The 56,900-nt window shown below is 68.9% G+C and carries 49 protein-coding genes and 2 tRNA genes (2 of these 51 only partly in view); 28 read left to right on the forward strand and 23 right to left on the reverse strand.

Annotation, left to right across the window (positions count from 1 at the left end):
* The 3 genes from IAE60_RS10745 to xseA form a co-directional block, all read right to left on the reverse strand.
* A protein-coding gene (locus IAE60_RS10745) for a vWA domain-containing protein (protein WP_187572234.1) crosses the window boundary here: on the reverse strand, positions 1-279 show its beginning. It extends 1,479 nt beyond the left edge of the window; 279 of the gene's 1,758 nt are visible here — the first part of the coding sequence; it begins with the start codon at positions 277-279; the stop codon falls past the left edge of the window.
* Positions 280-384: 105 nt separating this feature from the next.
* Positions 385-729, reverse strand: coding sequence for a ribonuclease E inhibitor RraB (locus IAE60_RS10750; protein WP_187572235.1), 345 nt, complete (start codon positions 727-729; stop codon positions 385-387).
* A 70-nt stretch (positions 730-799) separates the two neighbouring features.
* Positions 800-2,131, reverse strand: coding sequence for an exodeoxyribonuclease VII large subunit (gene xseA, locus IAE60_RS10755; RefSeq protein ID WP_187572236.1), 1,332 nt, complete (start codon positions 2,129-2,131; stop codon positions 800-802).
* Positions 2,132-2,249: 118 nt separating this feature from the next.
* Here xseA and IAE60_RS10760 point away from each other — a divergent pair, with 118 nt between their 5' ends.
* The 6 genes from IAE60_RS10760 (at position 2,250) to IAE60_RS10785 (ending at position 9,033) form a co-directional block, all read left to right on the forward strand.
* Positions 2,250-3,533, forward strand: coding sequence for a sialidase family protein (locus tag IAE60_RS10760; RefSeq protein ID WP_187572237.1), 1,284 nt, complete (start codon positions 2,250-2,252; stop codon positions 3,531-3,533).
* A 60-nt stretch (positions 3,534-3,593) separates the two neighbouring features.
* The gene (locus IAE60_RS10765; protein WP_187572238.1) at positions 3,594-3,992 is read left to right on the forward strand and encodes a DUF2946 family protein; all 399 of its coding nucleotides are present in this window, start codon (positions 3,594-3,596) and stop codon (positions 3,990-3,992) included.
* A gap of 62 nt (positions 3,993-4,054) precedes the next feature.
* Entirely contained in the window at positions 4,055-6,256 is a 2,202-nt protein-coding gene (locus IAE60_RS10770) for a TonB-dependent receptor (RefSeq protein WP_244966552.1), read from the forward strand.
* A 20-nt stretch (positions 6,257-6,276) separates the two neighbouring features.
* Complete coding sequence (locus IAE60_RS10775) at positions 6,277-6,432, forward strand: hypothetical protein (protein ID WP_162108891.1); 156 nt, start codon at positions 6,277-6,279, stop codon at positions 6,430-6,432.
* The gene (locus IAE60_RS10780; protein ID WP_187572239.1) at positions 6,429-6,902 is read left to right on the forward strand and encodes a copper chaperone PCu(A)C; all 474 of its coding nucleotides are present in this window, start codon (positions 6,429-6,431) and stop codon (positions 6,900-6,902) included. Before IAE60_RS10775 ends, IAE60_RS10780 begins: the two co-directional genes overlap by 4 nt.
* Before the next feature lie 70 nt (positions 6,903-6,972).
* Positions 6,973-9,033 carry a TonB-dependent copper receptor gene (locus IAE60_RS10785; protein WP_187572240.1) on the forward strand — a complete coding sequence of 687 codons (2,061 nt, stop codon included), beginning with the start codon at positions 6,973-6,975 and terminating at the stop codon, positions 9,031-9,033.
* 76 nt (positions 9,034-9,109) lie between these two features.
* Here the strand turns inward: IAE60_RS10785 and IAE60_RS10790 are convergent, their stop codons facing one another.
* Together IAE60_RS10790 and IAE60_RS10795 are read right to left on the reverse strand one after the other, a co-directional pair.
* Positions 9,110-9,664, reverse strand: a complete 555-nt coding sequence (locus IAE60_RS10790) for a response regulator transcription factor (protein ID WP_187572241.1) — start codon at positions 9,662-9,664, stop codon at positions 9,110-9,112.
* Positions 9,665-9,677: 13 nt separating this feature from the next.
* Positions 9,678-10,913 (reverse strand): ATP-binding protein, encoded by a 1,236-nt coding sequence (locus IAE60_RS10795; RefSeq protein ID WP_407073720.1) that lies wholly within the window; start codon positions 10,911-10,913, stop codon positions 9,678-9,680.
* 83 nt (positions 10,914-10,996) lie between these two features.
* On the opposite strand from IAE60_RS10795, the gene ispG reads away from it, so the two are divergent.
* Positions 10,997-12,262 (forward strand): flavodoxin-dependent (E)-4-hydroxy-3-methylbut-2-enyl-diphosphate synthase, encoded by a 1,266-nt coding sequence (gene ispG / locus IAE60_RS10800; protein ID WP_187572242.1) that lies wholly within the window; start codon positions 10,997-10,999, stop codon positions 12,260-12,262.
* A complete protein-coding gene (locus tag IAE60_RS10805) occupies positions 12,249-12,938 on the forward strand; it encodes a phosphatase PAP2 family protein (protein ID WP_374501204.1) in 690 nt (229 codons plus the stop codon). The genes ispG and IAE60_RS10805 overlap by 14 nt, the downstream gene beginning before the upstream one ends.
* A gap of 169 nt (positions 12,939-13,107) precedes the next feature.
* Here the strand turns inward: IAE60_RS10805 and IAE60_RS10810 are convergent, their stop codons facing one another.
* A complete protein-coding gene (locus IAE60_RS10810) occupies positions 13,108-13,713 on the reverse strand; it encodes a hypothetical protein (protein WP_187572243.1) in 606 nt (201 codons plus the stop codon).
* A gap of 55 nt (positions 13,714-13,768) precedes the next feature.
* Positions 13,769-15,184 carry a pectin acetylesterase-family hydrolase gene (locus IAE60_RS10815; protein WP_187572244.1) on the reverse strand — a complete coding sequence of 472 codons (1,416 nt, stop codon included), beginning with the start codon at positions 15,182-15,184 and terminating at the stop codon, positions 13,769-13,771.
* 372 nt (positions 15,185-15,556) lie between these two features.
* On the opposite strand from IAE60_RS10815, the gene IAE60_RS10820 reads away from it, so the two are divergent.
* Complete coding sequence (locus tag IAE60_RS10820) at positions 15,557-16,498, forward strand: DedA family protein/thiosulfate sulfurtransferase GlpE (RefSeq protein ID WP_185896964.1); 942 nt, start codon at positions 15,557-15,559, stop codon at positions 16,496-16,498.
* Positions 16,499-16,513: 15 nt separating this feature from the next.
* Here IAE60_RS10820 and IAE60_RS10825 read toward each other — a convergent pair whose 3' ends face one another.
* Positions 16,514-17,410 (reverse strand): GGDEF domain-containing protein, encoded by an 897-nt coding sequence (locus IAE60_RS10825; RefSeq protein ID WP_187572245.1) that lies wholly within the window; start codon positions 17,408-17,410, stop codon positions 16,514-16,516.
* Between the two features lie 95 nt (positions 17,411-17,505).
* On the opposite strand from IAE60_RS10825, the gene IAE60_RS10830 reads away from it, so the two are divergent.
* Complete coding sequence (locus IAE60_RS10830; RefSeq protein WP_187572246.1) at positions 17,506-20,226, forward strand: serine/threonine-protein kinase; 2,721 nt, start codon at positions 17,506-17,508, stop codon at positions 20,224-20,226.
* A 12-nt stretch (positions 20,227-20,238) separates the two neighbouring features.
* Here the strand turns inward: IAE60_RS10830 and IAE60_RS10835 are convergent, their stop codons facing one another.
* The 6 genes from IAE60_RS10835 to IAE60_RS10860 form a co-directional block, all read right to left on the reverse strand.
* On the reverse strand, positions 20,239-21,147 hold the full coding sequence (locus IAE60_RS10835) for a DMT family transporter (RefSeq protein ID WP_162108900.1): 909 nt from the start codon (positions 21,145-21,147) through the stop codon (positions 20,239-20,241).
* Positions 21,148-21,161: 14 nt separating this feature from the next.
* A complete protein-coding gene (murB, locus tag IAE60_RS10840) occupies positions 21,162-22,202 on the reverse strand; it encodes a UDP-N-acetylmuramate dehydrogenase (protein ID WP_187572247.1) in 1,041 nt (346 codons plus the stop codon).
* Positions 22,199-23,254 (reverse strand): quinone-dependent dihydroorotate dehydrogenase, encoded by a 1,056-nt coding sequence (locus IAE60_RS10845; RefSeq protein ID WP_187572248.1) that lies wholly within the window; start codon positions 23,252-23,254, stop codon positions 22,199-22,201. Before IAE60_RS10845 ends, murB begins: the two co-directional genes overlap by 4 nt.
* Before the next feature lie 14 nt (positions 23,255-23,268).
* The gene (locus IAE60_RS10850) at positions 23,269-23,547 is read right to left on the reverse strand and encodes a DUF4190 domain-containing protein (protein ID WP_187572249.1); all 279 of its coding nucleotides are present in this window, start codon (positions 23,545-23,547) and stop codon (positions 23,269-23,271) included.
* 145 nt (positions 23,548-23,692) lie between these two features.
* Positions 23,693-25,225 (reverse strand): L-piperidine-6-carboxylate dehydrogenase, encoded by a 1,533-nt coding sequence (gene amaB / locus IAE60_RS10855; RefSeq protein WP_187572250.1) that lies wholly within the window; start codon positions 25,223-25,225, stop codon positions 23,693-23,695.
* A gap of 216 nt (positions 25,226-25,441) precedes the next feature.
* Positions 25,442-25,518 (reverse strand) — tRNA-Arg (locus IAE60_RS10860).
* A 233-nt stretch (positions 25,519-25,751) separates the two neighbouring features.
* Between IAE60_RS10860 and IAE60_RS10865 the strand changes: the two genes are divergently transcribed.
* The 6 genes from IAE60_RS10865 (at position 25,752) to IAE60_RS10890 (ending at position 33,346) form a co-directional block, all read left to right on the forward strand.
* Entirely contained in the window at positions 25,752-26,345 is a 594-nt protein-coding gene (locus tag IAE60_RS10865) for a hypothetical protein (protein WP_187572251.1), read from the forward strand.
* Positions 26,346-26,676: 331 nt separating this feature from the next.
* The gene (thrA, locus tag IAE60_RS10870) at positions 26,677-29,169 is read left to right on the forward strand and encodes a bifunctional aspartate kinase/homoserine dehydrogenase I (RefSeq protein ID WP_187572252.1); all 2,493 of its coding nucleotides are present in this window, start codon (positions 26,677-26,679) and stop codon (positions 29,167-29,169) included.
* Between the two features lie 31 nt (positions 29,170-29,200).
* Positions 29,201-30,130: a homoserine kinase gene (locus IAE60_RS10875; protein ID WP_187572253.1), complete on the forward strand. Its 930-nt coding sequence runs from the start codon at positions 29,201-29,203 to the stop codon at positions 30,128-30,130.
* Between the two features lie 48 nt (positions 30,131-30,178).
* Complete coding sequence (gene thrC, locus IAE60_RS10880) at positions 30,179-31,468, forward strand: threonine synthase (protein ID WP_187572254.1); 1,290 nt, start codon at positions 30,179-30,181, stop codon at positions 31,466-31,468.
* Between the two features lie 50 nt (positions 31,469-31,518).
* Positions 31,519-32,559, forward strand: coding sequence for a L,D-transpeptidase (locus tag IAE60_RS10885; protein WP_187572255.1), 1,041 nt, complete (start codon positions 31,519-31,521; stop codon positions 32,557-32,559).
* 55 nt (positions 32,560-32,614) lie between these two features.
* Positions 32,615-33,346, forward strand: a complete 732-nt coding sequence (locus IAE60_RS10890; protein ID WP_374501282.1) for a murein L,D-transpeptidase catalytic domain family protein — start codon at positions 32,615-32,617, stop codon at positions 33,344-33,346.
* Between the two features lie 6 nt (positions 33,347-33,352).
* On the opposite strand, the gene IAE60_RS10895 is transcribed toward IAE60_RS10890, so the two are convergent.
* From IAE60_RS10895 to IAE60_RS10915, 5 genes are all read right to left on the reverse strand, one after another.
* Positions 33,353-34,213 carry an MBL fold metallo-hydrolase gene (locus tag IAE60_RS10895; protein WP_187572257.1) on the reverse strand — a complete coding sequence of 287 codons (861 nt, stop codon included), beginning with the start codon at positions 34,211-34,213 and terminating at the stop codon, positions 33,353-33,355.
* A 65-nt stretch (positions 34,214-34,278) separates the two neighbouring features.
* Complete coding sequence (locus IAE60_RS10900; RefSeq protein ID WP_187572258.1) at positions 34,279-34,635, reverse strand: carboxymuconolactone decarboxylase family protein; 357 nt, start codon at positions 34,633-34,635, stop codon at positions 34,279-34,281.
* A gap of 22 nt (positions 34,636-34,657) precedes the next feature.
* Positions 34,658-35,014: a rhodanese-like domain-containing protein gene (locus IAE60_RS10905; protein WP_187572259.1), complete on the reverse strand. Its 357-nt coding sequence runs from the start codon at positions 35,012-35,014 to the stop codon at positions 34,658-34,660.
* Between the two features lie 8 nt (positions 35,015-35,022).
* Complete coding sequence (locus tag IAE60_RS10910; RefSeq protein ID WP_162108913.1) at positions 35,023-35,385, reverse strand: ArsR/SmtB family transcription factor; 363 nt, start codon at positions 35,383-35,385, stop codon at positions 35,023-35,025.
* Entirely contained in the window at positions 35,382-35,771 is a 390-nt protein-coding gene (locus IAE60_RS10915; protein WP_187572260.1) for a rhodanese-like domain-containing protein, read from the reverse strand. The genes IAE60_RS10910 and IAE60_RS10915 overlap by 4 nt, the downstream gene beginning before the upstream one ends.
* 108 nt (positions 35,772-35,879) lie before the next feature.
* Between IAE60_RS10915 and IAE60_RS10920 the strand changes: the two genes are divergently transcribed.
* The 7 genes from IAE60_RS10920 (at position 35,880) to IAE60_RS10950 (ending at position 44,121) form a co-directional block, all read left to right on the forward strand.
* A complete protein-coding gene (locus IAE60_RS10920) occupies positions 35,880-37,151 on the forward strand; it encodes an NAD(P)/FAD-dependent oxidoreductase (protein ID WP_187572261.1) in 1,272 nt (423 codons plus the stop codon).
* Positions 37,152-37,182: 31 nt separating this feature from the next.
* Complete coding sequence (locus tag IAE60_RS10925; protein WP_187572262.1) at positions 37,183-37,386, forward strand: YgaP family membrane protein; 204 nt, start codon at positions 37,183-37,185, stop codon at positions 37,384-37,386.
* A gap of 14 nt (positions 37,387-37,400) precedes the next feature.
* Positions 37,401-38,474 (forward strand): efflux RND transporter periplasmic adaptor subunit, encoded by a 1,074-nt coding sequence (locus IAE60_RS10930; RefSeq protein ID WP_244966553.1) that lies wholly within the window; start codon positions 37,401-37,403, stop codon positions 38,472-38,474.
* A gap of 1 nt (position 38,475) precedes the next feature.
* Positions 38,476-41,727, forward strand: a complete 3,252-nt coding sequence (locus IAE60_RS10935; protein ID WP_187572263.1) for an efflux RND transporter permease subunit — start codon at positions 38,476-38,478, stop codon at positions 41,725-41,727.
* Positions 41,724-42,413 (forward strand): c-type heme family protein, encoded by a 690-nt coding sequence (locus IAE60_RS10940; protein WP_187572264.1) that lies wholly within the window; start codon positions 41,724-41,726, stop codon positions 42,411-42,413. Before IAE60_RS10935 ends, IAE60_RS10940 begins: the two co-directional genes overlap by 4 nt.
* Positions 42,410-42,892 carry an OsmC family protein gene (locus tag IAE60_RS10945; RefSeq protein WP_187572265.1) on the forward strand — a complete coding sequence of 161 codons (483 nt, stop codon included), beginning with the start codon at positions 42,410-42,412 and terminating at the stop codon, positions 42,890-42,892. The genes IAE60_RS10940 and IAE60_RS10945 overlap by 4 nt, the downstream gene beginning before the upstream one ends.
* A gap of 194 nt (positions 42,893-43,086) precedes the next feature.
* The gene (locus IAE60_RS10950; RefSeq protein WP_244966724.1) at positions 43,087-44,121 is read left to right on the forward strand and encodes a LacI family DNA-binding transcriptional regulator; all 1,035 of its coding nucleotides are present in this window, start codon (positions 43,087-43,089) and stop codon (positions 44,119-44,121) included.
* 164 nt (positions 44,122-44,285) lie between these two features.
* Here IAE60_RS10950 and IAE60_RS10955 read toward each other — a convergent pair whose 3' ends face one another.
* Together IAE60_RS10955 and IAE60_RS10960 are read right to left on the reverse strand one after the other, a co-directional pair.
* Positions 44,286-45,962, reverse strand: a complete 1,677-nt coding sequence (locus tag IAE60_RS10955; RefSeq protein WP_187572266.1) for an alpha-amylase family glycosyl hydrolase — start codon at positions 45,960-45,962, stop codon at positions 44,286-44,288.
* Positions 45,962-47,347: an MFS transporter gene (locus IAE60_RS10960; RefSeq protein ID WP_187572267.1), complete on the reverse strand. Its 1,386-nt coding sequence runs from the start codon at positions 47,345-47,347 to the stop codon at positions 45,962-45,964. The genes IAE60_RS10955 and IAE60_RS10960 overlap by 1 nt, the downstream gene beginning before the upstream one ends.
* Positions 47,348-47,717: 370 nt before the next feature.
* Here IAE60_RS10960 and IAE60_RS10965 point away from each other — a divergent pair, with 370 nt between their 5' ends.
* The 3 genes from IAE60_RS10965 to IAE60_RS10975 all read left to right on the forward strand — a co-directional run bounded on the left by IAE60_RS10965 (position 47,718) and on the right by IAE60_RS10975 (position 53,295).
* Entirely contained in the window at positions 47,718-49,334 is a 1,617-nt protein-coding gene (locus IAE60_RS10965; RefSeq protein ID WP_187572268.1) for an alpha-glucosidase family protein, read from the forward strand.
* A 44-nt stretch (positions 49,335-49,378) separates the two neighbouring features.
* Positions 49,379-50,278 carry an alpha/beta hydrolase gene (locus IAE60_RS10970; protein ID WP_187572269.1) on the forward strand — a complete coding sequence of 300 codons (900 nt, stop codon included), beginning with the start codon at positions 49,379-49,381 and terminating at the stop codon, positions 50,276-50,278.
* A 272-nt stretch (positions 50,279-50,550) separates the two neighbouring features.
* Positions 50,551-53,295, forward strand: coding sequence for a TonB-dependent receptor (locus IAE60_RS10975; RefSeq protein ID WP_187572270.1), 2,745 nt, complete (start codon positions 50,551-50,553; stop codon positions 53,293-53,295).
* A gap of 123 nt (positions 53,296-53,418) precedes the next feature.
* Here the strand turns inward: IAE60_RS10975 and IAE60_RS10980 are convergent.
* Positions 53,419-53,494, reverse strand: a tRNA-Ala gene (locus IAE60_RS10980).
* Between the two features lie 17 nt (positions 53,495-53,511).
* On the reverse strand, positions 53,512-54,564 hold the full coding sequence (gene rnd, locus IAE60_RS10985) for a ribonuclease D (RefSeq protein WP_425504473.1): 1,053 nt from the start codon (positions 54,562-54,564) through the stop codon (positions 53,512-53,514).
* 214 nt (positions 54,565-54,778) lie between these two features.
* Here rnd and IAE60_RS10990 point away from each other — a divergent pair, with 214 nt between their 5' ends.
* Together IAE60_RS10990 and IAE60_RS10995 are read left to right on the forward strand one after the other, a co-directional pair.
* A complete protein-coding gene (locus tag IAE60_RS10990) occupies positions 54,779-56,596 on the forward strand; it encodes a formylglycine-generating enzyme family protein (protein WP_187572272.1) in 1,818 nt (605 codons plus the stop codon).
* Positions 56,597-56,613: 17 nt separating this feature from the next.
* On the forward strand, positions 56,614-56,900 hold the 5' portion of the coding sequence (locus IAE60_RS10995; protein WP_187572273.1) for a M48 family metallopeptidase. 625 nt of this gene lie beyond the right edge of the window; only the first 287 of its 912 coding nucleotides appear in the window; it begins with the start codon at positions 56,614-56,616; the stop codon falls past the right edge of the window.

Below are 56,900 nucleotides of genomic sequence, written 5' to 3' on the forward strand. Positions count from 1 at the left end.
CATCGCCATCACCGGTGCCGGCGGTGCAGGCGGTGCGTAGACGTGCCCCGTGGGCATGACAGCCTTGGCCTGTCCGCGGTGCAGGCGGGTTCCGGTCACCACGATGCTGTCCAGCGTGGCCTGCTCGCTGCGTGCGGCAGCCGCGGCCTGGTGGGTGCGCTGGGCATCGGCCGCGGCGGTGGCCGCTTCCGCCTCGGGTGCGTGCTGTGCGGTGGGACTGGACTGGCAGGCGGCCAGCAGGGCGGCGGCCAGCAGGGTGACGGTCAGACGGTGCGACATGGCGTGACTCCGTGTGTGGGACAGGGAGTCGAACGCGCGGGGTCGGCGAATGGGGTTGCGCGAGGCGGTGGCTCCGGAGCCGGAGGCTGTACGGGGCCGGCCGCGTCAGTCGATGGCGCCCACATCCATGCCGTCGTAGGCATCCAGGCCGTGTTCTTCGGCGAAACGGTACAGCGCCTGGTTGCGCTCATGGAGGCTGTCGGGCGTGTGCACTTCGGTCTTCTCGACATGCAGCCACCACAGGTCCGGGTCTTTCCGGTTGTCCTTGTCCTCCAGGTAAAGCGCGATGACGCGGTAGCCCTGCGCCTGCAGCAGCGGCACGACCGCTTCCAGTGCGGGACGCGAGCCATGCGTGAAGAAATAGCCCCATACCAGCGGCTTGCGCAGGTCCCAGGAGGTTTCCCTGGCCATGTTGTCGAACATCTCGACCAGTTGTTCGTGGGTGATCATGTCGTGCTCCTGATGTGGCGCGCGCGTCCGGCTGGCCGCGCCTTGAAGAGAGGGGGGCTGTGGACCGGTCCTAGGATTCGACGCTCAGCGTCAGGCGGCCATCGCCGACCTGTGCGTCGACGCGCTCCCCCGGCTGCACCTGCGCCACCGAGCGCACCAGGGTGCCGTCTTCCTTAGTGATCAAGGCGTAGCCGCGGGCGACGGTCGCCAGCGGGCTGACGGCTTCCAGTGAACGCGCCAGCGCGCGCAGGCGCAGGGCGTCGCGTTGCAGCGTGCGTGCGACCGCGGCCTGGGGGCGGGGGGCGAGGGCCAGCAGCCGCGCGCGCAGTTGTTCCAGCCGACGCCGGGGTGCGTGGGCGCGCAGCACCGCGTCGGCATGGCGGAGTGCGGCCTGGCGACGCGCCTGCTGGTCGCGCCACAGCGCATGCAGGCGGCGTGCGGCGTCTTCCTGGCGACGCCGCAGCATCTCCAGGCACGCCTGTGGTCGCAGCGCATGGAGGCGCAACGCGGCGCGGTCGGCGCGTTGCATGGCGTTGCGCAGCCGATGCGCCTGGGTCGTCGCGAGCCGGCGCTGCAGTGTCTGCACGCGCGCCAGCAGGTCGCGCCGGTCCGGTACCAGCAGTTCGGCCGCGACCGAGGGCGTCGGTGCGCGCAGGTCGGCGGCGAAGTCGGCGAGGGTGAAGTCGGTCTCGTGGCCGATGGCGGACACGACGGGAACCGGCGAGGCCGCGATGGCGCGCGCCAGGCGCTCATCGTTGAAGGCCCACAGGTCCTCCAGCGAGCCACCACCGCGGGCGACCAGCAGCACGTCGTAACGCCCGCTGCGCGCCGCACGCTGCAGCATGTCGACGATCTGGCCAGCCGCGGTTTCGCCCTGCACCTGTACGGGCAGCACGTCGACCTCCACCAGGGGATAGCGGCGTTGCAGCACGCTCAGCACGTCGCGCACCGCCGCGCCGGTGGGCGAGGTCAGCACGCCGAGACGCCGCACGTGGGCGGGCAGGGCGCGCTTGCGCGCGTCGTCGAACAGGCCCTCCGCGGTGAGTCTGGCCCTCAGTTCCTCGAACGCCCTTCGCAGCGCGCCTTCGCCGGCTTCTTCCAGACTGTCGATGACCAGCTGGTAGTCGCCGCGTGCCTCGTACAGCGTCAACCGACCGCGCGCGAGCACGCGCAGGCCCTCGCGCGGGGCGAACTTCAGCCACTGGCTCTTGGGCTTGAACATGGCGCAGCGCACCTGCGCGCGCGCGTCCTTCAGGGTGAAGTACAGGTGGCCCGAGGCGGGGCGGGTGACGTTGCCCAGTTCGCCCTCCACCCACACCAGCGGGAACGCGCCTTCCAGCAGATCGCGGGCGAGCGCGTTCAGCTGGGTAGGCGTCAGGATGTCGCGGGCGGTGTCGGTCATGCGGCAAGGATAAACGGTGGCGCCCGAGGGCGACGCGAATGCCTGCGACATGCGGTCGCAGTCGGGCGGCCGCATTCCGTGATGGAATGACGGGGTCCCGATGGCCGGAAACGTCCGCATGTCCCTGTCACGCTGGTCCCGTGCTGTGTTGCCGATGCTCATCGTCGCGGCGTCGGCCTGTTCGCCCGCCGACGCGCCGGCCCCCGCCGTCGGCGCCGCCCAACCCAAGGTGGAAGACCTGCGCCTGCCGTCGCCCACCCCTGCCGCGCAACCGGACCTGGTCACTGCGCCGGACGGTGCGCTGCTGCTGAGCTGGGTGGAGCCGATGGACAAAGGCGGGCATCGGCTGCAATGGAGCCGTCGCCCTGAGCAGTCCGGGGACTGGCAGGTGCCGCGCACGATCGCCGAAGGCGCCAAATGGTTCGTCAACTGGGCCGACACACCGCACGTCCATGCCTTGCCGGACGGTTCGCTGTGGGCGCACTGGCTGCGCAGCACGGGGCCCTCGCGCATGGACTACGGCATCGACCTGGTGCGTTCCGGCGATGGAGGAGCGACGTGGAGCGCGCCGCAGTTGGTGCATCCCACCGGGACGCCGGGCGATCACGGCTTCGTGACGTTCTGGCCGCAGGCGCGCGACCGGTTGGGCATCGCCTGGCTGGACAGTCGGCAGAAGGCCGTCGAGGGTGCGCATGCGCATCACGATGACGGCCATCACGGCGGTGGCGCACCGATGATGCTGCGTGCCGCGATCTACGGCGAGGAGGCGAAGCAGGACGCCGAGTGGCCTCTGGACACGTCCACCTGCGACTGCTGCACCACCTCGTCCGCCGTGACGGATCGCGGCGTCGTGGTCGTCTACCGGGGACGCAGCACCGACGAGATCCGCGACACGCGCATCGTCCGCTTCGATGGCCAACGCTGGACGGTTCCGCGCGACGTGCATGCGGACGGCTGGCGGATCGCGGGATGCCCGGTGAACGGGCCGATGGTGGTCGCCGATGGCGCGACGGTCTGGGTCGCGTGGTACACGGAAGCGGAGGGCATGCCGGAGCTGCGGGCAGCGCGCTCCACGGATGCGGGCGACACGTTCGGCGCGCCGGTGACGCTGGCGAAGGGCCCGCACGTGCTGGGTCGCCTGGGGCTGGCACGCGGCGACAGTCATCTGCTGGTGAGCTGGCTGGAGCAGGCACCCGATGAGCGCCAGACGCTGGTGCTGGGCCGTTACGACGACGCGTGGCGGCAGGCGCATCACGTGCGCGTGGCCACCCTGTCCGCGCGTGGGCGGGCGAGTGGAATCCCCCGCCTGCAGTGGCACGACGATGCCGCATGGCTGGTGTGGACCGATGTGGCCGTCGACGTGCCGGGCCTGCACGGCGCACGCGTAAGGTGGCCCCGATGAGACGGGCGCGACATTCCGTCGCATCTGACCTCCAGAGTCCTTAACGCTTAGAATTCGGCGGTGATCCGCTCACGCGCCTTCCTCCGACCGATGCTGCAGCTGGCCCTGCTGGCCGCGCTGCTGATGGCGTTCGCGCCATCCATCACGCGGTGGATGGCGAGCGACGGGCCGCAGGTGCTGGCCGGCTGGACCGAGCTGTGCACCACCGAGGGCATCCAATGGGTCGACACGCGCGCCGAGTCGCCGGCCGGCAAGTCGCCGCTGCCCGATGGCATGCCGATGGGCCCGGATTGCGCGTACTGCACGCTGGCGGCGGCGCTGCCCTTGCTGCTGCTGGCCATCGCGTTGCTGTTCCCCCGTCTGGCCGGCGACGCGATCGCAGGCGTGGTAACGCTGCCACGCGCCAGGCGGCTGCGCCTGCGTGGCCTGGGCGGGCAAGGACCGCCCGTCCTGCTCTGAACCACAAGACCCCTGATTGACCGTGCGGCCCACGCGCCGCGTCCTTGTGCTTTGGAGTTTCCATGTCCCTGATGTCCCGGGCGACGCCGCGCGCGTCGTGCCTGTCCGTGGCCGTAGCCGCGGCCCTCTCGCTTGCCCTGTCCGCGCATGCCGCCGAACCCGTCGTGTTGCCTGATGGCGCGCGCGCCACCGAGCTAGATACCGTTGAAGTCAAAGGCCACAAGGCCGGCCTTGAACAGACGGCCGGCACCGGCACCCGCCTGTCGCTGAGCCTCCTGCAGACGCCGGCGTCGGTCACCGTGATCGATCGCGACACGCTGGATGCGCGCGGCGTGCGCACCACGCAGGAGGCGCTGGCCGGCATCCCCGGCCTGACCGTGGCATCGCCGCCCGGCAACGGCAATGCGGTGACCTACCGTGGCTTCTACGGCAGCCAGATCACCCAGCTGTTCAATGGCATCGACGTGCAGTACGCCAGCATCGCCGCGCGTCCGGTGGATGCATGGCAGTACGAGCGGGTGGAGGCGATCGGCGGGCCATCGAGCTTCCTGTACGGCGCCGGCGCGGTCGGCGGCACGATCAACTACGTCACCCGCCTGGCCCGACTGTATCGCGACGAAGCGGGCATGCGGGCCTCGTGGGGCTCGTTCCGCGACGGCACGCTGGCGATGGGGGCCAACGTGCGCCTGGGGGGCGACGACGCGCGCCAGGCGATCCGCGTGGATGCGAGCTCGCGCGACGCCGAAAGCGGGATCGACGGACAGGCACGCGAAGCCTCGACGCTCGCGGCGTCGTGGCTGGTACAGGTCGCCCCCACGCTGCGCCACACGCTGGCGGTCGAGTTCCAGCAGGAGGACAGTCATCGTCCCTACTGGGGCACGCCGGTGCGCCAGCCCGCGACCGGTCGCCTGTCGGTGCTGCCGCAGACGGTGGGTCGCAACTACAACGTCGCCGACGGCTACTACGGACAGGACGTGCGTTGGGTACGCTCGCTGCTGGAGTGGACGCCGGGCGAGCACGACACCGTGCGCAACACGGTCTACCACTACGACGCGCTGCGCGATTACCGCAACGTCGAGAGCTATCGCCTGACGGCCGACAACGACGGCGTCATCCGCTCCGGCACGCTGCTGCAGCGGCACGACCAGCAGGTCTACGGCAACCGGCTGGAGTGGAGCCACGACGGCGCGCTGTTCGGGTTGCCGACGCAATGGGCCACCGGTCTGGATGTCAGCTACAACCGGCAGACGCGCTTTCCGTTGTCGCTGTCGGCCACGGTGGACACCGTGCCGCTCGACGCCGTGACGCCGGGCCGCTTCCTCGACGTGCCCGGCACGTCGATCGTCTACACGCCCGACCGCACCAACCGGCTGCACACGCAGGCGCTGTACCTGGAGAACCTGACCGAGCTGACGCCTTCGCTGTCGCTGCTGGCCGGACTGCGCCGCGACCGTATCGTGCTGGACGTGGTGAACCACCGCGCGGTCACGGTCACCAATCCCGCACGCTTCGAGCGCGAGTACACGCCCACCACGGGACGTGTCGCGCTGAACTGGGCCATCACGCCGCAGGCGAGCGTGTATGCGCAGTACAGCACCGCGGCCGATCCGCCGGCGGGCATCCTCAGCACCGCCAACTTCGCCACGCTGCGCGACTTCGATCTGACCACGGGACGGCAGGGCGAGATCGGCGCGAAGTTCCAGTCGCGCGACGCGCGCCACTTCGTCACGCTGGCCGCGTACCGCATCGTGCGGCGGAACCTCGCCATCACCGATCCCGCCAATTCGGGACAGACGCTGCCGATCGGCCAGCAGTCCTCGCGGGGCATCGAAGCGACGTTCGGCTGGCGACCGCTGGAGGCGCTGAAGGTCGAGGGCAACCTGGCCTGGGTGGATGCCACGCTCGACGATTTCTACGAGAACGTCGGCGGCGTGCCAGTGTCGCGTGCCGGCAATCGCCCCACCAACACGCCCTCGCGCGTGGGCAACCTATGGGTGGACTACGCGTTCGGGCCGCGCTGGTCGGCGGGCCTGGATGTCCGCGGCGTCTCATCGCGCTACGCCAACGCCGCCAACACGCTGTCGACCGCCGGTTACGCCACCTGGGGCGCGCACCTGGGCTTCAAGTGGAACGGCAGCACCGAGCTGAGCGTGCGTGGCCGCAACCTCGGCGACCGCACCCACGTGGTGTACGCGCTGGGCAGCACGATGGCCTATCTCGGCGATCCGCGCAGCTGGGAAATCGTGCTGCGCAAGACCTTCTGACCGCATCGCCCGGGATTGCCATGGACACGATCTTCTTCCTCTGCGTCGGCAGCTGGCTGATCGCGTGGGCCTGCGCACTGGGCCTGTGCGGCCTGGGGCGCGTGGCCGCGCATGCACGGCCGCTGACCCTGCTCGACACCTTCTCGTCCACATCCGATACGGAAACCACGACATGAAACGTTCCCTTGCCAGCCTGATATTGCTGCTGTCGGCCTGCCAGCCGTCTCCCCATGAAACCCAGCCGCCGGCCCCGCCATCCGCCGCCGTGACCGTCGCCGACCCGTGGCTGCGCGCCACGCCGCCGGGCGCGCCGGTGGCCGGCGGCTTCCTCACCCTCCACAACGGCACGTCGGCCGATGACCGCCTGCTGGCGGTCGAAAGCGCCGCGGCGCAGCGCGTGGAGATCCACGAGATGCGCGACGAGGGAGGCGTGGCCCGGATGCGCGAGCTGGTCGATGGCCTGCCGTTGCCCGCAGGCACCACCGCCGAGCTGAAGCCGGGTGGCCACCACCTGATGTTCATCCAGCCCACGCGCGCACTGCCGGCGGGCGAACAGGTGGACGCGACGCTCGTGTTCGAGCGCGCGGGCCGCATGCCGGTCGTGTTCGAGGTCAGGCCGCTCGGTGCGGCGGCGCCGCACCACTGAGATCGCCGCCGTCGTCTCTTCCCCTTTCGAATCCCTGCGGGTGCCCGTCACCCGCCTACTGGAGTCTTTCATGCATCCGTGCTTCCTTCGCCGTCCCCTCGTCATCGCGGTCGCCTTCGCATGCGCGACGCCTGCCATCGCGCACGCCGACGCCGCCCCCGATGCCGCCCCCGATGCCGCCACGCTCGATCGCGTGGTCGTCACCGCTGCACCCGTCTCGCCGCTGACCTACGAGACCGACCCGACCCTGCCGCGCCAGCCCGTCCCTGCCAGCGACGGCGCCGACTACCTGAAGACCATTCCGGGATTCACCGCCCTGCGCAACGGCGGCACCAACGGCGATCCGGTGCTGCGCGGCATGTTCGGCTCGCGCCTGAACCTGTTGACCAACGATGGCAGCATGCCCGGCGCGTGTCCGGCGCGGATGGACAACCCGCTGTCCTACGTGGCGCCGGAAACCTACGACCGGCTGGTGGTGGTGAAGGGACCGCAGACCGTACTGTGGGGGCCGGGTGCATCCGCCGGTACGGTGCGCTTCGAACGCAGTACGCCCCGCTTCGATGCGCCCGGCCTGCGTGTCGATGGCAGCCTGCTGGGCGGCTCGCACGGGCGCAACGACCAGGTGCTCGATGCGACCGCCGGTGCATCGCGTGGCTATGCACGGCTCAGCGCCAACCGATCCGAGGCCGACGACTATGAGGATGGCGACGGCCGGCGCGTGCCCTCGGCCTGGAAGAAGTGGAACGCCGACCTGGCCCTGGGCTGGACGCCGGACGCGGACACGCTGCTGGAGTTCAACGCGGGCATCGGCGATGGCGAGGCGCGCTATGCGGGCCGCGGCATGGACGGCTCGATGTTCCGCCGCGACAGCGCCAGCCTGCGGTTCGAGAAGCGCGACCTGCCGGGGGTGCTGGAATCCGTCGAAGCCAGCGTGTTCCGCAACCAGGCCGACCACCTGATGGACAACTACACGCTGCGCGAGCCCAACCCGATGAGCGCCATGCCCATGCCGATGGCCGCGAATGTGGAACGCCGCACCGACGGCGGGCGCACGGCGCTGAGCGCGAAGGGCGACGGCTGGGAACTGACGGGCGGCGTGGACATGCAGCGCAGCCGGCATCGCCAGCGCAGTGCGATGGGCCGCGGCACCTATCGCGCCGAGCCCTGGGAAACCGATGCGCGGTTCGAGACGCGCGGCGCGTTCGTCGAAGGGACGTGGCATATCGCGGAGCAGCAGCGGCTGGTGGCGGGCGCACGCGTGGATCGCGCCGAGGTACAGGACCGTCGCGCGACGGCCGGGATGATGGGCATGCCGAATCCGACCGCCGGTTTGAGCCGGAAAGAGACGCTGCCGGGGGGCTTCGTGCGGTTCGAGCACGACCTCGCTGTCGTGCCAGTCACCTGGTACGCCGGGGTGGGGCACACCGAGCGCATGCCCGACTACTGGGAGCTGTTCTCCGCCGACAGGGGGCCGATGGGTGCGCCGAATGCGTTCGCGGGCATCGCGCCGGAGCAGACCACGCAGCTGGACATCGGCCTGCAGTACCGCAGCGCGCGGCTCGACGCCTGGGTGTCGGCCTACGCGGGCCGCATCGACGACTACATCCTGTTTTCCTACATGAGCGGCGGCATGATGGGGATGATGTCGTCGGTGGCGAATGTGGATGCCCGCGTGCGTGGCGCGGAAGCCGGGGTGGAAGTCCGTCCCCGCGAGGGCTGGAAGCTGGGCGCCACCCTGGCCCACGCATGGGGCGAGGTCCGTCATGGCGGCGCGCTGCCGCAGATGCCGCCGCTCGAAGCCAGGCTCACCGCCGCGTACGAAGGTCCGCGGTGGAGCGCGGGGGTGTTGCTGCGCGCCGTGGCGGAACAGGATCGCGTGGCCCTCGACCAGGGCAACGTGGTCGGGCGCGATCTGGGCCCCAGCGCCGGCTTCGCAACGCTCGCGCTGAACGGCGGCTACCGGTTCAATGACCAGGTCAGGCTGATCGCCGGCATCGACAACGTCTTCGACCGCACCTACAGCGAGCACCTCAACCTGTCCGGCAGCGCCGACTTCGGTTATCCCGCCGATCCGGTGCGGATCAACGAACCGGGACGGACCGCCTGGGTGAAGCTGCAGCTGGCGTACTGAGGCTGCCGGCGCATCGGCTGCCGGCATGGGACGGGGATCGCGGTCGACGCCGACCGCGATCCATCGCGCTGACGGGCTATTCGTCGACCCAGCGTCGCTCCGGTCCGGGACGCTTGGCCAGCTTGCGCTGCAGCGAGCGCCGGTGCATGCCCAGCAGGCGGGCGGCGGCGGAGATGTTGCCTTCGGTTTCGGCCAGCGCCTGCTGGATGTGCTCCCATTCCAGCCGGCTGAGCGGCGTCATGGTGTCTTCGGCAGCCTCGAGGTCGTCGATCGGCGTGGCAGGTGTTTCCAGGCCCAGCGCGCGCAGGATGGTCGGCACGGTGGCCGGCTTGGGCAGGTAGTCATCGGCGCCGCGCTTGATCGATTCCACGGCGGTGGCGACGCTGGCGTAGCCGGTGACCAGCAGGATCTGCATGTCGGCGCGGAGTGCGCGCAGCGGCTCGATCAGGGTCAGGCCCGAATCGCTGCCCAGCTTCAGGTCGACCAGGGCGAAGTCGGGCAGGTATTCGCGCGCCCGCGCCAGTGCGCTGGCCGCGTCCAGTGCGATTTCCGTCTCGATGCCCTTGCGCGCCAGGCTGCGCTGCAGCGTGCGCGCGTAGAGTTCGTCGTCGTCGACCAGCAGGCCTTTCATCGGATGCCTCGCATCAGGGAGATTCGTCGTTGCCCGCCACCGGCAGGCGGAACTGCACCTGCACGCCCTTGGGCGGCACGGCGCGCATGGTCATGCGCCCACCCAACCGCTCGATGGTGGCGTGCGACAGGGCCAGGCCCACCCCCATGCCCTCGGGCTTGCTGGTGCGGAAGAGTTGTTCGGACTGGAACGGCACAGATTCGTGGAAACCGTTGCCGTAGTCGCGCACGGTGCCCACCAGTTCGTCGCCCTCGCAGCGCAGGTCCAGGTCCACCCGTTGCGATCCGGCCTGACGGCTGGCATCGGCTGCGTTGTTCAGCAGGGCCTGCAGCAGGTGACCGGTGGAGGCGTCGGTGGCCAGCCAGGGGGGCAGGGCGCCGGTGCGCTGCAGTTCCACCGTCGGGCGGATCAGCTGCCAGCGCTGCACCACGTCGTCCAGGTCCACGCGCTGGCGCACGCCCATGTCGGCCGAGGCGGCGAGCGCGCGCACGCGGTCGCGGCACACGTCGATCAGCTGGCGCATCGTGCCGGCGTCGTCGCGGACATCGGCATCGCTGGCGTGCTCGCGAATGTCCTCGGCCAGCAGCGTCAGGGTGGCCAGCGGGGTATTCAGTTCGTGCGCCACGGCAGCCGCGTGGGTGGCCAGCGCGACGATGCCCTCGTTGCGCGCGAAGCGCTCGCGCAGGCGCGCGAGTTCCTGTTCGCGCATCCGCAAGGCGGCCACCAGGCGGGTCGAGAAGTACAGCACCACGCCGGCCGAGAGCACGAAGTTCACCGCCATGCCCCACAGGTGCACGTTGAACTGGCCGCCATGCAGGTGCGGCAGCGGGCGGCCGAACACGGCGGTCATGACGTAGCCCAGCAGGCAGGCGACGCCGGTGGCCAGCACCCAGCGCAGCGGCAGCGCCAGCGCCGAGACGGCGATCAGCAGCAGGAACATGGAACTGAACGGGTTGCCGATGCCGCCGCTCCAGGCCACCAGCCAGGACAGCACCGCCACGTCCACCAGCATGTGGGCGAACGCTTCCCCCGGGCGCTCCTCGCCGGGCCGGCGGCTGCGCCAGGTGGCGTACACGTTGAACAGGGCCAGCGCACCGATCCCGCCCCACAGCGGCCAGCGGGGCAGGGCGATGCCCAGGGGACCCAGCGCGACCAGCACGGTCACCGCCTGGCCCACGATCGCCACCCAGCGCAGGTTGCACAGCGTGCGCAGGAACGACGGCGTGGTGGTCAGCAGGGTATTCGGCATCGGTACATGCTAGTGCAAGCGCGCCTACGCGGCCTGCGGCACGGCGTCGCAGGCGGGCGGGGCGCCCACGTTACAATGCCGGCATGCACGACGCCGTCACCCGCCCCACGCCCCCTACCGACGCCGCGCCCTGGCCGCGCCGCATCACCCAGGCCGTCCAGATCGGCAACACCGTCGTCGGCGGCGGCCGCCCGGTGGTGGTGCAGTCGATGACCAACACCGATACCGCCGACATTCCCGGCAGCGTGAAGCAGGTGGCCGAACTCTGGCGCGCCGGCTCGGAGATGGTCCGCCTCACCGTCAACAATCCCGAGTCCGCCGCCGCCATTCCGCGCATCCGCGAGAAGCTGGAGATGATGGGCATCTCGGTGCCGCTGATCGGCGACTTCCACTACAACGGCCACCAGTTGCTGGCGGGCGAGCCGGCCTGTGCCGAAGCGCTGGCCAAGTACCGCATCAACCCGGGCAACGTGGGCTTCGGCAAGAAGAAGGACACCCAGTTCGCCCAGCTCATCGAGTTCGCCATCCGCTACGGCAAGCCGGTGCGGATCGGCGCCAACTGGGGTTCGCTGGACCAGGCGCTGGCCGCGCAGCTGATGGACGAGAACCACGCGCGCGAGGTGCCGTGGGACGCCGGCCGCGTGCTGCGCGAGGCGCTGATCCGTTCGGCGGTGGATTCGGCCGAACGCGCCGTCGAGATCGGCCTGCCGCGCGACCGCATCGTGCTGTCGGCCAAGGTCAGCGGCGTGCAGGAACTGATCGCCGTCTACCGCGACATGGCCAGCCGCACCGATTTCGCCCTGCACCTAGGCCTGACCGAGGCCGGCATCGGCAGCAAGGGCATCGTGGCGTCCAGCGCCGCGCTGGCGGTGCTGCTGCAGGAAGGCATCGGCGACACCATCCGCATCTCGCTGACGCCGGAACCGGGCCAGTCGCGCACGCAGGAAGTCATCGTCGCGCAGGAACTGCTGCAGACCACCGGCCTGCGCGCGTTCACGCCGATGGTCACGGCCTGTCCTGGCTGCGGCCGCACCACGTCCGAGTTCTTCCAGGAACTGGCCAAGGTCGTGCAGGAACACGTGCGCGGCCGGATGCCGGAGTGGAAGGTGACCCATCCCGGTGCCGAGAACATGACCCTGGCGGTGATGGGCTGCGTGGTGAACGGGCCGGGCGAATCGCGCCACGCCAACATCGGCATCTCGCTGCCGGGCACGGGCGAGGCGCCCGCGGCGCCGGTGTTCGTCGATGGCGAAAAGAAGGTCACCCTGCGCGGCGAGAACATCGCGCAGGAGTTCATCGCCCTGATCGACGATTACGTCGAGGCCAAGTACGCGCGTGCGGCCGGCTGACCCGCTGGCGAACGGCCGGCGCTTCATCGCCGGCCTGTTCCGTGAACACGGCCGGCGCCTGCTCCTGCTGTTCCTCTGCCTGCTGGCGCCGCTGTGGCTGTTCGTCGAACTGGCCGACGAAATCCACGAGCTGGAAGACTTCTACTTCGACGATGCGCTGCTCTGGCACGCGCATGCGCTGTCCAGCCCGACCCTGGACCGGTTCTTCGTGGTGGTGTCGGCGCTCGGCTACCAGTGGGGCGTGGTCCCGGCCGACATCGTGCTGACGCTGGGCCTGCTGGTCGCGCGTCGCTGGCGCGAAGCGACCTTCGCCGGCGTCTCGCTGGGTGGGTCCGCGCTGCTGAACATGGCGACCAAGCAGTTCTTCCAGCGCGACAGGCCGGCGCTGTGGGAGTCCATCGCGCCCGAGCACACCTTCAGTTTCCCCAGCGGTCACGCGATGGGCTCGGCGACGCTGGCGATGGTGGTGGTGCTGCTGTGCTGGCACACGCGCTTCCGCTGGCCGGCCGTCGTGCTCGCCGCGCTGTTCGCGCTGACCGTCGGAGCTTCGCGCATCTACCTGGGCGTGCACTATCCGTCCGACATCCTCGGCGGCTGGGCGGCGGGCATCGCGTGGGTGTCTGGCGTCTACCTGGTGCTGTACCGCATCCGCGAACGGCCATGGCAGGTGCGGTGAGGCGTTCTGCTCTTCTGTAGGAGCGACGTGAGTCGCGACCGCATGAATTGAATATCGCGGATGTGTAGCTGATAGCGTCCATTCCGCGTCGCCATGTTGCGTGAGTGAGGGGAGGTGGCGGCGGAGAGCGTGCGGTCGCGACTCACGTCGCTCCTACAACGAGCCGGTGCTACGGCGCATACGCCCGCTCGCGTTCTTGCTGCAGGCGCTGGCGCAGGTACTGGTCGCGGGTGAGGCCGGCGGGAATCGTGGTGGCGGCCATCACCTCGGCGACCACCTGCGCTTCGCTTGCCTTGTAGGCCTGGAAGCGCGGGTCGTTGCGCTGCTGTTCGAGGAAGGCGGCCATGCGCCGGTCGGCGTGGGCGCGATAGCGGTCGGCGATGGCCGCGACTTCCTCCGCCTGCCGCGCGGGATCGTCCACGGTCGCCTTGACCAGAGCGGTGCGCAACAGCACGGCTTCGCCCGCGGACAGGCCGCCGGCGGCTTCGTACTTGTCGATCTGGCGCGTCAGCGCATCGGCGCGTTCGCTGCGTTCCACCGGGCGCAGCGACGCGGAACGCGCGAAGAAATCTTTCGCATCGGCCTCGAAGCGCTGGCGCTCGAGGTGCTCCTGCGCCTGTGGCGTGGCTTGCAGGGAAGCCAGGGGCGACACGCCGTCGGCCGCTTCAACCGATGATCGCGGCGCGACCGGCCTGCCCGGGTCGTCGCGCTTCCACCAGACGATGGCAGCGACGAGAACCACGCAGGGCACCAGCAGCGTCAGCCATTTCCTCATGCATGACCCCCTCTATGTCGGGACCGTCGAAGCACGACGGTCCCGGACCCGGACATCACCCCAGCAACTGGTCCACCAGCCAGTACAGCAGGTTGAACGGCTTGGCCTTGTCGGCCTTGTCGTCCTGCTCGCTGGCATCCAGCACCTTGCCCCGGCCATCCAGCACGCTGTCGATGAAGTGCTTCAGTTCCAGGTTCTGCGCCTGCACGTCGGCGTTCTTGAAGTCGACGATGGTGGTGCAGTGGCTTTCGTTGAGCGCGCGGTACTGCGGGAAATAGCCGCCGACGTTGTCCAGGCCATTCAGGCGGTCGCGCAGGCGTGCGGTGTCCATGTCCCAGCGCGCATGGATGCGGGCTTCCTTGGTCGCCTGGTCGGGTGCATTGGCGATGTCGGGATAGAAGCGCTCGTACGAATACGATGAATAGTTGAGGTCTTTCCAGAAGTGCGTATGGCCCAGGCGGTCGTTCGCATACTTGCTGGACAGCGCGGGATACAGGCTGCCGAGTTCGTCGAGATCGAACTGCGGCAGGCCGCTGGCGAGATAGGGGAGCGGGCCGTTCGGCTGGTCCAGCCCCCAGGCACTGCGGATGAGGGCCATCAGCGGTTGCGAGGGATAGTCGACCGGGTTGCCGTTCTTCGGCGTGGGGAAGATCGGACCGGAATCGTCGATCAGGAAGCTGCGCGTGGGCGCCAGGTCGCGGCGCAGCGGGTGGTAGCTGGTCAGGCTGCCGGCACCGCCGGCGCTGCAGCCGGTGGACAGCATCTGGGTGGGCCGTGGCAGGTTGTCCTTCAGCCAGCTCACCACCGCGCGCACGTTGCGCACGCCGTTGTGGTGCCACACCAGCGGCGCGTTCTGGCCGCTCGGGTCGTCGTAGACCGCCACGCGGTCGCCGCTGTAGATGTCGCCGGTGCAGTAGGGGATGTAGACCATGTTCCAGCCCTGCGTCTTCACCGCATCGAACGGGCTGACGCGGGTGACGAAGGGGCTGACCAGGCTCGCGCCCGGGTTCAGCAGGCTCATGTAGTCGTCGGGAATGCCGTTGGGATTGCGTGCGCCGCGAACGCCGGTCTGGCCGGTGCAGCTGGCGTAGTCCCAGCAGGCGCCGCCGCCCTCCATGTAGACGATGGTGTTGCGCGTATCGGCCACGCGGTTGACGAAGAACTTGAAGGGCGAGCCGTCGCCGCAGACCGCGCCGGTCGAGGGCGCCAGCTGGATGGTCTGCCAGGCGTCGTAACGGCCGGGCTGGAAGCCGTCGCTGAAGCCGGACGGGTTGGACAGCAGCGGATAGCTGCCGGTGCGCTGCGCGGCGGTCACCTTGTTGTCGGCCTTGGGCGGCGAGACCAGGTTCACCAGGGTCTGCCAGAAGCTGTAATCGCCTTCTTCGGCCTTGAGTGGCGCGGCGATGGCGATCGCGAGCGCTGCGGTGGAGAGGGCAAGCGGCAGGCGTGCGGGTCGTACGGGTGCAACCATGATCGGATCCTCCGGCGAGAGTCTGTGGACGTTCAACGGGATGGACTGCCTTGGCGTGCGGCACGCGTGGGGGCGGCGACCGTACAGCGGCGCATGGTGGTGCGTTCGTCGCGCCACGGGATTAAGACGATGTGATGGCGTCGGCTTTGGCTGCCCTGGCCCCCGGAATTGGCCGCGATGCCCCCCTTCGGTGCCCGCGCGGGCGGTCAGGTAAACGCGGCGATCCCGCGTCGCAGCACGCAGGTGGTACAGGCGTGCGGTATCGCGCCGGGCAACGGATCGTTGCGGGCGGACGCCTTGCCGCAGGCCGGCCGTGGATCGAACATGCGCACGCACGCCGCCGAATGCGCCGTGGACTTCCCGGGGATGGCAATGCAGGAACTGGTCGACCGATACGGCGCACTGTTGGTGTTCGCCAATGTGCTGGCGTTGTCGCTGGGTCTGCCCGTGCCGGCGATGCCCACCCTGGTCCTGGTCGGTGCGGGGCTGGCGCTGCAGCCGGAGGCGATGTGGCTGCCGCTGCTGGGCGTGCTGGCGGTGTCGGTGGCCGCCAGCCTGATCGGCGACAGCGTGTGGTTCTATGCCGGCCGCCGCTATGGCAACCGCACGCTGCAGTCGCTGTGCCGGCTTTCGCTGTCGCGCGACACCTGCATGAAGCGCACGGAACGCTTCTACGGGCGTTTCGGCGTGCGCGTCCTGTCGGTGGCGAAGTTCATCCCCGGCCTGTCGATGGTGTCCGTGCCGCTGGCCGGCGCCATGCAGGCGAGGCTGCCGCTGTTCCTGCGTTACGACGGCCTGGGCGCTGCCCTGTGGGCCGCGCTGGGGCTGGGACTGGGCGTGGTGTTCGCACGCCAGGTGGAAACGGTCATCGACGCGCTGTCGCAGCTGGGCACCGGCGCCGGTGTGCTCATCGGCGTGCTGCTGGCGGCCTACGTGGGCTGGCGCTGGTGGCGTCGGCGCACGCTGCTGAGGTCGCTGGAGGGGGCGCGGATCGATCCGCCGGAACTCGAAGCCCTGGTCCGGGCGGGCCAGCCGCCGGTGGTGTTCGATATCCGCGCCCCGGGTTTCCGCGACGTGGACCCGTACGTCATCCCCGGCGCGGTGTTCGCCGACGAGCGCCAGCTGGACGGGATCCTGGCCACGTATCCGCGCGACGGGAAGGTCGTCATCTACTGCGCCTGCCCGGATGAAGTATCCGCGGCGTGGATGGCCGCGAGGCTGCGCGAGGCCGGCTTCCGCGACGTGCTGCCGCTGCGGGGCGGCATCGATGCGTGGCGGGACGCCGGTTACGCGGTGGAACGGATCGGCGGCTGAGCGCGTCCGCCGCGGTCAGTGCTCGATGCACACCCGGTTGCGGCCTTCGCTCTTGGCCCGGTACAGGGCCGCGTCCGCCGCGGCCATCATCCGGCTGACGGTGTCGCGCTCGGGCGTCAGCGCGGCAATCCCGATGCTGACGGTGATGCGCTGCGGCTGGCCGCCCGGCCGGAACACCACCGCTTCCACCGCCTCGCGCAGGCGCTCGGCGAAACCGTAGGCGGCTTCCGGCCCGCACTCGGGCAGCAGCACGGCGAATTCCTCGCCGCCGATGCGGGCGGCCGCGTCGTCGTTGCGCACATGCCGGCGCACCAGCCCGGCGATCTGCTTCAGCACCTGGTCGCCGGAGATGTGGCCGTAGCGGTCGTTGATCGGCTTGAACAGGTCCACGTCGATGATGCACATGGTCAGTGCGCGCTGGTGGCGCATGGCGCGCGCGATCTCCTTCTCCACCGTTTCGATGAAATGGCGGCGGTTGTACATCTCGGTCAGCGCATCGTGGGTGGCGAGCTGGTAGATCTCCTCGTGGTAACGCGCCTCCACGCTGCTGTGGCTGATGAACTTCAGGATGCTCTCGCCCAGGGTGATGTGGTCGCCGTCGACCAGCGCCGATTGCGCCACCGGCGTATCGTTCAGCCGGGTGGTGTTGGTCGCGCCGAGGTCGCGCACCCAGTAGGTGTCGCCGTCGCGCCAGAGCTCGCAGTGCAGGCGCGAGACGCTGTTGTGCGGGATGTGCAGGTCGGCTTCCTGCGAGCGGCCCACGCGCACCCGGGCGGTGTCGATATCCGCACGCCGGCCCAGACCTTCGCCATGGATCACCACGACGCACGCGGACCGCGGCGAGGCCGGCCGCGGGCCGTCGCTCAGGATGGTCCGTTGCGTGGTGGGTGGATCGTGGGGGTCCCGGGACATGCGCGTGCGGCTGGCAGGTGCGGGCCCGAGTGTACCGGATCGGTCGGTCAACTCACGCTTCCGATACCATGCCGGGGCGCACAGGGGACCGTGGAATGACATCGCAGCCTTACGACGAACTCGCACCCACCGAGAGCCTGGCCACGCGCCTGCAGGATGCGCCGACCGCGGCCGACGGCACGCTGGCGCCCGGGGCGCGCCTGGGGCACTACCGCATCGAGGGCCTGCTGGGTCGCGGCGGCATGGGCGAGGTCTACCGCGCCACCCAGCTGGAACCGGTGCGCCGGGAGGTGGCCCTGAAACTGATGCGCGCGCAGCGCCTGCAGGCCCGCCACCTGGCCTGGTTCGAAGTGGAGCGGCAGGTGCTGGCGCAGATGCGCCATCCGGCCATCGCCCAGATCTACGATGCCGGCACCACGGAGGAGGGCTATCCCTTCTTCGCGATGGAGCTGATCGAGGGCAGCCCGATCACGCGCTACTGCCGGGAGCAACGGCTGTCGCTGGACGAACGCGTGGCGTTGTTCATCCGCGTCTGCGAGGGCGTGCAGCACGCGCACCACAAGGGCGTGGTCCACCGCGACCTGAAGCCGGGCAACCTGCTGGTGGACACACTGGATGGCCGGCCCTCACCGAAGATCATCGATTTCGGCATCGCGATGGCCGCGTCGCTGGCCGGCGACGCCGCACTGGAGCGTGCCGGCACGCCGGAGTACATGAGTCCCGAGCAGGCGCTCGGCGATGCGCGGCAGGTGGACACGCGCAGCGACGTGTACTCGCTGGGCGTGGTGCTGTGCGAACTGGTGAGCGGCGTTCGCCCCGAGGCCGTGGGCGAGACCTGGTCGGCGGAAACGCCGACCGCCGTCGCGCCGTCGTCGCGGCTGGCGGCGCTGCCGGCCGAGCAGGCACGGCAGGTGGCGCAGGAGCGCGGCCTGTCGCTGCCGCGCATGCGCGACCGCCTGCGCGGCGATCTGGACTGGATCGTGCTGAAGGCCATGCAGCACGATCGGGACGCCCGCTACGGGTCCGTCGCGGCGCTGGCCGACGACCTGCAGCGCTATCTCGAGGGGCGCACCGTGGCGGCGGTACCGCCGAGCCGCGCCTACGTGTGGCGCAAGTTCCTGCGCCGCCACCGCGCCGCGGCCGTCGCCGCGGGCTTCGCGCTGGCGGCGTTGCTGGGCGGTCTGGGCCTGTCCCTGTACGGCCTGCAGCAGGCGCGCACGCAACGCGCACTGGCCGAAGCGCGCAGCGCGGAGCTGGAGAAGGTGGCCGCGTTCCAGCAGTCGATGCTGGAGGGGATCGACATCGAGACCATGGGCGTGGGCCTTGCCGAGGGTCTGGCGGCTCAGGTGGCCGAACGCGACCCGGCGGCCGCCGACGCGTTCGGCGCAACCCTGGCCAAGGCCAGTACCGGCGATCTGGCGCGCGACCTGGTGGACCGTCAGCTGCTCGCCAACGCGGAAGCCGCGATCGCCCGCGATTTCGCCGACCAGCCCGACGTGGCCGTCGGCCTGCGCGAGTCCGTGGCGCGCGTCTACGCTGCGATCGGTCTGTACGACAAGGCCGCCGAGCTGTTCGGCCGGGTGGCCGAGCATCGCGCCGCGAACCTCGGCGACGGCGCATCGGAGACGCTGCGCGCGCGCAACGAGCAGGTGCAGGCGCTGCTGGAGGGGGCGCACATCGACCAGGCCGAGGCCGTGCTGGAGAAGGCGCTGCCGCGCGCCTTCACGCTGCCCGCCAACGACCGCGTGCGGGTCAAGCTGGAACTGGCGCAGGCGCAGGTGATCTCGGCCCGCGGCGACCGACCACGGGCGAAAGGCGTCGTCGAAGCCGTCCGTGCCCGACTGCTCGAGGTCGCCGGCGAGCGGGACCCGGCCACCCTGGAGGCCACCAACAACCTGGCCGCCGTACAGCGCAACCTGGGCGAACTGCCCGAGGCACGCGCGAACATGGAGCAGGTGGTTGCCGGCCGCACCGCGGTGCTCGGTCCCGACCACGAGGAGACGCTGTCGGCGATGGGCAACCTGGCCGTGCTGCGCATCATGAACCGCGAGAAGGACGCCGCCATCGCCATGCAGCGCGACCTCACTTCGCGCTACGTGCGCAAGCTGGGCAGCGAGCATCCGGTCACGCTGCAGGCACGCAGCACGCTGGCGACGATGATGGTGGACGCCGGCGACGCGGCCGCCGCGCTGCCGCTGCTCAAGGATGCACTGGCCGCGCGCGAGCGCGTCCTCGGGCGCGATCACCCGCAGACGGTAAGGACACGCCTGAACCTGGCCACGGCGTACGCACGCCTGGAGGATTACGCGGCCGCGCTGCCGCTGGAGGAGCAGGTCATCACGGTGCGTAGCCGGCTGCAGGGCCCATCGCATCCGGACACGCTGTCCATCCTGGTCAACCATGCCGGCACGCTGCTCAACGCGAAGCAGCCTGACGCCGCGCTGCGCCTGCTTTCGGACGTGCAGCCACTGGCGTTGAAGGTGCTGGGTGAAAGGCACCCGCAGGCGCAGATCACCATGGTGATCCGCGCCGAGGCCCTGCGCGTGTCCGGGCGCACGCGCGAGGCGCTGGACGAGTACCGCCGCCTGTTCGAACTGCGACGCAAGGTGCTGGGCGAGACGCACGTGGAAACGCGCACCGCGGCGTGGAACCTGATCGACACCAGTCGCGAACTGGGCCTGACCACGCAGGCCGACGCGCTGGAGCGGCAGTACATCGCCCCCCTGCTGACGGCCGATCCGGCCACACTGGCCGATGCGGAAGCCGAGTTCGTCAAACGTTACCGAGAGGGCAGGCGGCCTGGCAAACAGCGCTGAGCGCCGGCTACGTCACTCGCCGGGTTTGGCCGCCGCGCTGGGCGCCTCGGACGCGGCGCGGCGCGACAGCACCGCCTCGCGGTGCGCGATGTAGGCGTTGGCGCCGAAGATGATGCCGGCGCCGGCCAGCGTCCATGCGTCCAGCGTTTCGTCGAACAGCAGCCAGCCGAACAGGGCCACCACCGGCAACTGCATGAAGCTGATCGGCGTCAGCGCCGAGACCTCGCCCAGCTTCAGCGCGCGCGTCCACAGCATGTGGCCGCCGGTGCCCAGCACGCCGGCGGCGACCACCCACACCCACGTGATGCCCTGCGGCCATTCCCACACGGCCAGCGCCGGCAGCAGCGACATCGGCACCCACAGCAGGGTGGTGTAGATGACGATGCGGTCGGCCGGCTCGGTCTGCGAGAGCTGCTTGATCTGGATCGCCACCAGCGCGCTCATCACTGCCGCCAGCACGGCGATCATCGCGTCCGCGGTGAATTCCGCGGTGCCGGGCCGCACGATCACCAGCACGCCCACGAAACCCAGCACCACCGCGGTCCAGCGGCGTGCGCGTACGCGCTCGTTGAGCATCGCGGCTGCGGCCAGGGTGACGAACAGCGGCGTGGAGTACGACAGCGACACCGCCTGCGCCAGCGGCAGGTGGCCGATGGCCCAGAAGCCGGCCAGCATCGAGCAGATGCCGATCACGCAGCGGAACAGGTAGCGCGGGAACTGGGTGGTCTTCAGGAACCCCGGGCCGTGCCGCAGGATGAGCGGCGCCGCGGCCAGCAAGCCGAAGAAATTTCGGAAGAACGCGATCTCGAACGTGTGCAGGGTCGCCGAGGCCAGCCGGATCGCCACCACCATCAGGGCGAACAGCACCGTGCTGCCCAGCATCAGCACGGCGGCGCGGAAGTGGGCGGGAATGGCTGGCATGCGCGGTGGTCGGGCTACCAGCGGGCGCCGATGATCTTCGGTTCCGGCTCGATGCCCACGCCGAAGCGCGCGTGCACGGATTCGGCGATGCGCCGCGCCAGCCCCAGCAGCGCGGCGCCGGTGGCCTGCCCGTGGTTGACCAGCACCAGGGCATGCGCGGCGGAGACGCCCGCATCGCCATCGCGATGGCCCTTCCAGCCGCAGGCTTCGATCATCCACGCAGCGGACAGCTTGCGGTTGTGCGGGGCGTCGCCACGGAATGTCGGCAGCGTGGGATAGTCGACCAGCAGCGCGTCGGCCTGCGCCTGCGAGACGATGGGATTCTTGAAAAAGCTGCCGGCATTGCCCACCACGGCCGGATCCGGCAGCTTGCGTCGGCGGATACGGATCACCGCCTCGGCCACCTCGCGCGCGGTCGGCGCGGAGATTCCCATCGCGCCGAGCTCCTCGCGGATACCGGCGTAATCCAGGCGCAGGTGCGGCGTGCGCGGCAGCACGAACTCCACCGCCGTCACCAGGTAGCGGTCGGCCTGGTGCTTGAACACGCTGTCGCGGTAGGCGAACGCGCAGGCGTCGCGGTCCAGCCGCACCATCGCGCCCGCATGGCGGTCCAGCGCTTCGACCACGGCGATGAACTCGCCCACTTCGGTGCCGTAGGCGCCGATGTTCTGGATGGGCGACGCGCCGGCGGTACCGGGGATGAGGGCCAGGTTCTCCAGCCCGCACAGGCCCTGCTCCAGCGTCCACATCACCAGCGGGTGCCAGGCGACGCCGGCATCGGCGCGCACGCGCGCCTGTTCGCCATCGTCGGATAGCACGCGCAGGCCATGCGTGGCCATGGCGATCACCGCGCCCGGTGCATCGCCGGCGAACAGCAGGTTGCTGCCGCCGCCGATCACCAGGCTTTCGGACTCGGCGACCTGCGGCAGCGCCATCACCTCGCCCAGCGCCGAAGCGTCGTCCACTTCGACCAGCCAGGGCGCCAGCGCCTGCACGCCGAAGGTATTGCGGTCCCGCAGCGGGGCATTGGCGGTGAGGCGGTAGCTTGGCGTCATTCCGGCGCCACCGGCCCGCGGCTCGGCGCTTCGCGACGGCGGCGGATGGCTTCCACGCATTCGCGGATCAGCTCCGGCCCGCGGTACACCAGGCCGGTGTAGCACTGCACCAGCGATGCGCCGGCGGACATCTTCGCCACCGCATCGGCGCCGGACAGGATGCCGCCCACGCCGATCAACGGAATGCTGTCGGGCAGGCGCGTGCGCAGGCGGCGCAGGACCAGCGTGGCCTGGCCCATCAACGGCGCGCCGGACAGGCCGCCGGTTTCCCGCGCCAGCGGATGGTCCTGCACGCTCAGGCGCGACACGGTGGTGTTGGTGGCGATGACGCCATCCACCTGCATGTCGCCCAGCACGCGCGCGACCGCGTCGATGTCGCTGTCGGACAGGTCCGGCGCGATCTTCACCAGCATCGGCACACGCTTGCCGTGCTGCGCCGCCAGGTCTTCCTGCGCATCGCGCAGCGTGCCGATCAGCTGGCGCAATGCCTGTTCTTCCTGCAGTTCGCGCAGGCCGGCGGTGTTGGGCGAGGAGATGTTGACGGTGACGTAGTCGGCCAGCGGATAGACGCGTTCCAGGCAGTACAGGTAGTCGGACGCGGCGCGCTCGTTGGCGGTGTCCTTGTTCTTGCCGATATTGATGCCCAGCAGGCCCCGGTCGCGGCGCGAGGCTCCGACGTTGCGCACCAGCGCATCGACGCCTTCGTTGTTGAAGCCGAGGCGGTTGATGACCGCCTGGTACTGCGGCAGGCGGAACATGCGCGGCTTCGGATTGCCCGGCTGCGGCCTGGGCGTGACCGTGCCGATCTCGACGAAGCCGAAACCCAGCGCGAACAGCGCGTCGATGTGCGCACCGTTCTTGTCCATGCCGGCGGCCAGACCGACCGGATTGGGGAAGGTCAGCCCCATCACCTTGGTGGGCATCGGGGTGATGGGACGCGCCACCAGCGGCGTGGTGCCGGTGCGGTAGGCCAGGTCGAGGGCTTTCAGGCCCAGGCCGTGGGCGGTTTCGGCGTCCAGGCCGAAGAGGAAGGGTCGGGCGAGGGGATACATGGCGGCAGGCGGGATCAGTTCAGCGTCGCCAGCCAGGCCAGGCCGCCCAGGAACATGAAGAGCACCACGATGCCGACGACCCACAGCAGCGCCGACAGCCAGCCCAGGATCAGGCCGCCGATGGCCAGTCCGTCGCCTTCCAGCGCACCGCCGCTGCGGCGGATCTCCGCGCGCGCCATGTGGCCGGTGACGATCGCCACCAGCGTGCCCAGGACCGGCAACAGGGTCCAACCGAGGATGCCGGACACGAGGCTGGCGATGGCGAGACTGCTGGTGGTGCGTGCTGGGTTCATCAGGAGCTCCGTGCAGGGGTCAGGGAGGCGATGGCACTGGATCGGGGGCAAAAAAAACGCGCCGCCCGATGAGGGAGGCGCGATTATCCCAGATGCTGGCCCGTTCAGGGCAGCCGGCATGCGGGCATGCCGGCCGTGTTGCGGGTCAGAGGTCGAACTTGATGCCCTGCGCCAGCGGCAGCGAGTCGGAGTAGTTGATGGTGTTGGTCTGCCGGCGCATGTAGACCTTCCACGCGTCCGAGCCGGATTCGCGGCCGCCGCCGGTTTCCTTCTCGCCGCCGAAGGCGCCGCCGATCTCGGCGCCGCTGGTGCCGATGTTGACGTTGGCGATGCCGCAGTCGCTGCCGGCCGCCGACAGGAACTGCTCGGCCGCTTTCAGGTTCTGGGTGAAGATCGACGAGGACAGGCCCTGCGGCACGGCGTTCTGCATGTCGATGGCTTCGTCGAGCGTCTTGTACTTCATCACGTACAGGATGGGGGCGAAGGTCTCGTGCTGCACCACTTCGTCGGAGTTCTTCAGGCCGGTGACGATGGCCGGCAGGACGAAGTTGCCGGGGCGGTCGATCGCGGTGCCGCCGGTTTCGACGGTGCCGCCGCTGGCCTTGGCCTTGGCGATCGAGTCCAGGAACTGCTGCACGGCGCCCTGGCTGTTGAGCGGGCCCATCAGGTTGGCCGGGTCCAGCGGGTCGCCGATCTTGCCCTCCACCTGCTTGTACGCCTTGACCAGCGTGGACAGCACGGTGTCGTAGATCGATTCGTGCACGATCAGGCGGCGCGTGGTGGTGCAGCGCTGGCCGGCCGTGCCGACGGCGCCGAACACGATGCCGGGGATGGCCAGCTTCAGGTCGGCGGTTTCGTCCAGGATGATCGCGTTGTTGCCGCCCAGCTCCAGCAGGCTGCGGCCCATGCGGCGCGCGACGCGCTCGCCCACGGTGCGGCCGACCTGGGTGGAGCCGGTGAAGCTGATCAGCGGGATGCGCTTGTCGTCGACGAACTGCTGCGCCAGTTCCACGCCGGCGTCGTTGATCAGGAAGAAGATGTCCGGGAAGCCGCCTTCCTTCAGCGCCTCGTTGCAGATCTTCATGCTGGCGATCGCGGTGAGCGGCGTCTTGTTGGACGGCTTCCAGATGCAGACGTCGCCGCAGATCGCGGCCAGGAACGAGTTCCACGCCCACACGGCGACCGGGAAGTTGAACGCGCTGATGATGCCGACCAGGCCCAGCGGGTGGTACTGCTCGTACATGCGGTGGCCGGGACGCTCGGAGTGCATGGTGTAGCCGTACAGCATGCGGCTCTGGCCCACGGCGAAGTCGGCGATGTCGATCATCTCCTGCACTTCGCCATCGCCCTCGGGCTTGCTCTTGCCCATTTCCAGCGCGACCAGCGAACCCAGCGCGTCCTTGTGCCTGCGCAGTGCTTCGCCGCACAGGCGCACGGCCTCGCCGCGGCGCGGGGCCGGGGTGGTGCGCCACACCTTGAAGGCGGCCTGGGCGCGGGCGACGACCTTCTCGTAGTCGGCCTGGCTGCTGGCATGGACCTCGGCGATCACCTCGTTGGTGGTGGGGTTGATCGACTGCAACAGGCCGGCGTCGGTGGTCGTGGACCATTCGCCGCTGCCGAGGTAGGTGCCGGAATTGGTGCTGGCAAGGCCGAGGGCCTTGAGAAGGTCTGCGGGCATGAAGTGCTCCAGGGATCGAATGCGGGGATGCGGCCGGGGCCGCATCGCGGGGGCATGATTCTACCAGAGCGGGCGGGCGCGAACGCCGGGAAATCCCGTGCATTTCAATCGCTTACGTCGCCGTTGATTCGCTGTCGGCGTCTGTTCGGATTGCCGAGCCGGAGGCGGCGCTATCGGCGATCTGCCGATGCGCGGCGGTGCCTGCAGGGCAGGGAATGGCGGCCCCGACACGATTCGAACGTGCGACCTGTCCCTTAGGAGGGGACCGCTCTATCCAGCTGAGCTACGGGGCCATCGGTGATGCCAAGAATAGCGCAGTCCGGCAAATCGCCCCAAGCGTGCGCGATCCCGGAGCGCTGGGTGATCCTAAGTACGCCCGCGGTTCGTTCGACGGAAGTCTGCGTGGTGGTGTACGACAACGTCGTTGTCGGAATAGTCCGATACCCGGCCGCTTCGTCCCACGCCAAACTGCCCTCACTGCCCACTCCAGGAGGCTCCCGTGGCGTACCGGACTCCTCGCTCAGTCATGTATCCACACCGTCTGGCTCTGCGCATGCCAAGAGGGTGCCTTGGCCTGCTTGCCTGCGTTCTCGCACGGGTCAGTCTCGCAACGCCCGCGGACGCGCCGGTCGTGGAGGGAGAGGCTGACGGTTCAGACATCACTTTTCATTGCGCACCCGAGCGGTCCAGCGTGATCCTTGCGGATCAACCGCAGCGTCTCCGGCGTGGTTACGAGGCACGTGTCGTCGATCTGGGCTCGCTTGTCGTCTATGGCAAGGCAGACTCCCGCGGTGAGGTCCTCCGCATAGGCACGAAAGCGTTGACGTCGGAGTGCGGAGCGCTGACGGTCGTGATACGGGGTGCCTACTACAATGCAAATCCGCAAGGCGAACTGGGAGCGGCAGAGGACTATGCCGTCGTCACCATCCGTCAGCAGGAACGCGTCCTCCTGGGGCCCATCGCCTTGGGTACTTGCTCGAAAGGTAGTCCTCGCTATGACACACACGCGAAATGCCCAGAGGAGTGGGCAACGCACGTGGAGATGCATGCGGTGCAGAACGGAGCCTATTCGGTTCAGCTGCAGCACGATTACTACGAATGGATGACAGTGACGCCGTAGGGGGAACTGATTGGTTTCAGTTGCATCCATCTGAAATCATTGGCTTTGTTGCGTCGCAGCGCTTGACAGACCCCGGGGGTGCCGTGGTCTTCTTCGTGCATGCGCTCCCACGCCCACGCCACTGCGGATACGACGACGGCCCCGATGCCGGCGACCCCGCGTGCGGACGGCGGACGCACGACCCCGATTACGACCATTACCACCCTGACTCGTCAGGTGCGGCTGGTCGTGTTCGCGTAATCCGCAACCCACGGCCCCGCACCCGGATCAGGATGCAGGGCCACCCCGATTCCTGATGCGTGCCGGGCCTCCTTACCGAGGTTCCTGACCCATGTCGTCCCGCAGCGCCGAAGTCGAACAGCCCAAACCCCGCACCGTCGTCCACAAGTTCGGCGGCACCTCCGTCGCCGATGCCGAACGCTATCGCCACGTGGCCAAGCTGCTGCTGGCGCGCGACGAGGAGGTGCAGGTCACCGTGGTGTCGGCCATGAAGGGCGTCACCGATGCGCTGATCGAACTGTGCGAGCTGGCCGCCGCCAACCGGCCGGAATGGCACGAAAGCTGGCATGCGCTGCGCGCCCGTCATCGCGGCGCGGCGGTGGCGTTGCTGGGCGAAGCGGCCGGGCCGGTGATCGAGTGGGTGGACGAGCGCTTCCAGAAGCTCGAGGAGATCCTCAACGCGCTGATCGTCATCGGCGGCCTGCCGGAGCTGGTGCTGCAACGCGTCCAGGGCTTGGGCGAAGTGTGTTCGGCGCGCCTGCTCGGCGAGTACCTGACACTGCAGGGCGAGGACTGCGCCGTGCTGGATGCGCGCGAGGTGCTGCGCGTCGATCATGGCGAACTGGGCGTGGTGGTGGACTGGGAGGACAGCGCGCGGCGGCTCGCGGCGTGGCGGGACGCGCACCCGCAGCGGCGCGTGGTGGCCACCGGCTTCGTCGCGCGCGACCGCGAGGGGCGCTTCACCACCCTGGGCCGCAACGGCAGCGATTATTCCGGCGCGATCTTCGCAGCGTTGTACGACGCGGCCGAATTGCACATCTGGACCGACGTCGATGGCGTGTTGTCCGCCGACCCGCGCGTGGTCCCAGAGGCGGTACAGCTGGGCGCGCTGAGCTACGACGAGGCCTGCGAACTGGCGTACTTCGGCGCCAAGGTCGTGCATCCGCAGACCATGTCGCCGGCCATGGAACGCGGACTGCCCATCATCATCCGCAACACCTTCCATCCGGAACATCCGGGTACCCGCATCACCGCCGAGCGCGATGCGGTGGGTCCTGTGAAGGGCCTGACGCTCAGTGCCGACCTGGCCCTGCTCAACCTGGAAGGCACCGGCCTGATCGGTGTGCCAGGCACGGCGGAACGCGTGTTCGCCGCGCTGCGCAATGCGCATGTCTCGGTGGTGATGATTTCGCAGGGTTCGTCGGAGCATTCGATCTGCTGCGTGGTCAGGGCCAGCGAGGCCGCCAAGGGACAGGCGGCGCTGCTGGATGCCTTCGCGCACGAGCTGGACACCCGCCAGATCCAGCGCGTGCAGCGCCGCGACGGCGTCAGCGTGCTGGCCGCCGTCGGCGACGGCATGGCCGGCACGCCGGGCGTGTCGGCGCGCCTGTTCGGCGCGCTGGGGCGGGCGCAGGTGAACATCCTGGCGATCGCGCAGGGCTCGTCCGAGCGCAACATCTCCGTGGCCATCGACAGCGCCGACGCCACCAAGGCGCTGCGCGCGGCGCATGCCGGCTTCTGGCTGTCGCCGCAGACCTTCGCCATCGGCGTGATCGGGCCGGGCAACGTCGGCGCGGCGCTGATCGAGCAACTGCGGGCCGCGCAGCCGCAACTGCTGGCCAAGGCCAACCTGGACCTGCGCCTGCGCGCCATCGCCTCCAGCACGCGCATTGTGCTGGAAGAGCGCAGCCTGGGCGACGACTGGCGTGCGCGTTTCGAGGCCAGCACGCAGGCCGCAGACCTGGACCGCTTCACCGAGCACCTGCTGTCGGCGCACATGCCGCACGCGGTGATCGTGGACTGCAGCGCCAGTCCGCTGGTGGCCGACCGTTACGCGGGATGGCTGGCCGCCGGCATCCACGTGGTCACCCCCAACAAGCAGGCCGGGGCCGGTCCGCTGGCGCGCTACCACGCCATCCGCGATGCCGCGTCCGGCAGCGGCGCGCGCTTCCGCTATGAAGCCACCGTCGGCGCCGGCCTGCCGGTGATCTCCACCCTGCGCGATCTGCTGGATACGGGCGATGCGGTGGTGTCGGTGGAGGGCATCTTCTCCGGCACGCTGGCATGGCTGTTCAACAAGTTCGACGGCAGCGCGCCGTTCTCGCGGCTGGTCACCGAGGCGCGTGGCCTGGGCTATACCGAACCGGACCCACGCGACGACCTGTCCGGCACCGACGTGGCGCGCAAGCTGGTGATCCTGGCCCGCGAAGCCGGACGCGAGCTGGCGCTGGAGGACGTGGACGTGGAGAGCCTGGTACCCGAATCCCTCCGCCAGGCGAGCGTGGACGATTTCATGGCGCGGCTGCACGAGGTGGATGCCGGCTTCGCCGACCGGCTGGCAAAGGCGCGCGTCGCCGGCAACGTGCTGCGTTACGTCGCCCGGCTCGATGCCGAAGGCCGCGCCAGCGTGGGGCTGGTGGAACTGCCCGCGGCGCACGCATTCGCCAACCTGCGCCTAACCGACAACATCGTGCAGTTCACCACGCGTCGATACTGCGACAATCCGCTGATCGTGCAGGGCCCGGGCGCGGGCCCGGAAGTCACCGCGGCCGGCGTGTTCGCCGACGTGCTGCGCGTGGCCGCGGGGCAGGGCGCGAAGCTGTGACGCATCCGGGAACGAACGACATGGAGTGGGCATGAGGCAGCAGGCAAGTGCGTTTTCGCCGGCATCGGTGGGCAACGTGGGCGTGGGGTTCGACATCCTGGGCCATGTGATCGAAGGCGTCGGCGACACCGTGACGGTGCGTCGCATCGAGGCGACGGATGTGCGCATCACCGGCATCCACGGCGCCACCGTCGACCTGCCGCTGGATGCGCCGGGCAATACCGCCGGTGCGGCGCTGATCTCGCTGCGCGAAGCGCTGGCGCTGCCGTTCGGCTTCGAGGTGGAGATCGGGAAGGGCATTCCCCTCGGTTCCGGCATGGGCGGTTCCGCCGCTTCGTGCGTGGCGGCCCTGGTCGCGGCCAATGCCTTGCTCGATGCGCCGCTGACGCGCGAGCAGCTGTATCCGCACGCCCTGGTCGGCGAGGCGGTCGCCAGCGGTGGCAAGCATGGCGACAACCTGGGGCCGATGCTGTTGGGCGGCCTGGTGCTGTCCACGGCGGACCGGCTGGTGCGGGTGCCCGTCCCGGACCACTGGCACAGCGTGCTGGTGCATCCGGAAGCGATCCTGGAGACGCGCCGCGCGCGCGCCGCACTGCAGGGCGCCTACGAACTGAAGGAGTTCGTGGCGCAGAGCGCGAACCTTGCGCTGGTGCTGGCCGGCTGCCATGCCGGCGACGCGGGACTGGTGCGCGAAGGCCTGCGCGATGTACTGGTGGAACCGCGGCGCGCGCCGCTGATCGTCGGCTTCGGCGCGGCGAAACAGGCGGCACTGGACGCCGATGCGATGGGCGCCAGCATTTCCGGTGCCGGCCCCAGCGTGTTCGCCTGGTTCGAATCGCGAGGCGAGGCCGAAGCGGCGGCGCCCGCCGTGCAGGCGGCCTTCGCGGCCGCCGGTTTCGACAGCCAGGCCTGGGTGTCGCCGATCAATGCGACGGGCGCCGAACTGCTGTCCGCGACCTGATTCCCTTCCCCCACGGCCGCCGCACACGCCGCCTTGCCACGACCGACCATGAACTTCATCTCGACCCGCAACACCGCACCCGCCGCCACGCTCAGCCAGGCCATCGCCGCCGGACTGGCCCCCGATGGCGGGCTGTACGTACCGGACGTGCTGCCTGCGCCGCGCGAGCTCGCCGCCGGGGACGACATCGCTTCAACTGCCGCCACGCTGCTGGCGCCGTTCTTCGCCGGTGATGCGCTGGCAGGCGAACTGGCGGCGATCTGCCGGGAGGCGTTCGATTTCCCGGCGCCGCTGCGCCCACTGGGTACGCCGGACGACCACGTGCTGGAGCTGTTCCACGGGCCCACGGCGGCATTCAAGGATTTCGGTGCGCGCTTCCTGGCCGCCAGCATGGCGCGTGTACGCCGCAACGAGCATGCGCCGCTGACGATCCTGGTGGCGACGTCCGGCGATACCGGCGCGGCCGTCGCTGCGGCATTCCACCGTCAGCCGGGCCTGCGGGTGATCGTGCTGTATCCGGATGGGCGCGTGTCGCCGCGCCAGGCGCACCAGCTGGGCTGCTTCGGGGACAACATCGTGACGCTGCGCGTGGCGGGTTCGTTCGACGACTGCCAGGCGTTGGTGAAGCTCGCGTTGAACGACGCCGAGCTGCAGGCGCAGGCCCCGCTCAGTTCCGCCAACAGCATCAGCCTGGGCCGCCTGCTGCCGCAGATGAGCTACTACGCGCATGCGGCGTTGAGCCACCGGGCAGCCACCGGCCGAACGCTGAATCTCGTCGTGCCCACGGGCAACCTGGGCAATGCGCTGGCCGCGATCCTTGCCCGCACGCTGGGGGTGCCGCTGGGACGCATCGCCTTGGCCACCAACGCCAACCGTGTGCTGCCCGACTTCTTCGCCGGCGGCGCCTATGCGCCGGCGGCGAGCGTGGCGACGCTGGCCAATGCGATGGACGTGGGGGCGCCCAGCAACTTCGAACGCCTGCGCTGGCTGTACGCCAGCGATGACGTCGCGTTGCGCGTGGCCTTCACCGCCAGCGAGGTCGACGACGCCACTATCCGCGAGGTGATCGCGCGCCGCTATCGCGACCACGGTGAAGTGCACTGCCCGCATACCGCCACGGCGGTGAAGGTGCTGGAAGACCTGCGTGCGCAGGGCGGGGAGGGCGACTGGGCCGTGGCGGCCACGGCGCACCCGGCCAAGTTCGAAAGCGTGGTGGAACCGCTGATCGGGCGCGCGGTGGAGGTGCCGCCCGCGCTGGCGGACCTGCTGTCGCGTCCGGCGCATGCCGATCCCATCCCGGCCGACTACGACGCCTTGCGCGAGCGCGTGCTGCCGTAGTCGGGATCCATCTGGCACAAGGCAGGATGCTCCTGCGCTAAGCTCATCGGATGACGCGCCATTTCTTGCCCGCCCTCTTGCTGGCCACACTGCTGTATGGGATCGCCCCGCCTGCCGCGCAGGCGCAGTCCGTTGTCTCGCCGCCCGACGTCCGTGCGCTGAAGCCTGGCGAATTCCTGTGGTACCCGCAGATCGCGCCGGAAGGTCCGGTGGTACTGGTGGTCAGCCTGGACGAACAGCGCGCCTATGTGTATCGCAACGGCATCGCCATCGGCGTGTCGACGATCAGCTCGGGCAAGACGGGCAAGGAAACGCCCACCGGCGTGTTCACCATCCTGCAGAAGAACAAGGACCATCGGTCCAACCTCTACAACGATGCCCCCATGCCGTACATGCAGCGGCTGACCTGGGACGGCATCGCCCTGCATGGCGGCCACCTGCCGGGATACCCGGCATCGCATGGCTGCGTACGCCTGCCGCAGGCGTTCGCGGAGAAGCTGTTCGCCATCACCCGCTTCGGCGATTCGGTGGTGGTGGCCAATGCAAAGGCGTCGCCGGCCAGCGTCGTGCATCCTGCGGTGCTGGCGCCGGTCATCGCGGGCGGGCAGGCCGCCCACCCGGCGCTGTCGGCCTACGAGGTGTACTGGAACGAAGCCGCCTCGCCGGAAGGCCCGGTCAGCATCCTCGTCAGCCTGTACGACCAGCGCGTGTCGGTGTTGCGCAACGGCGTGCTGATCGGTTCGGCGCCCTTGCAGAAGATTCAGGATTTCGCCCTCAACGGCACCGTGCTGCTGGTGATGACGACAGAGATGGAAGACATCCCCAGCCTGCTGGATCCGCAGCAGAAGGAGCACCGCTGGGTCGCCCACCGCGTGCTGGGCGAGGCGGACACGCCCATGCCGTCCCTGCGCTCGCTGGGCGATGCGCTCTGGATCCCGCAGGACTTCGCCCGCCGGCTGTACGGCATCCTGACCCCCGGCACCACCGTGCTGCTGTCGGACCTGCCGGGCGTGCGTGCAACGCCGGCCGAACAGCCGACGGTGCCGGTCTTGGAATCGGATGAAGCGGGCCCCACGTCGGCTTTACGCTGAGCGGTGTGGAGGGAACCCGGGCACGGCGCATCCTGTCCCCCCGTTCCCGAGCCTGATCATGAAGCGTTGCCTGTCCGTCCTCCTGTTGAGCTGCACCCCGACCGCCGTGGCGCTGGCGGCCGACGCGTCCCCGAGTGTCGGCCCCGGTCGTCTGGCCGAGGCCCTCCACCGGGCGGCGCCGGGCGTGGACCGCGAGGTGCTGGCCATGGCCACGCACGCGATGGCCTGTACCCTGCGGCGCGGCGACACCGACGTGCCGATGCGCCGACTCAGCGTGATCGACTACAGCCGGCCGTCCACCCAGCCGCGGCTGTGGGTGTTCGACCTGGAAAAGGCCCGCCTGCTGTTCGAGGAGCGCGTCGCCCATGGCCGCAATACCGGCGAGAACCTGGCCACCCGCTTCTCCAACGCCACCGGCAGCTACATGTCCAGCCTGGGCGCCTTCGTCACCCAGGAGGCCTACCGTGGTTCCAACGGGTACTCGCTGCGCCTGAAGGGACTGGAGCCCGGCTTCAACGACAAGGCGCGCGAGCGCGCCATCGTCATCCACGGCGCTCCCTACGTCAGTGACGCGCTGGTGCGTTCGCAGGGCCGGCTGGGTCGTAGCCTGGGGTGCCCGGCCGTCAGCACCGCGGTGGCGCGGCCGCTGATCGACAGCATCCGCGGCGGTTCCTTCGTGTTTGCGTACTACCCCGACCCCGCCTGGCTGAAGCAGTCGCGCCTGTTGAGCGCCGATTGCGGAAGCGGCGTGGCCGCTCGCCCCGCATCGTCGGCTGCGGGCCGCTGACGCGGATCAGAGCTTCAGCGGGATCCTGAGATAGCGGCGCCCGTCCCGATCCGGATCGGGCAGCCGGCCGGCGCGGATGTTCACCTGCAACGACGGCAGCAGCAGGACGGGTGCGGCCAGGGTGGCGTCGCGCGCCTCGCGCATGGCCACGAAGCTGGCTTCGTCCACGCCGCCGCCCACATGGATGTTGCGCGTCTTCTCTTCGCCCACCGTGGTTTCCCATGCGAAGTGGTCGCGCCCCGGCGCCTTGTAATCGTGGCACAGGTACAGGCGCGTGGCGTCAGGTAGTGCGAGCAGCCTGTGGATGGAACGGTACAGCGTGCGTGCATCGCCGCCCGGGAAGTCCGCGCGTGCGGTGCCATAGTCGGGCATGAACAACGTGTCGCCGACGAATACCGCCTCGCCGATGCGGTACGACACGCAGGCCGGCGTGTGGCCGGGCGTGTGCATCACCTCGACCTGCAGCCCGCCGAGCGCAATGGTCTCCCCGTCGCGGAAAAGACGGTCGAATTCGCGGCCGTCGCCGCTGACATCGTCCAGCCCGAACACGGGCGCGAACGTGCGCTGCACCTCGGTGATGCGCGCACCGATGCCGATCGGGGCACCGGTTTTTTCCTTCAGGTACGGCGCTGCGCTGAGATGGTCCGCGTGTGCGTGCGTCTCCAGCACCCAGTCGACGGACAGGCCCTGGTCAGCGACGAAGCCGAGCAGATCATCCGCCGAGCGGTGCGACACGCGGCCGGTGCGGTGGTCGTAGTCCAGCACCGGATCGATGATCGCGGCACGGCACGTGGCCGGATCCCAGACCACGTAGCTGACCGTGTGGGTCGCTTCGTCGAACTGAGCATGCACCCGGGGTTGTGTCATGGCAGGGCTCCTGGCGGGTTGCGGCGGACCATCATGGCAGCCCGCACGCACCCGGCCAAGCGCTCTCAGGACGCTTTCGCGGAGAACTCCTCGAACGCTTCCAGTGCATGCGCCGCATACATCAGCGATGGGCCACCGCCCATGTAGACGGCGACGCCCAGCATCTCCTGGAACTCCTCCGGCGTGGCACCGAGGCGTACCAGCGCCTTGGCATGGAAACCGAGGCAGCCGTCGCAGCGCGCCGCCACGCCGATCGCCATCGCGATCAGTTCCTTGGTCTTCTCGTCGAGCGCGCCGGCGGCCATTGCACCGCGCGCCATGGCGCCGAATCCCTGCATCACCTCGGGCGCCGCCGTGCGGAAGGGGCCGAGGTGCCGGTTGATGCGGGTGGTCAGTTCCTGATAACGGTCTGCACTGGACATGGGAATACCTTGTGGTGTCGGATCAATCGTGTCGCACGATGGGCAGGCCGTGGCTCTGCCACGCCGCCATGCCACCGGCCAGGTTGAGATAGGTGCGCGCGGGGTCGCCGGACAGGATGGCCTGGGCCACGCGCGAGCGCATGCCGCTCTGGCAGACCAGCACGACCTCGCGCGTACCGGCGGGGAGGCGGGCATCCAGCAGCGCGGTGCCGCCGGCGCGCAGTTCGCCCAACGGGATGTTGAGGGCGCCCTGCACATGACCGCGTGCGAACTCGCCCTGTTCGCGCACGTCGACCAGGACGGCTCCCCGGTTGAGGCACGCGACCGCTTCCTGCGGAGAAGCCTGCGCCCCGCGGCGGCCGAACAGGGACTTGAGCATGCCCAGCATCACGATCTCCCCGCGCGCTTCCGGGGCGCTGGCGCAGCGGCCGGCGCGCAGTAGATGCCGTGCAGCGTATGCATGACCTGCGCCGCCGGCCCCGGCATCAGTGCGTAGAACACGTTCTGGGCCTCGCGGCGCGTCTGCACCAGGCCTTCTTCGCGCAGCACGGCCAGGTGCTGCGACAAGGCGGACTGGCTCAGGTCGAGCAGGGCGTTGATGTCGCCCACCGAGCGCTCGCCCGCGGTCAGCAGGCACAGGATCTGCAGCCGCTTCTCGTTGGCGAGGGCCTTGAGCAGTTGCGCCGCATCGCCTGCATGCGCCTGCATGGCGGCGATGTCGAACGTGGACGTGGAGAGGCTGCGGGTCATGCGGGTTCCGGGGTGAGGGGATGGCCGGCATTGCGCCATGCGGTGAGCCCGCCCGCAAGCGAGCGTACACGGGTGAAGCCGAGCGCCTGCAGGCTGTCGGCCGCCAGCGCCGAGCGTCCGCCGGTGAGGCAGTACAGCACCAGCTCACGGTCGACGACGGCCAGCGCTTCGCTGGTGGTGCAGGCCATCGCCGGGTGCGCGTGGATCTGGAATTCCAGCACGCCGCGCGGCAGGTTGATCGCGCCCGGCAGGTGGCCCTGCGCGTATTCCGCGGGTTCGCGCACATCGATCAGGACGCAGTCGTCCTGCGCCGCCAGCTGGTCGGGCGCGATCTCTTCGATACGGCCGCGTGCCTCGGCCACCAGATCCTGGACGGTGCGTGCCATGGATGCCTCCAGTACATTAGTTGACGCTAATATTAGTAGATGCTAATTTGTATTGCAAGCCGACCGGCACTCCTGCCGGCGGCGGCCATCGAACCTGGAGGGGAAGACATGGCACGCATCGTCGTATTGGGTGCAGGCATCGGGGGCATGAGCGCCGCCTACGAACTGCGCGGCAGCTTGGGCCAAGGGCCGGAGATCACCGTGATCGGGGAGGGCGACCGCTTCTCGTTCACGCCCTCCAACCCCTGGGTCGCCGTGGGCTGGCGCAAGCCGTCCGATGTCGAAATGCCGGTCGCCCGCTACCTTGCGAAGAAGAACATCGCCTTCGAGGGCGTCGGCGCCGAGCGGGTCGAGCCCGGCCACAACCGTGTGCGGCTGCGCGACGGGCGCACCCTCGACTACGACTATCTGGTGATCGCGACGGGTCCGCGACTGGCGTTCGATGAGGTGCCGGGCCTGGGGCCTGAAGGCGGCTTCACCCACTCGATCTGCACCACGCCGCACGCGACCACCGCGTGGCAGGCCTACCAGGCCTTCCTCGAGAACCCGGGGCCGGTGGTCGTGGGGGCTGCACCGATGGCCAGCTGCTTCGGGCCGGCGTACGAGTTCGCGATGATCCTGGACAGCGACCTGCGCAAGCGCAGGCTGCGCGACAGGGTGCCGATCACCTACGTCAGCCCGGAACCGTACGTCGGACACATGGGGCTGGGGGGCGTCGGCGATTCCAAGGGCATGATGGAATCTGAGTTCCGCCAGCGCCACATCCAGTGGATCACCAACGCGAAGATCACCGCGGTGCGCGACGGCGAGATGGACGTGTCCGAAATGGACGATGCCGGTCAGCCGAGGAAGATGCACATCTTGCCGTTCCGATACTCGATGGTGCTGCCGGCCTTCACCGGCGTGCCGGCCGTGCGCCAGGGCGAGGGGCTGTGCAATCCGCGCGGCTTCATCCTGATCGACAAGCATCAGCGCAACCCGGCCTATCCCAACATCTTCTCGCTCGGCGTGTGCGTGGCGATCCCGCCCGTGGAGGCCACGCCGGTGCCGACGGGCGCGCCCAAGACCGGCTTCATGATCGAGTCCATGGTCACCGCGGTGGCGCACAACATCCAGGCCGAGCTGGCCGGCAGGCCGGTCACCGCCGAAGCGACGTGGAACGCCATCTGCCTGGCGGACATGGGCGACACCGGCGCGGCGTTCGTGGCCCTGCCGCAGATCCCGCCGCGCAACGTCACCTGGGCCAAGGTCGGCAAATGGGTGCACGTGGCCAAGATCGCGTTCGAGAAGTACTTCCTGATGAAGATGAAGTCCGGCAACACCGAACCGATCTACGAGAAATACGTGCTCAAGCTGCTCGGCATCATGCGCACCCGCTGATTTCCCCCATTCCATTTCCGGAGAACCCCTCATGAACCTCGACCGTGCCGTCCTCGGCTTCGCCGGCGTGATGACCCTCGCCAGCCTCGCACTGGCCCACTTCGTTTCGCCGCTGTGGCTCTGGTTCACCGTCTTCATCGGCGTGAACATGCTTCAGGCCAGCGTGACCGGCTTCTGTCCCGCCGCCATCATCTTCCGCAAGCTAGGCGTACGCGCCGGCTGCGCATTCAAGTGAGCGCGAGGCCTGCCGTGAGCCGCATCGTGATGTCGTCGCGCCCGTTGTTGCCGCTGTTGCTGGTGGCCGCGCTCGCCGCGTGCGGACATGAAGAACCCGCCGCGCCTGCCGCGCGCATCGAGGGACTGCAGACGTTCCAAGTGAAGACTGCCGACGCGGTGGGCGGCCGTGCCTGGGAGGGCGTGGTGGAAGCCGTGCAACAGGCCACGCTGTCGGCGCAGACGAACGGGCGCGTGGTCGCCGTGGCGCGCGACGTCAACGACCGCGTGGCGGCAGGCGACGTGCTGGTGCGGCTCAGTGCGGTCGAACAACAATCCGGTGTCGACGCCGCCCGTGCCCAGTTGCGCGCGGCCGAAGCATCCGCGACCGAGGCGGAAGCCAACTATCGGCGCTTCGCCAACCTGGCGAAGGACCAGTTCGTCTCCCGGGCCCAGCTCGACCAGGCCCGGATGGCGCGCGATTCGGCGGCCGCCGCGCGCGACGCCGCCCGCGCCCAACTGGCGAACGCCGGCCAGCAGACCGACTACACCACGGTGCGCGCGCCCTACGCGGGCATCGTCGCCACTCGCGATGTCGAACCCGGCGAGAGCGTCGGCATCGGCCAGACCCTGATGACGGTGTTCGCCCCGGGCGCTCTGCGCATCGAAGTGGCGGTGCCGCAGTCGGAAGCGGAGGCGGTCCGGGCCAACCCCACCGCCGTGGTCACCTTCGACGATGGGCGCCGGATCGATGCCGCCGACGTCACCGTCTTTCCGGCCGCGGATGCGTCCACCCACGCCGTGCGGATCCGCGTGCAGCTGCCGGCGCTCGATGTGCCGCCGCAACCCGGGCTGACCGCGAAAGTGGCGTTCCCGGCCGTGAAGGGCGTGGCATTCCCGCGCGTTCCCACCAGCGCGCTGGTGCGCCGCGGCGAGGTGACGGCGGTGTACGTGCTCAGCGACGGGCGGCTGTCGTTGCGCCAGGTCAGGCTGGGTGATGCGGCCGGCGACCAGGTGGACGTGATCTCGGGATTGAAGCCCGGCGAGAGGATCGCCACCGATCCGGTCGCCGCGCAGCAGGCGCTGGTGGCGGCGCGCAAGGACGACTGACATGGCATCGCTCCCGAACCCGCCGCGACTGGGCATCTCCGGTCGCCTGGCGCGCACGTTCCAGGCCAACCCCCTGACGCCGATCCTCGCACTGCTCGGCCTGCTGCTGGGGCTGGTGGCGGTGATGATCACGCCGCGCGAGGAAGAGCCGCAGATCGACGTCACCATGGCCAACGTCATCGTGCCGTTCCCGGGCGCGGATGCGCGCCAGGTCGAGCAGATGGTGACCTATCCGCTGGAACAGAAACTGTCCGAGATCGAGGAGATCAAGCACACCTATTCGATCAGCCGGCCCGGCATGGCGGTGCTGACGGTGGAGTTCGACGTGGGCGTGAAGCGCCAGCCCGCACTGGTGCGCCTGTACGACAAGGTGTTCTCCAACCAGGACTGGATGCCGGCGAACCTCGGCGTGGGCCAGCCCATCATCAAGCCCAAGGGCATCGACGACGTGCCGGTGATGGCGCTGACCCTGTGGACGGACGATCCGCAGCGCGGCGCACGCGACCTGGCCGAAGTGGCGCACACGCTGGAAACCGAACTCAAGCGCATCCCCGGCACGCGCGACGTGTTCACCCTGGGTGCGCCGGAGCGTGCCGTCATGGTGCAGCTCGATGCCGCGCGACTGGCCAGCCACGGCCTGGCGGTGAATGATCTGTCCGCGGCCCTGCAGGCCGCCAACCTGGCGCGCCAGGCGGGCGAGCGCGTCGGTGCGGACGGGGTGGTGCAGGTGACCTCCGGCCAGTTCCTGGCCGATCGCGCGGACGTGGCCGGCCTGGTGCTGGGCGTGTCGGGTGGCCAGCCGGTGCGCCTGGAGGACGTGGCGACGGTCCGCGATGCGGCCGATGCACCGTCGAGTTATGCGTGGCACGGTGCGCCCGCCACGCGCGCGGGACCGGCCAGTGGCGTGGCGCCCGCGGTGACGCTGGCCATCGCCAAGAAGCCGGGCAGCAATGCGGCCGACATCACGTCGGCCGCCCTGGCGCGGGTGGAGGCCTTGCGTGGCACCGTGATTCCCGATGGCATCCAGGTGGAGACCACGCGCGACTACGGCCTGACGGCCAGCGACAAGGCGCAGACGCTGATCAAGAAACTGGTCTTCGCCACCGGCTCGGTGGTGCTGCTGGTGCTGTTCGCGCTGGGCCGCCGCGAGGCCATCGTGATCGGCAGCGCGGTGGTGCTGACCCTGGCGGTCACGCTGTTCGCGTCCTGGGCCATGGGATTCACCCTCAACCGCGTCTCGCTGTTCGCACTGATCTTCTCCATCGGCATCCTGGTGGACGATGCCATCGTGGTGGTCGAGAACATCCATCGGCACATGGCGCAGGGCGGCATGTCGCTGGCCGAGGCCATTCCGCCCGCGGTGGACGAAGTGGGCGGTCCGACCATCCTGGCCACCTTCACCGTGATCGCGGCGTTGATGCCCATGGCCTTCGTCACCGGTCTGATGGGGCCGTACATGCGGCCCATCCCGATCAATGCCTCGGTCGGCATGCTGCTGTCGCTGATGATCGCGCTGGTGGTCACGCCGTGGCTGTCGCTGAAGCTGCTCAAGCGGCATGCGGTCGCGCCTGCGGGTGAGGGCGCTGCCCACGGGCACGCGGAAGGCACCATGGCCGCGCGCCTGCATCGCCTGTTCGAGCGCGTGATGACGCCCTTCCTGGATGCCGGCGCGGGTACGCGGCGCCGGCGCCTGCTGTTCGTCGGCATGGCCGTGCTGGTGGCGCTGGCGGCCAGTCTGGCGGTGTTCAAGCTGGTGGTGCTGAAGATGCTGCCGTTCGACAACAAGTCCGAACTGCAGATCGTGGTCGACCTGCCAGAAGGCCGCACGCTGGAGGACACCAACGCCCTGCTGGCCGAGCTGGCCGGCGTGCTGGACCGCACACCGGAAGTCCTGCACTACCAGGGCTATGCGGGTACGGCCGCACCGATCAACTTCAACGGGCTGGTGCGGCAGTACTACCTGCGCGAGGGTGCGAACGTGGGCGACCTGCAGGTGAACCTGGTGGACCGCCACGACCGCGAGCGCAAGAGCCACGAGATCGCCGTTGCCCTGCGCCCGCAGGTGGACGCGATCGGCCGCCGCCATGGCGCGTCGGTCAAGGTGGTGGAGGTGCCGCCCGGGCCGCCCGTGCTGTCGCCGATCGTGGCCGAGGTGTACGGGCCCGACTATGCCCGCCAGCGGCAGGTGGCGCGGGCGCTCGAGCAGCGCTTCCTGGCGACCGAGGGCATCGTCGACGTGGACACCAGCGTGGAAGCCGATGCACGCCGCGACATCCTGGTGATCGACCGCGTGCGCGCGGCGCGCCTGGGCGTGCCGCAGTCGGCGATCACGGAGACGATCGCCGCGGGCCTGTCGGGGCTGGACGCCACCCACGTGATCGATGGTGGCTCGAAGTATCCGCGTCCGATCCGCCTGCGCCTGCCAGTGGCCGACCAGGCTTCGCTCGACGGTCTGCTCGCGCTGCGGGTGCGCGGTGGCAACGGCCAACTCGTGCCGCTGTCGGAACTGGTGCAGGTACGTTCCACCTGGTGGGACGGCGCCATCCACCACAAGGACCTGCTGCCCGTGGTGTACGTGATGGGCGACGAGAGCGGCACGGTCGACAGCCCGCTGTACGGCATGTTCGACCTGGTCGGGCAGGTGTCGGACAACGCCATCGACGGCCAGCAGGTGGGGCAGTTCTACATCCGCCAGCCGCCCGAGACTGCCGGCTTCGGCATCAAGTGGGACGGCGAGTGGCAGATCACGTACGAGACCTTCCGCGACATGGGCATCGCCTACGCGGCCGGCATGGTGCTGATCTACCTGCTGGTGGTGGCCTACTTCCGCAACTATGTGGTGCCGCTGGTGATCATGGCGCCCATCCCGTTGACCGTGATCGGCGTGATGCCGGGCCACGCCCTGCTGGGCGCACAGTTCACCGCCACCAGCATGATCGGCATGATCGCGCTGGCGGGCATCATCGTGCGCAACTCGATCCTGCTGGTGGACTTCATCAACCATCTGGTCGAGCGCGGGCAGTCGCTGGAGTCGGCGGTCGTCGATGCCTGCGCGGTGCGCGCGCAACCGATCGCACTGACCGCACTGGCGGCGATGGCGGGGGCGTTCTTCATCCTCGACGACCCCATCTTCAACGGCCTGGCGATCTCGCTGATCTTCGGCATCCTGGTATCCACGGTGCTGACACTGGTGGTGATCCCGTTGCTGTACTACGCGCTGAAACACCGCGCTTACAAGGAATCCGACGCATGAGTCCATCTAACCCGCAACGGCTGCTGTGGTCGGCTTGCCTGGCGTGGGCCGTCACGGCGTGTGCCCCCGGGGCCGTCGGCGATGCGGGCCGGAACGTGGCCGAAGCCCGCCCGCAGCAGGGCGCCGAAGCGCCACGGACCGCGCCCCGGCTCGATCCCGATCTCGATCGTGCGAAGGCGGCCGCACAGGCCTTCAGCGCTCGCCTGCGTGGTCGCCTGCAGGCAGCGATGCAGGCCGGTGGCCCCACGGCGGCCGTGGAGGTCTGCCATGCCGAGGCGCCGGCCATCGCAGATTCGGTGATGGCCGAGCACGGCGTGCGCCTGGGCCGCGTCGCGCTGCCCCGGCGCAACCGCAACGCCGGACAGGCCGCCGAGGGTTGGCAGCTCGCCACGCTGGAGGCCTTCCAGCAAGCCGTCCTGGAGAGGGCGCCTGCCGCGGAGCAGGTATCCGTGGTCCGCGAAGGCCTGCCCGAGGGCGTCGCGCTGCGCCTGATGCGGGGCATCGCCACCGAACCCGGTTGCCTGGCCTGCCATGGCGCGCAGGTCGCCCCGGCCGTCCGCGCGGCCATCGCGGCGCATTATCCTGACGACGCGGCCACCGGCTTCGCGGTGGGCGACCTGCGTGGCGGACTGTGGGTCGAAGTGCCCGCCACCGCCGCCCACACCCCTCAGGAGGCCACGCCATGAGCACCGACGCGCCGATCCGCATCACCCTGGAACAGGAAGAGGACTACAGCTTCCGCATCCGCTTCGACGACACCACCATCGCCGACCTGATGACCGACGAGCCCGAGCCGCTGGGCAAGGGTGAGGGCCCGAACCCGACGCGGCTGCTGGTGTCGGCCGTCGCCAACTGCCTGTCGGCCAGCCTGCTGTTCGCGCTGCGCAAGTTCAGGAACACGCCGGGCAGGCTGGTCACCCATGCCACCGCGGAGCTGGTGCGCAACGAGCAGGGCAGGCTGCGCGTGGGCCACATCCATGCCGATATCCAGCTGGCCGAGGCCGGCACGGCACACGCCTCACTGGAACGCATCCTGGCCCAGTTCGAGAACTTCTGCGTGGTGACCGAGAGCGTGCGCCACGGCATCGAGGTTTCCGTCAGCATCACCGACGCCGATGGCGTCCAGCTGCACGGCAAGGCGCGGACGGAGCAGGCCGCGTCCTGAGTTGCAGGTGGGGTGCCTGCTCTTGTGGGAGCGACGTGAGTCGCGAAGGGCCCGCGGGAACGCTTCATCGCGACTCGCGTCGCTCTCACAGGGACGCCGAAAGGCCGTGTAAGCCCCGCGCCCCCCGGATCGCCGCCGGCCTCCCAGCGTGGCATCATCCGGTCCTCTGCCGTCCGTATCCGAAGCCGTCCGTGATCGCGCCCATCAAGGGAAAGGCCACCTCGCTGGACATCGCCCACCTGGCGGGCGTGTCCCAGCCCACCGTGTCGCGCGCGCTGCGGGGCAGCCCGATGGTCAACGAGGAAACGCGCAAGCGCATCCTGGCCATCGCCGAGCAGCTGAACTACAAGGTCGACAAGAACGCCTCCAACCTGCGCCGCCAGCATTCGGGCACGCTGGCCCTGCTGTTCTTCGAAGATCCGACGCCGGACGAATCGGCCATCAATCCTTTCTTCCTGTCGATGCTGGGCAGCATCACGCGTGCCTGCGCGCTGCGCGGCTACGACCTGCTGATCTCGTTCCAGCAGCTGTCCAACGACTGGCAGGCCGACTACGAAGACAGCAAGAAGGCCGACGGCATCATCCTGCTGGGGTATGGCGACTACCTGGAGTCGCGCAGCCGGCTGGAGAAGCTGGTCGAGCAGGGCACCCACTTCGTGCGCTGGGGCGCCGTCCAGCCGGATACGCCCGGGGTGTCGATCGGTTGCGACAACACCCAGGGTGGCCACGACATCACCGCGCACCTGGTCGCGCAGGGACGGCGACGCATCGCGTTCCTGGGGCATGCGTCCAACCACTATCCCGAATTCTTCGAGCGCTACCTCGGCCATCGCCAGGCACTCGAAACCGCGGGCCTCCCAGCCGATCCCGCCCTGCAGGTCGATGCCCTCACCACGGAGCAGTCCGGCCACGACGCGGCCACCGAACTGCTGGCCCGCGGTGCACCGTTCGATGCGATCTTCGCCGCCAGCGACCTGATCGCCGTCGGCGCCATGAAGGCGTTGCTGGAGCGCGGGTTGCGCGTGCCCGACGATGTCGCCGTGGCCGGCTTCGACGACATTCCGCTGGCCAGCTTCATCAATCCCGGCCTGTCCACCGTGCAGCAGGACACCAAGCGCGCGGGTGCGTTGCTGGTCGAGACCTTGCTGGCGCTGATCAACGGCGAGCCCGCCGAAAGCCAGACCATCCCGGTGAGGCTGGCGCTGCGCGGGTCTACCGCGGCGAAGTGAGGGCGCCGTTGTAGGAGCGACGTCAGTCGCGACCGCAGACCCACACGCGTCAGGGAATCCATATAACGCCAGCTTTGGGCACCTACAGGTTATCGCGCGACCCTGCGCCGATGCGGACCCAAGGTGGGCGGTCGCGACTTACGTCGCTCCTACAGTGGGGCCCCTCAATCCGCCTTCGGCGCCTTGCGCGCCATCAGCTCGGCCAGGCGCGCGCGCGTATCGGCGCGGGTGATCGGCGCGTCCAGCAGGAACACCCGCACACCGTGCGCCGGTACCTCGGCCTGCAGGCGGTTGCGCACGCGTTGGGTCTTGCCGGTGAACGCATCGCGCCATTGTCCGGACTGCAGGTGCTCCGACACCGACAGCTTCGCCGGCGCATCCGCCTTGTTCAGCAGCACCAGCGCGGTCTGGGTGACGCCTTCGTGCTGCAGGACGCGGTAGAAAATCGCCTGGTCGCCTTTCAGGCGCACGTTGAGCTGCAGGCCGCGCTGCAGGGCCGGGGTATCGCGGCGTAGCTGGGCGATGCGCTTGAGCGGGGCGAAGATCGGGCTCTGTGGTGCCGCGTCGATGCGTTCCTGACCGAAGTAGTTGCGGTTGCCGGCATGCTCTGCGTTGCCGCGCTCGAAGCCTATCTCGGAGCCGTAGTAGATCACCGGAATGCCGCGCGCCGTGAACAGCCAGTTGTGCGCGTCGATGAAGCCCGCGTCGTTGGCCTTCATGCGCGCCATGTCGTGGTTGTCGTAGAACGTCATCAGGTCGTACGGGTTGGCGTACGGGCCGTCTTCCAGGTACAGCGCCTTGCCGATCTCCTCGTAGCCGGTGCCCGGTTTCTCGAACACCTCGGTCAATTTGGCCTTCAGCGGAAAGTCCAGCACGCTGTAGCTGCCGTTGCGGGCCCAGGTATGGCCGGCGATGCTGGCGGCGTCGTAGTTGAAGTTCTCGCCGAACATGAAGAAGCCCGGTTTCTTCGCGCGGATGCGGTCGGCGAATTCCTTCCAGAACGCGTGCGGCATCCAGGCGATGGTGTCCACGCGGAACGCCGCCGCGCCCTGGTCTATCCACTGCTCGTATGCGCCGACCAGGTACTCCATCACCGCCGGGTTGTTCTCGTTGAAGTCGGACAGCTGCGCCAGGCCACCGCCGGTGTTGTAGAAGGCGTGCATCGGCTTGCGGCGCGGGTCCAGCCTGTCCGGATCCAGGTTCTGGTGGTCGGCGATCAGCCTGCCGTCCCTGTCCCAGACCTTGCCGTACTGGGGCTGCATCTTCGGCATCGAATACGCGGGCGAGCCGTGGTTGCCGACGATGTCCAGCACCACGTCCAGCTTCTGTTCCTTCATGGCGCGGGTGAAGCCGGCGAAGTCCAGCCCTTCGCTGGGCAGGTGCTCGTCCAGTTTGTAGAAGTTGATGCCCCAGTAGCCGTGGTAGCCGGTCTTGCCACGGTCGGTAAACATCCCGGCCCACTTCACTTCTTCGCCGCCGGTGAAGGCTTCATCCGGGTTGTCCACAATCGGCGTGATCCACACCGAGGTGAAGCCGAGGTCGCGGATGTAGCTGGCGTTGTCCAGCACGCCCTTGAAGTCGCCGCCCAGGTAGCCGACGTTGTCGGTCCTTCCCTCCGGCGCGCCCGGGGTGGGGCGGTCGAAGGTGCGGTTCGCGCCGCCCTGGTCGCGGTGGTCGTTGGACGGGTCGCCGTTGACGAAGCGGTCCGTCAGCACGAAGTACACCGCCTCCTTCGCGAAAGGCTCGGTGGTGCCGTAGAAATCGTCCGCGGCAAGTGCGGCAAAGGGGGGGCAGAGCAGGGCGGCCAGGCTGGCGGCGAGCGGTCGGCGTGGGAACTTCATCAATGGGCCTGCGAAGCGAGGGAGACGGGCGCGTGCGCAGGTTCGCGCACGCGGACGAGTGCCAGCGCCGCCAGCAGCAGGCTGGCGCCGCTGATGACCAGCGCGAAGACCGCCTCGTTGGCGAAGAACGCACGCAGGGCCGGGCCCAGCAGGGTGGCGGCGACGATTTGCGGGATCACGATGAACATGTTGAAGATGCCCATGTAGATGCCCATCTTCTCCGCCGGCACATGGCTGGACAGCAGGGCGTACGGCATCGACAGGATGCTGGCCCAGGCCACGCCGACCAGGGCGAACGAGCCGATCAGCCAGGCCGGATGCGGTACGAACCACATCGACAGGAAGCCGACGCCGCCCAGCAACAGCGAGCCGGCATGCACCGCCTTGCGGTTGAGCGGGAAGCGCGCCGCATAGAAGCTCAGCAGCAGGGCGACCAGCATCGACGACAGCCCGTAATAGCCCATGTAGGAGCCGACCAGGTCGGCCGCGTTCTGGAAGGCGGCATTGGCTGACTGGAAGGCGGCGGCCTGTGCGGGGACCGCCATGTCGAAGGCCGCCGGGTCCGGCGCGGGCGCCTTGAATACGTGTTCGGTCAGGCCGGGGGTGGCCATGCTCCACATGGCGAAGAAGGCCAGCCAGCTGAAGAACTGCACCAGCCCCAGGCGGCGCATCTGCGCGGGCATGTGGACCACGTGGTGGACGATTTCGCCAGCGAAGTTGCTGCGGCGCTTCTGTTCGTCGCGGAAGCGCTGCAGGTCCTCCGGCGGATACTCGGGCGTGGTGAGGATGGTCACCAAAATGCTCGCCATGAAGACGAAGGCGCCGATGGCGAACGCCACCTTCACCGAGGGCGGCACCACGCCCGGGCCGGCTTCGTTCGGTACGCCGAGCTGGGCGATGAACCAGGGCAGGTTGCTGGCCACCCACGTGCCCACGCCGATGATCAGCGTCTGCAGCACGAAGCCGTACGAGCGCTGTTCCTCGGGCAGCTTGTCGGCCACCAGCGCACGGAACGGCTCCATGCTGATGTTGATGCTGGCATCCAGCACCCACAGCAGGCCTGCCGCGATCCACAACGTGGGCGAGTGCGGCATGAACACCAGGGCGATGGAACTGAGGATGGCGCCGATCAGGAAGAACGGCCGCCGGCGCCCCAGGCGCGGATGCCAGGTACGGTCGCTGAGATAGCCGATGATCGGCTGCACCAGCAGGCCGGTCAGCGGCGCGGCGATCCACAGCAGCGGCAGCGCATCCTTCTCCGCGCCCAGGGTCTGGAAGATGCGCGACATGAAGCCGCCCTGCAGCGCGAAACCGAACTGGATGCCGAGGAAGCCGAAGGACATGTTCCAGATCTGCCAGAAGGACAGGCGTGGTTTGGCGGTCATGCAGGATTCCTGGCGGAGCGTGGACAAGGGCGTGCGCGAAGGTCGCGGGCGTGGCGGCATCTTGCAGGCAAGCGCGGGCGTTTCCATGCTGCACCGCAAACAATGCGGATAGCGCACCGGGTGCGGCCGATCGTGCCCACCGAGCGTCGAGTTACCGCCCAAGCCCTTGCCGCACCTGGATTTCGGCCGTTCCTTACAACCTCGGATGCCGACCAACGCGCTACGCTCGTCCGCCGACGTTCGCGTTGCATGCATACGTATTCATGCGCGCCCATGACGCGTCGCCCTCACGCATGTCGGCGGGGCGTGGAATAGTGGCGCCCGCCGTGCGCACCGGAGGGGTGCGCCATGCATGCAGACCGGTGCCGCAATGAAGAAGAACAATTGGTGGCGCGGAGCGGTGATCTACCAGATCTACCCCCGCAGCTTCCTGGACACCAACGGGGATGGCGTGGGCGATCTGCCCGGCATCGTCGAGAAGCTGGACTACATCGCGGGCCTGGGCGTGGACGCCATCTGGATCTCGCCGTTCTTCAAGTCGCCGATGGCCGATTTCGGCTACGACATCGCCGACTACCGCGACGTGGATCCGATGTTCGGCACGCTGGCCGACTTCGACGCCCTGCTGGTCAAGGCGCATGCGCTGGGCATCAAGGTGATGATCGACCAGGTGCTGAGCCATTGTTCGGTGGAGCACGCCTGGTTCAAGGAAAGCCGCGAGAGCCGCGACAACCCGAAGGCCGACTGGTACGTGTGGGCCGATCCGAGGGAAGACGGCACGCCGCCCAACAACTGGATGTCGCTGTTCGGCGGCGTGGCCTGGCGCTGGGAGCCGCGCCGCGAGCAGTACTACCTGCACAACTTCCTGGCCAGCCAGCCGGACCTGAACTTCCACAATCCGGCCGTGCAGGACGCCACGCTGGACAACGTGAAGTTCTGGCTGGACCGCGGCGTGGACGGCCTGCGCCTGGACGCGATCAACTTCTGTTTCCACGATGCGCAGCTGCGCGACAACCCGCCCAAGCCGAAGGACAAGCGCGTGGGTCGCGGTTTCAGTCCCGACAACCCCTACGCGTACCAGTACCACTACTACAACAACACGCAGCCGGAGAACATCGGCTTCCTGGAGCGCCTGCGTGCGCTGCTCGACCGGTACCCGGACGCGGGAGCGCTGGGCGAAATTTCGTCGGAAGACTCGCTGGCCACCACTGCCGAGTACGTCACCGACCAGCGCCTGCACATGGGCTACAGCTTCGAGCTGCTGACCGACGACGGCACGGCCGGCTACATCCGCGACACGGTCGAGCGCCTGGAAGCGGCGATGGTGGAAGGCTGGCCGTGCTGGGCCATTTCCAACCACGACGTGCAGCGCGCCGTGACGCGCTGGGGTCGCGGCGATGCCTCGCCGGCGCTGGCGGCGCAACTGGTGGCGCTGGTGTGTTCGCTGCGCGGATCGGTCTGCCTCTACCAGGGCGAGGAACTGGGCCTGCCCGAGGCCGACGTGCCGTACGAAGCGCTGCAGGACCCGTACGGCAAGACGTTCTGGCCGAAGTTCAAGGGCCGCGATGGCTGCCGCACGCCGATGCCGTGGCACGAAGGCGAGCAGGCCGGTTTCAGCCAGGGTCAGCCCTGGTTGCCGATCCCGGCTGAGCACCGCGCCATCAACGTGGCCGCGCAGGACGCCGATCCCGATTCCATCCTCAACCAGGTGCGGCGCTTCCTGGGCTGGCGACGCAGCCAGCCCGCACTGCGGGTGGGCCGCATCCGCTTCCTTGATGCGCCGGAACCGGTGCTGGCGTTCGTGCGCGAGACCGAGGGCGCGGCGATGCTGGTGGTGTTCAACCTGTCGCCGCAACCCGTCGCATGGAAGTTGCCCACCGGCCTGTCGCCGCATCCGGTGGACAGTCACGGCCTGCCGTCCGGCACCCTGCAGGATGGCACGCTCGCGCTTCCGGCCCGCGGCGTGTACTACGCCGTCATCGATTGAATCGGAGTGCCGTGAACATGGGCAGCGGAGTGGTTCGGATCGGCATGGCACTGCTGCTCTCCGTCGCGTCGTGCGCGCTGCTGGCGCAGGATGTCGCGTCGCCTTCACCGCCCGCTCAGCGGGTTGTCGGCGAGGGCGTCACCGGTACGTTGCTGCGCCATGCGCAGTTTCCTTCGCGCCATGTCGCGGCCCGGAACGTGGATGTGTGGCTGCCACCCGGCTACGACGAGGCGAAGGACGCACGCTATCCGGTGCTCTACATGCACGATGGCCAGAACGTGTTCGATCCCTCCACCTCCTACACCCGCGTCGACTGGGGCGTGGATGAGGCGATGACGCGTCTGATCGGCAACGGTCATGTGCGACAGGCCATCGTCGTGGCCGTGTGGAACACGCCCAAGCGCCTGCAGGAGTACATGCCACGCAAGGCCATCCAGGGCGAGAGCTTCATCCCGACGCCGGGCGATCCGCCGTTCCCGACGGCCGAGATCGTCGCAGACGATTACCTGGCCTTCCTGGCCACCGAACTGAAGCCGTTCATCGATGCGCAGTACCGTACGTTGAAGGGGCCGTCGGACACGTTCGTGATGGGGTCCAGCATGGGCGGCCTGATCTCCGCGTACGCGGTGATGGAGTTTCCCCAGGTATTCGGCGGGGCGGGGTGCGTCTCCACGCATTGGCCGATCGCCGGCGGCATCGTCGAGGACTACGTGGAGAGCCATCTGCCTGCGCCAGGCCGCCATCGCTTCTATTTTGACTACGGCACCGAGGCCATCGACGCGCAGTACGAGCCGTACCAGCAGCGCGTCGATGCCACGATGCGCGCGCGTGGGAACCGGCCCGGCGTGGACATGGTGAGTCATCGCTATCTCGGCGCGGCCCACAACGAAGCCGCGTGGCGCGATCGCATCGAGGTGCCCCTGGTGTTCCTACTGCGTCCCTGAACCGCTGGCGGATCCCGGTGCCCCACTGCGCAGGTGAATGCTCTTCGCATCCAGCGAGGGTGGCGTTCGCACGCCTGCGTGCTGGCATGGATTGCGCGTTACATGAAGACGCGGAATATGCATGAATACGTATGCAGCGCGGTTTGTGCAGCTGCGTGCACCACTACCATGGCCGCACGTTCCGGGGCACCCGCCCCGGCGTGGCAGAGCCGGGCGATCGCATCGAGCGACGCACCCGGCTCATCGCATACAACGTCCTTGGAGAGGGGAACATGCAACTCAAGCGCAACCTGCTTAGCGCGGCGTTGGCGTCCGCCATCGCGCTGACCGCGACCGGCGTACAGGCCCAGACGGCCGAAGCCACCGCAGAACAGAACCAGCAAGCCGACGCCACCGAACTGGACACCGTCGTGGTGACCGGCATCCGCCGCGGCATCGAAAGCGCCATTTCGGTGAAGCGCGATTCCACCTCCATCGTCGAAGCGATCTCCGCCGAAGACATCGGCAAACTGCCCGACGTCAGCATCGCCGAATCGCTCGCTCGCCTGCCGGGCCTGGCCGCGCAGCGTGTCGCCGGCCGTGCGCAGGTGATCAGCGTACGCGGCCTGTCGCCCGACTTCTCGACCACGCTGCTGAACGGCCGCGAGATGGTCAGCACCGGCGACAACCGCAGCGTCGAATTCGACCAGTATCCGTCCGAATTGGTCAGCGGCGTGACCGTGTACAAGACGCCCGACGCCGGCCTCGTCGGCCAGGGCCTGTCCGGTACGGTCGACATGCAGACCGTGCGCCCACTGAGCTTCGATGCACCGGTCGGTGCGGTCGGCATCCGCGGCCAGCGCAATTCGCTCGGCAACGCGGCCGATGCGTCCGCGTACGGCGAGCGCATCAACGCCAGCTACATCACCCAGAACGAAGCCCGCACGTTCGGCTTCTCGATCGGGTATTCGCATTCGACCACGCCGGTGCAGGAAAACCAGGTGGGCCTGTACGAACCGTGGAAGACGGATGCTCGCCCTGGATTGCCGGTCGGGACGTTCGCGACTGACGGCATGAAGGCACTGCGCCGTACCGGTGAGACCAAGCGTGATGGCGTGATGGCCACCCTGCAGTTTCGCCCGTCCAATGCGTGGACTAGTACGCTGGACCTGTTCTACTCGGAAGCCGAGCAGGAGAGTACGGCCAACCAGTGGGAGGTCAACACGCAGTACAACGGCAACTTCCCGTGTAATCCAGACTGCGTCTACAGCAACGTCGAGCTGCGCAACGGTTCTTTTGCAGGGGGTACGCTGACGGGTGTTTATCCGTTGGTTCGCGGCATGTACAACTACCGCGAGGATGAGATCAGCGCGTTTGGCTGGAACAATGAGTTCAATACGGGCTCGGTGCGCTGGGTGGCCGACGTCAGCTGGTCCAAGACCAAGCGCGATGAGATAAGTCTCGAGAACAACACGCAGCTGCTGCCTAATCCGCAGCTGGATACGATCCAGCTGGCGATTCGTCGCGGTAGCTTCTCCCAGATGGCGCCGGGTCTGGATTATTCGGATTCCTCTCGGCTGTTTCTCGCCAATACCATCTACGGCTCTGGCTACGGTAAGACGCCAAAGGTGGAGGACGAACTGCGTGCAATCAGGGTGGGCGCATCGTTTCCAATGCCGGAAAGTCTGAGTTGGTTCACGGACTTGGACGTGGGCTTGAACTACGCAGATCGAGAGAAGAACAAGCGTCAGCCGGAGGGCAGCATCAATCTCGGCGCGCAGGGCATTAGCGCGATCGCCCCCGATCTGCAGTACGGGCTGGTGGACCTGCGCTTCGCCGGCATCGGCTACATTCCCTCATGGAACGTCCCGGCCGCTGTCGCCCGTTACATGACGTTCAATCCGGTGGATGACCTCGACTATCTGATTCCGAAGGCATGGGATGTCAACGAGAAGATCGGAACGGCATTTGCGCGTTTGAACATCGATACCGAGTGGGGTTCGGTGCCGGTACGCGGCAATGTCGGCCTACAGGTCCAGCACGTGGACCAGTCGTCGACGTCGCGCTACTTCGATCGGGGGCGCCCGGCAGGCCAGCAGGTCTTTCCGATCACCCGCGGCAAGACGTATACCGAGGTATTGCCCAGCCTCAACTTGGCTTTCTCGCTGCCCGCCGAACAGACGCTGCGCGTGGGGTTGGCTGAGCAGGTCGCGCGTCCGCGCGTGGATGAACTTCGCGCGTCGCTGGAATTCGGCGTTGACGAGGCCAACGGCAAACCGGGCGGCAGCGGTGGCAACCCCGAGTTGGATCCGTGGAAGGCCTACGCGTTCGACTTGTCATGGGAAAAGTACTTCGGCAACAAGGCATATGTCGCGGCGGCATTCTTCTACAAGGATCTGCGCACCTACATCTACACCGAGAAGCGCGAGGGATACGATTACAGCGGCCTGTTGGCAGACTATCCGTGGCCGGGTACTCGACCGCCGCTCCAGACCGTTGGCAGCTTCACCGCGCCGTACAATGGCAAAGGTGGCTCGCTGAAAGGCTTGGAGCTGACCGCATCGCTGCCGTTGAATCTTTTCAGTGACGTGCTGGAAGGTTTTGGCGTCATCGCGAGCGCGGGCTTCAACGATAGCGATATCACTATCCCGCCACCGCCCGGTGCGGTGAACAGCGTGGGCAGCCAGAACATCATGCTGCCGGGTCTCTCCGAGCGCGTGTATAACCTCACCGCCTACTACGAGCGCAATGGCTTCGAAGCGCGCGTCAGCCAGCGCAAGCGTTCGGACTTCATCGGCGAAATCGGCAACTTCGATGGCGATCGCACGCTGCGTTACGTGGTGGGTGAGGACATCACTGACGCGCAGGTGAGCTACTCGTTCCCCGAGGGCCACGCGCTGAACGGTCTGAGCGTCCTGTTCCAGGTCAGCAACCTGACCGACGAGGCCTACCAGACCTACGCCGGTACCAAGGATCGCCCGCTGGAGTACATCGAGTGGGGTCGCACCTATCTGTTGGGCGTCAACTACCGGTTCTGATTCACGCGATACCTTGAGTTCTCCCAGCCCGTCGGCCTCGTGCCGGCGGGCTTTTTCTTTGGCGAGGCAGCGCGAGTGGCGCAAAGAAAAAGGCCAGGCTTTCGCCTGGCCTTTCGTGTTGGATGGTGGAGCCAGGGAGGATCGAACTCCCGACCTCGTCATTGCGAACGACGCGCTCTCCCAGCTGAGCTATGGCCCCACAAGAGCGGCGCCATTCTAGCCCGCGGCGGGCGCCTGTGCCAAGCCTGGGCCGGCCAGGATCGGCTCCAGCACGGGTTGCAGTTCGGCGCGTCGCCAGCCGGCGAGGGAGGCGGGCCACTGGCCGGATTCCAGCAGCGCTTCCAGGTGGCGCCGCGAAGCCAGCACGCCGTCGGGCAGGCCTAGGCCGGCGCTCCGGGTGGACACGGCATCCTGCAGTCGCTTGAGCCGGGCCTTGTCGCCGTCGCTGGCGGCATGCGCCAGCGGCATCGCGGCCTCGTCGTCCACGGGCGTGGCGAGCGCCTGCCACAACGGATCGGCCAGCTTGCGGGGCGCCTTGGGCTGGCTGTCGAACAGGCGCAGCAGCGCCGTCTTGTCCGTTGGCGGCGTGCGCGCCAGTGTCACGACCAGCTCGTTGTCCAGGATCCAACTGCGCGGCTTGTCGCTGGCCCGGGCCTGCGCCTCACGCCAGCGCAGCAGGCGCACCAGGCGGCGTTGCGCATCCGCATCCAGGAACTGCGCACTGCGCATGCCCAGGTGCGGCCAGCGCTCGCCCTCGTCCTGTGCGGCATTGTCGACGAAGCGCGCGCAGTCCTCTTCCAGCCAGCCCAGTCGTCCCGAAGACGCCAGCGCTGTCCGCAAGGCATCGTGCACGGCGAACAGGTAACGCACATCGTCGGCGGCATAGTGGAGTTGCGATTCGCTGAGCGGCCGTCGCAGCCAGTCCGAGCGTGTCTCGCCCTTGGGCAGCACGACGCCGGTGATGCGCTCCACCAGCTTCTGGTAACCGATGCCTGCCGCCACTCCGGCCAGGGCGGCGGCGATCTGCGTGTCGAACAGGGGGGTGGGCAACGCATCGCAGGCCACTTTGAACGCCACCAGATCCTCGCTGGCGCTGTGCATCACCTTGGTGATCGCGGGATCGGTCAGCCACGGCCGCAGGGCGTCGGTCATGCCCGGGGCCAGCGGATCGACCAGCAGCACGTCGTCGTCCAGCGCGATCTGCACCAGCGCGAGCTGCGGCCAGAAGGTGCGCTCGCGGACGAATTCGGTATCCAGGCCGATCCGCATGGGCCGGCGCTGCAGGTGCGCATCCAGCGCGGCGGGGGTGTCTATCCAGTGGGGCAACGTGGTCTCCGCGTAATGCGTCGTTTGCTCAGTCAGGGGACAATAACCTAAGGTCCCGGCTCAGCCAGTATCGTCTGACGGTATTGTCTGCCGGCATTCTCTCACGGGGGCCGGTCGCTCCCATCACGGAGGGTGTTTGCGCGCGATCCTTGCCGTCATGTTGCTCACGCTGCCGTGGCTCGCCGCGTGCTCGCGCGATGCGGCGGGTCCAGGCGACGCCAAAGGCGCCACCGATGCCGTACGCATGCCCAGCGTGACGGTCAGTGGCGACGACAGCAGCGTGGAGGAGTTGAACTGGCGCCCGCCGGCCGTGGCGCTGGCGCCCGAGGGCGTTGCCGATGCGCATCGCCGTGCCGCGACCGCCCTGTCCGACGGGCGTCTGTTCGATACGGCAGACGATGCCATTCCGCTCTACCTTGCGCTGTTGCGCCTGGATCCTGCGGACGCCCGCGCCAGACGCGGACTCGACCGCAGCCTCGACCGGTTGCTGGAGCAGGGGCGGCAGACGCTGCGCCATGCCGAAGACCGCACCGAATCGTTGCGGCGCGCACGCCAGATCGCGGCCGTCGCACGCACCGTGGCACCCGGCGATACGGCGGTTGCGACGTATCTGGCCCGGGTGGACGAAGCCGATCAGCTCACCCGGCTGAACGTGGCCAGCGAGCGTGCGCTGCGCGAGGGCCGGCTGGGCGAAGCAGGTGGCGGCGCGCTGGCCGGCTTCCGTGAAGTGCTGAAGTGGAAACCGGGCCAGCCGCGTGCCCTGCAGGGCGTGGCGGCGGTCGAGAGCGCGATGATCCGGCGCGCCGAAGAGGCCGCCCACGGCAGCGACTTCGCCACCGCCCGGCGCTGGCTGGACCATGCCGCGCAGGTCCGCCAGGACGCGCAGACCGTGGCCGACGCGCGCGTGCGGGTGGAAGCCATCCGCCTGGCACGCATCGTCGAACTGCGCGACGCCGGCGTGCGCGACCTGGTCACGCCACTGGGCCTGAAGGATGCGCGGATCAAGCTGGCCGAGGTCCTGCGCATCGCCGAACCGGGCAACCGCGTAGCCGCCGATTTCCGGCAGCGCATCGACCTGGCAACCCACTACGGCCTGTTCCGTCCCGGCCAGGCGTTCACCGAGGCGTTGCATAACGGCGGGCGCGGGCCCGAAATGGTGGTGGTACCGCACGGAGGCTTCCTGATGGGCGCGGGCGACGACGAGGTCGATGCCGCTGATGCCGAGAAACCCGCGCACTACGTGCGCTTCGACCGCGGCTTCGCCATGGCGCGGCATCCGGTGACGGTGGGCGAGTTCCGGCGTTTCGTCGAGGCCACCCAGTACCGGCCACGGGCCACCCGACGCGGCCATTCCATCGTCTATGACGAACGCAGCGGCAATTTCGTCCGTCGCAGCGGGGTGGACTGGCGATCCGACTACGCAGGCCAGCCCGCCAGCGACGACATGCCGGTGCTCCACGTTAGCGTGTACGACGCCGAGGCCTATGCCGAGTGGCTGGCCGGCCAGTCCGGGCACGGCTACCGGCTTCCCAGCGAGGCTGAATACGAATACGCGCTGCGCGCCGGCCAGCAGGGACGCTACGCCTGGGGCAACGGCCAGCCGCCGCGCGGTGTGGCCAACCTGACCGGGGGCAACGACCGCTCGCCCAGTGGCCGCACCTGGAACAACGCGTTCGTCGGTTATGGCGACGGTTACTGGGGACCGGCGCCGGTAGGCCGTTTCCGCGCCAATGCCTTCGGCCTGAAGGACCTGGACGGCAACACCAGTGAATGGGTCGGCGACTGCTGGCATGCCAGCTACCGGCGCGCTCCGGCAGACGGGGCCGCGTGGTTCAACCCCGGCTGCCGGTCGCGGGTCGTGCGCGGCGGCTCCTGGGCCAGTTCACCGGCACAGGCGCGCGCGGCATGGCGTTCGTCTTCGGATTCGGATATGACTAATGCGCGGGTGGGTTTCCGCGTCGTTCGCGGCATCTAGCCGCCAGGGAGAGGGTGATGAGGCAAGATCCTTACGGTCGCTCGCAGTACGGGCAGGGTGGCGGGCGTCGCGGCGGCGGACTGGGCAACCTGCGCTGGCTGATCCTGCTCGGCTTCCTGGTGTACGGCGGGTGCTACTACCTGAACAACCGCGTCGTCGATCCGTATACCGGCGAGAAGGTGCTGATCGACAATTCGATCGGCGTGGAAGAGGAGAAGGCGCTCGGCCTGCAGGCCTACGAGGAAATCCTGCAGCAGGAGCAGCCGGTCGATCCCAATTCGCAGATCGCCCAGCAGGTGCGCAC

This window comes from Pseudoxanthomonas mexicana, from assembly GCF_014397415.1.
Classification (GTDB): Bacteria; Pseudomonadota; Gammaproteobacteria; order Xanthomonadales; family Xanthomonadaceae; genus Pseudoxanthomonas_A; species Pseudoxanthomonas_A mexicana.

What these genes read in the sequence shown, in the direction of transcription:
- IAE60_RS10750 (WP_187572235.1), bottom strand. Translation starts at nt 729, where the DNA reads ATGATCACCCACGAACAACTGGTCGAGATGTTCGACAACATGGCCAGG.
- xseA (WP_187572236.1), bottom strand. Translation starts at nt 2,131, where the DNA reads ATGACCGACACCGCCCGCGACATCCTGACGCCTACCCAGCTGAACGCG.
- IAE60_RS10760 (WP_187572237.1), top strand. Translation starts at nt 2,250, where the DNA reads ATGTCCCTGTCACGCTGGTCCCGTGCTGTGTTGCCGATGCTCATCGTC.
- IAE60_RS10770 (WP_244966552.1), top strand. Translation starts at nt 4,055, where the DNA reads ATGTCCCTGATGTCCCGGGCGACGCCGCGCGCGTCGTGCCTGTCCGTG.
- IAE60_RS10775 (WP_162108891.1), top strand. Translation starts at nt 6,277, where the DNA reads ATGGACACGATCTTCTTCCTCTGCGTCGGCAGCTGGCTGATCGCGTGG.
- IAE60_RS10780 (WP_187572239.1), top strand. Translation starts at nt 6,429, where the DNA reads ATGAAACGTTCCCTTGCCAGCCTGATATTGCTGCTGTCGGCCTGCCAG.
- IAE60_RS10785 (WP_187572240.1), top strand. Translation starts at nt 6,973, where the DNA reads ATGCATCCGTGCTTCCTTCGCCGTCCCCTCGTCATCGCGGTCGCCTTC.
- IAE60_RS10790 (WP_187572241.1), bottom strand. Translation starts at nt 9,664, where the DNA reads ATGAAAGGCCTGCTGGTCGACGACGACGAACTCTACGCGCGCACGCTG.
- IAE60_RS10795 (WP_407073720.1), bottom strand. Translation starts at nt 10,913, where the DNA reads ATGCCGAATACCCTGCTGACCACCACGCCGTCGTTCCTGCGCACGCTG.
- ispG (WP_187572242.1), top strand. Translation starts at nt 10,997, where the DNA reads ATGCACGACGCCGTCACCCGCCCCACGCCCCCTACCGACGCCGCGCCC.
- IAE60_RS10810 (WP_187572243.1), bottom strand. Translation starts at nt 13,713, where the DNA reads ATGAGGAAATGGCTGACGCTGCTGGTGCCCTGCGTGGTTCTCGTCGCT.
- IAE60_RS10815 (WP_187572244.1), bottom strand. Translation starts at nt 15,184, where the DNA reads ATGGTTGCACCCGTACGACCCGCACGCCTGCCGCTTGCCCTCTCCACC.
- IAE60_RS10820 (WP_185896964.1), top strand. Translation starts at nt 15,557, where the DNA reads ATGCAGGAACTGGTCGACCGATACGGCGCACTGTTGGTGTTCGCCAAT.
- IAE60_RS10825 (WP_187572245.1), bottom strand. Translation starts at nt 17,410, where the DNA reads ATGTCCCGGGACCCCCACGATCCACCCACCACGCAACGGACCATCCTG.
- IAE60_RS10830 (WP_187572246.1), top strand. Translation starts at nt 17,506, where the DNA reads ATGACATCGCAGCCTTACGACGAACTCGCACCCACCGAGAGCCTGGCC.
- IAE60_RS10835 (WP_162108900.1), bottom strand. Translation starts at nt 21,147, where the DNA reads ATGCCAGCCATTCCCGCCCACTTCCGCGCCGCCGTGCTGATGCTGGGC.
- murB (WP_187572247.1), bottom strand. Translation starts at nt 22,202, where the DNA reads ATGACGCCAAGCTACCGCCTCACCGCCAATGCCCCGCTGCGGGACCGC.
- IAE60_RS10845 (WP_187572248.1), bottom strand. Translation starts at nt 23,254, where the DNA reads ATGTATCCCCTCGCCCGACCCTTCCTCTTCGGCCTGGACGCCGAAACC.
- IAE60_RS10850 (WP_187572249.1), bottom strand. Translation starts at nt 23,547, where the DNA reads ATGAACCCAGCACGCACCACCAGCAGTCTCGCCATCGCCAGCCTCGTG.
- amaB (WP_187572250.1), bottom strand. Translation starts at nt 25,225, where the DNA reads ATGCCCGCAGACCTTCTCAAGGCCCTCGGCCTTGCCAGCACCAATTCC.
- IAE60_RS10865 (WP_187572251.1), top strand. Translation starts at nt 25,752, where the DNA reads ATGTATCCACACCGTCTGGCTCTGCGCATGCCAAGAGGGTGCCTTGGC.
- thrA (WP_187572252.1), top strand. Translation starts at nt 26,677, where the DNA reads ATGTCGTCCCGCAGCGCCGAAGTCGAACAGCCCAAACCCCGCACCGTC.
- IAE60_RS10875 (WP_187572253.1), top strand. Translation starts at nt 29,201, where the DNA reads ATGAGGCAGCAGGCAAGTGCGTTTTCGCCGGCATCGGTGGGCAACGTG.
- thrC (WP_187572254.1), top strand. Translation starts at nt 30,179, where the DNA reads ATGAACTTCATCTCGACCCGCAACACCGCACCCGCCGCCACGCTCAGC.
- IAE60_RS10885 (WP_187572255.1), top strand. Translation starts at nt 31,519, where the DNA reads ATGACGCGCCATTTCTTGCCCGCCCTCTTGCTGGCCACACTGCTGTAT.
- IAE60_RS10895 (WP_187572257.1), bottom strand. Translation starts at nt 34,213, where the DNA reads ATGACACAACCCCGGGTGCATGCTCAGTTCGACGAAGCGACCCACACG.
- IAE60_RS10900 (WP_187572258.1), bottom strand. Translation starts at nt 34,635, where the DNA reads ATGTCCAGTGCAGACCGTTATCAGGAACTGACCACCCGCATCAACCGG.
- IAE60_RS10905 (WP_187572259.1), bottom strand. Translation starts at nt 35,014, where the DNA reads ATGCTCAAGTCCCTGTTCGGCCGCCGCGGGGCGCAGGCTTCTCCGCAG.
- IAE60_RS10910 (WP_162108913.1), bottom strand. Translation starts at nt 35,385, where the DNA reads ATGACCCGCAGCCTCTCCACGTCCACGTTCGACATCGCCGCCATGCAG.
- IAE60_RS10915 (WP_187572260.1), bottom strand. Translation starts at nt 35,771, where the DNA reads ATGGCACGCACCGTCCAGGATCTGGTGGCCGAGGCACGCGGCCGTATC.
- IAE60_RS10920 (WP_187572261.1), top strand. Translation starts at nt 35,880, where the DNA reads ATGGCACGCATCGTCGTATTGGGTGCAGGCATCGGGGGCATGAGCGCC.
- IAE60_RS10925 (WP_187572262.1), top strand. Translation starts at nt 37,183, where the DNA reads ATGAACCTCGACCGTGCCGTCCTCGGCTTCGCCGGCGTGATGACCCTC.
- IAE60_RS10935 (WP_187572263.1), top strand. Translation starts at nt 38,476, where the DNA reads ATGGCATCGCTCCCGAACCCGCCGCGACTGGGCATCTCCGGTCGCCTG.
- IAE60_RS10940 (WP_187572264.1), top strand. Translation starts at nt 41,724, where the DNA reads ATGAGTCCATCTAACCCGCAACGGCTGCTGTGGTCGGCTTGCCTGGCG.
- IAE60_RS10945 (WP_187572265.1), top strand. Translation starts at nt 42,410, where the DNA reads ATGAGCACCGACGCGCCGATCCGCATCACCCTGGAACAGGAAGAGGAC.
- IAE60_RS10955 (WP_187572266.1), bottom strand. Translation starts at nt 45,962, where the DNA reads ATGAAGTTCCCACGCCGACCGCTCGCCGCCAGCCTGGCCGCCCTGCTC.
- IAE60_RS10960 (WP_187572267.1), bottom strand. Translation starts at nt 47,347, where the DNA reads ATGACCGCCAAACCACGCCTGTCCTTCTGGCAGATCTGGAACATGTCC.
- IAE60_RS10965 (WP_187572268.1), top strand. Translation starts at nt 47,718, where the DNA reads ATGAAGAAGAACAATTGGTGGCGCGGAGCGGTGATCTACCAGATCTAC.
- IAE60_RS10970 (WP_187572269.1), top strand. Translation starts at nt 49,379, where the DNA reads ATGGCACTGCTGCTCTCCGTCGCGTCGTGCGCGCTGCTGGCGCAGGAT.
- IAE60_RS10975 (WP_187572270.1), top strand. Translation starts at nt 50,551, where the DNA reads ATGCAACTCAAGCGCAACCTGCTTAGCGCGGCGTTGGCGTCCGCCATC.
- rnd (WP_425504473.1), bottom strand. Translation starts at nt 54,564, where the DNA reads ATGCGGATCGGCCTGGATACCGAATTCGTCCGCGAGCGCACCTTCTGG.
- IAE60_RS10990 (WP_187572272.1), top strand. Translation starts at nt 54,779, where the DNA reads ATGTTGCTCACGCTGCCGTGGCTCGCCGCGTGCTCGCGCGATGCGGCG.